At 38.3% G+C, this 57,671-nt stretch carries 55 protein-coding genes and 1 pseudogene (2 of these 56 only partly in view); 2 read left to right on the top strand and 54 right to left on the bottom strand.

Annotation, left to right across the window (positions count from 1 at the left end):
• The 32 genes and pseudogenes from LMF32_RS09865 to LMF32_RS09710 all read right to left on the bottom strand — a co-directional run.
• A protein-coding gene (locus LMF32_RS09865; RefSeq protein WP_230524641.1) for a metal-dependent hydrolase crosses the window boundary here: on the bottom strand, positions 1–189 show its start. Its footprint begins 495 nt before the window's first position; the window shows 189 of its 684 coding nt (coding positions 1–189); the start codon lies at positions 187–189; the stop codon falls past the left edge of the window.
• A 174-nt stretch (positions 190–363) separates the two neighbouring features.
• Entirely contained in the window at positions 364–1,506 is a 1,143-nt protein-coding gene (gene dinB / locus LMF32_RS09860; RefSeq protein ID WP_188204414.1) for a DNA polymerase IV, read from the bottom strand.
• An 89-nt stretch (positions 1,507–1,595) separates the two neighbouring features.
• A complete protein-coding gene (locus tag LMF32_RS09855; RefSeq protein WP_092479899.1) occupies positions 1,596–1,871 on the bottom strand; it encodes a post-transcriptional regulator in 276 nt (91 codons plus the stop codon).
• Between the two features lie 197 nt (positions 1,872–2,068).
• Entirely contained in the window at positions 2,069–2,398 is a 330-nt protein-coding gene (yajC, locus tag LMF32_RS09850) for a preprotein translocase subunit YajC (RefSeq protein ID WP_092479768.1), read from the bottom strand.
• Positions 2,399–2,488: 90 nt separating this feature from the next.
• Positions 2,489–3,634, bottom strand: a complete 1,146-nt coding sequence (gene tgt / locus LMF32_RS09845; RefSeq protein ID WP_092479769.1) for a tRNA guanosine(34) transglycosylase Tgt — start codon at positions 3,632–3,634, stop codon at positions 2,489–2,491.
• A 35-nt stretch (positions 3,635–3,669) separates the two neighbouring features.
• Positions 3,670–4,275: a TetR/AcrR family transcriptional regulator gene (locus LMF32_RS09840; RefSeq protein WP_230524640.1), complete on the bottom strand. Its 606-nt coding sequence runs from the start codon at positions 4,273–4,275 to the stop codon at positions 3,670–3,672.
• A gap of 507 nt (positions 4,276–4,782) precedes the next feature.
• Entirely contained in the window at positions 4,783–5,814 is a 1,032-nt protein-coding gene (gene queA / locus LMF32_RS09835; RefSeq protein WP_092479771.1) for a tRNA preQ1(34) S-adenosylmethionine ribosyltransferase-isomerase QueA, read from the bottom strand.
• 16 nt (positions 5,815–5,830) lie between these two features.
• Entirely contained in the window at positions 5,831–6,847 is a 1,017-nt protein-coding gene (gene ruvB, locus LMF32_RS09830; protein WP_230524639.1) for a Holliday junction branch migration DNA helicase RuvB, read from the bottom strand.
• A 24-nt stretch (positions 6,848–6,871) separates the two neighbouring features.
• Positions 6,872–7,477 carry a Holliday junction branch migration protein RuvA gene (gene ruvA / locus LMF32_RS09825; protein WP_092479773.1) on the bottom strand — a complete coding sequence of 202 codons (606 nt, stop codon included), beginning with the start codon at positions 7,475–7,477 and terminating at the stop codon, positions 6,872–6,874.
• A gap of 255 nt (positions 7,478–7,732) precedes the next feature.
• Complete coding sequence (locus LMF32_RS09820) at positions 7,733–9,142, bottom strand: ISLre2 family transposase (RefSeq protein ID WP_230524638.1); 1,410 nt, start codon at positions 9,140–9,142, stop codon at positions 7,733–7,735.
• Positions 9,143–9,367: 225 nt separating this feature from the next.
• A complete protein-coding gene (gene msrB, locus LMF32_RS09815) occupies positions 9,368–9,805 on the bottom strand; it encodes a peptide-methionine (R)-S-oxide reductase MsrB (protein ID WP_092479774.1) in 438 nt (145 codons plus the stop codon).
• Between the two features lie 101 nt (positions 9,806–9,906).
• On the bottom strand, positions 9,907–10,428 hold the full coding sequence (locus LMF32_RS09810) for a DUF3592 domain-containing protein (RefSeq protein WP_230524637.1): 522 nt from the start codon (positions 10,426–10,428) through the stop codon (positions 9,907–9,909).
• A 31-nt stretch (positions 10,429–10,459) separates the two neighbouring features.
• On the bottom strand, positions 10,460–10,855 hold the full coding sequence (locus LMF32_RS09805) for a hypothetical protein (RefSeq protein ID WP_230524636.1): 396 nt from the start codon (positions 10,853–10,855) through the stop codon (positions 10,460–10,462).
• Between the two features lie 53 nt (positions 10,856–10,908).
• The gene (gene mutL, locus LMF32_RS09800) at positions 10,909–12,882 is read right to left on the bottom strand and encodes a DNA mismatch repair endonuclease MutL (RefSeq protein WP_230524635.1); all 1,974 of its coding nucleotides are present in this window, start codon (positions 12,880–12,882) and stop codon (positions 10,909–10,911) included.
• Between the two features lie 17 nt (positions 12,883–12,899).
• Positions 12,900–15,542 carry a DNA mismatch repair protein MutS gene (mutS, locus tag LMF32_RS09795; RefSeq protein WP_230524634.1) on the bottom strand — a complete coding sequence of 881 codons (2,643 nt, stop codon included), beginning with the start codon at positions 15,540–15,542 and terminating at the stop codon, positions 12,900–12,902.
• A 43-nt stretch (positions 15,543–15,585) separates the two neighbouring features.
• Positions 15,586–16,392, bottom strand: a complete 807-nt coding sequence (locus tag LMF32_RS09790; protein ID WP_230524633.1) for a TIGR00282 family metallophosphoesterase — start codon at positions 16,390–16,392, stop codon at positions 15,586–15,588.
• Between the two features lie 208 nt (positions 16,393–16,600).
• A pseudogene (gene ltrA, locus LMF32_RS09785) lies at positions 16,601–17,889 on the bottom strand (group II intron reverse transcriptase/maturase).
• A 533-nt stretch (positions 17,890–18,422) separates the two neighbouring features.
• Positions 18,423–19,982, bottom strand: a complete 1,560-nt coding sequence (gene rny / locus LMF32_RS09780; RefSeq protein WP_188204405.1) for a ribonuclease Y — start codon at positions 19,980–19,982, stop codon at positions 18,423–18,425.
• A 320-nt stretch (positions 19,983–20,302) separates the two neighbouring features.
• The gene (locus LMF32_RS09775; protein WP_230525109.1) at positions 20,303–21,196 is read right to left on the bottom strand and encodes an IS3 family transposase; all 894 of its coding nucleotides are present in this window, start codon (positions 21,194–21,196) and stop codon (positions 20,303–20,305) included.
• Between the two features lie 11 nt (positions 21,197–21,207).
• Positions 21,208–21,528 (bottom strand): transposase, encoded by a 321-nt coding sequence (locus LMF32_RS09770; protein ID WP_188205508.1) that lies wholly within the window; start codon positions 21,526–21,528, stop codon positions 21,208–21,210.
• Positions 21,529–21,765: 237 nt separating this feature from the next.
• Positions 21,766–22,833 (bottom strand): recombinase RecA, encoded by a 1,068-nt coding sequence (gene recA, locus LMF32_RS09765; RefSeq protein ID WP_092479781.1) that lies wholly within the window; start codon positions 22,831–22,833, stop codon positions 21,766–21,768.
• Between the two features lie 138 nt (positions 22,834–22,971).
• The gene (locus LMF32_RS09760) at positions 22,972–24,231 is read right to left on the bottom strand and encodes a competence/damage-inducible protein A (protein ID WP_230524632.1); all 1,260 of its coding nucleotides are present in this window, start codon (positions 24,229–24,231) and stop codon (positions 22,972–22,974) included.
• A gap of 140 nt (positions 24,232–24,371) precedes the next feature.
• The gene (gene pgsA, locus LMF32_RS09755) at positions 24,372–24,953 is read right to left on the bottom strand and encodes a CDP-diacylglycerol--glycerol-3-phosphate 3-phosphatidyltransferase (protein WP_188204402.1); all 582 of its coding nucleotides are present in this window, start codon (positions 24,951–24,953) and stop codon (positions 24,372–24,374) included.
• A 78-nt stretch (positions 24,954–25,031) separates the two neighbouring features.
• Positions 25,032–25,937 carry a helix-turn-helix domain-containing protein gene (locus LMF32_RS09750; protein ID WP_230524631.1) on the bottom strand — a complete coding sequence of 302 codons (906 nt, stop codon included), beginning with the start codon at positions 25,935–25,937 and terminating at the stop codon, positions 25,032–25,034.
• A 153-nt stretch (positions 25,938–26,090) separates the two neighbouring features.
• Positions 26,091–26,816, bottom strand: a complete 726-nt coding sequence (locus tag LMF32_RS09745; RefSeq protein ID WP_230524630.1) for an SDR family oxidoreductase — start codon at positions 26,814–26,816, stop codon at positions 26,091–26,093.
• 4 nt (positions 26,817–26,820) lie between these two features.
• Positions 26,821–28,113 (bottom strand): pitrilysin family protein, encoded by a 1,293-nt coding sequence (locus tag LMF32_RS09740; RefSeq protein ID WP_230524629.1) that lies wholly within the window; start codon positions 28,111–28,113, stop codon positions 26,821–26,823.
• Positions 28,110–29,375, bottom strand: a complete 1,266-nt coding sequence (locus LMF32_RS09735) for a pitrilysin family protein (RefSeq protein WP_230524628.1) — start codon at positions 29,373–29,375, stop codon at positions 28,110–28,112. Before LMF32_RS09735 ends, LMF32_RS09740 begins: the two co-directional genes overlap by 4 nt.
• A 233-nt stretch (positions 29,376–29,608) precedes the next feature.
• The gene (locus tag LMF32_RS09730; RefSeq protein ID WP_230524627.1) at positions 29,609–30,568 is read right to left on the bottom strand and encodes an ABC transporter permease; all 960 of its coding nucleotides are present in this window, start codon (positions 30,566–30,568) and stop codon (positions 29,609–29,611) included.
• Position 30,569: 1 nt separating this feature from the next.
• Positions 30,570–31,646: an ABC transporter permease gene (locus LMF32_RS09725; protein WP_230524626.1), complete on the bottom strand. Its 1,077-nt coding sequence runs from the start codon at positions 31,644–31,646 to the stop codon at positions 30,570–30,572.
• Complete coding sequence (locus LMF32_RS09720) at positions 31,636–33,201, bottom strand: ABC transporter ATP-binding protein (protein ID WP_278046292.1); 1,566 nt, start codon at positions 33,199–33,201, stop codon at positions 31,636–31,638. Before LMF32_RS09720 ends, LMF32_RS09725 begins: the two co-directional genes overlap by 11 nt.
• A gap of 361 nt (positions 33,202–33,562) precedes the next feature.
• Entirely contained in the window at positions 33,563–34,639 is a 1,077-nt protein-coding gene (locus LMF32_RS09715) for a BMP family protein (protein WP_230524625.1), read from the bottom strand.
• A gap of 220 nt (positions 34,640–34,859) precedes the next feature.
• Positions 34,860–37,265 (bottom strand): DNA translocase FtsK, encoded by a 2,406-nt coding sequence (locus LMF32_RS09710; protein ID WP_230524624.1) that lies wholly within the window; start codon positions 37,263–37,265, stop codon positions 34,860–34,862.
• A 288-nt stretch (positions 37,266–37,553) separates the two neighbouring features.
• Here LMF32_RS09710 and LMF32_RS09705 point away from each other — a divergent pair, with 288 nt between their 5' ends.
• Positions 37,554–37,853, top strand: a complete 300-nt coding sequence (locus tag LMF32_RS09705; RefSeq protein WP_230525107.1) for an acylphosphatase — start codon at positions 37,554–37,556, stop codon at positions 37,851–37,853.
• A gap of 69 nt (positions 37,854–37,922) precedes the next feature.
• Positions 37,923–38,852: a membrane protein insertase YidC gene (yidC, locus tag LMF32_RS09700; protein ID WP_230524623.1), complete on the top strand. Its 930-nt coding sequence runs from the start codon at positions 37,923–37,925 to the stop codon at positions 38,850–38,852.
• A 49-nt stretch (positions 38,853–38,901) separates the two neighbouring features.
• Here the strand turns inward: yidC and LMF32_RS09695 are convergent, their stop codons facing one another.
• The 22 genes from LMF32_RS09695 to LMF32_RS09585 form a co-directional block, all read right to left on the bottom strand.
• Complete coding sequence (locus LMF32_RS09695; RefSeq protein ID WP_230524622.1) at positions 38,902–39,765, bottom strand: CapA family protein; 864 nt, start codon at positions 39,763–39,765, stop codon at positions 38,902–38,904.
• A 181-nt stretch (positions 39,766–39,946) separates the two neighbouring features.
• Entirely contained in the window at positions 39,947–41,056 is a 1,110-nt protein-coding gene (locus LMF32_RS09690; protein ID WP_230524621.1) for an NADH-dependent flavin oxidoreductase, read from the bottom strand.
• Positions 41,057–41,095: 39 nt separating this feature from the next.
• The gene (locus LMF32_RS09685; RefSeq protein ID WP_230524620.1) at positions 41,096–42,022 is read right to left on the bottom strand and encodes a nitronate monooxygenase; all 927 of its coding nucleotides are present in this window, start codon (positions 42,020–42,022) and stop codon (positions 41,096–41,098) included.
• A gap of 13 nt (positions 42,023–42,035) precedes the next feature.
• Positions 42,036–43,250: an acetate kinase gene (locus LMF32_RS09680; RefSeq protein WP_230524619.1), complete on the bottom strand. Its 1,215-nt coding sequence runs from the start codon at positions 43,248–43,250 to the stop codon at positions 42,036–42,038.
• A gap of 182 nt (positions 43,251–43,432) precedes the next feature.
• Complete coding sequence (locus LMF32_RS09675; protein WP_230524618.1) at positions 43,433–44,551, bottom strand: 1-propanol dehydrogenase PduQ; 1,119 nt, start codon at positions 44,549–44,551, stop codon at positions 43,433–43,435.
• Between the two features lie 17 nt (positions 44,552–44,568).
• Positions 44,569–45,981, bottom strand: a complete 1,413-nt coding sequence (locus tag LMF32_RS09670) for an aldehyde dehydrogenase family protein (RefSeq protein ID WP_230524617.1) — start codon at positions 45,979–45,981, stop codon at positions 44,569–44,571.
• A 20-nt stretch (positions 45,982–46,001) separates the two neighbouring features.
• Positions 46,002–46,997, bottom strand: coding sequence for a cob(I)yrinic acid a,c-diamide adenosyltransferase (locus tag LMF32_RS13710; RefSeq protein WP_347401916.1), 996 nt, complete (start codon positions 46,995–46,997; stop codon positions 46,002–46,004).
• A gap of 9 nt (positions 46,998–47,006) precedes the next feature.
• A complete protein-coding gene (locus LMF32_RS09655; protein WP_230524616.1) occupies positions 47,007–47,270 on the bottom strand; it encodes a EutN/CcmL family microcompartment protein in 264 nt (87 codons plus the stop codon).
• A 4-nt stretch (positions 47,271–47,274) separates the two neighbouring features.
• The gene (gene pduM / locus LMF32_RS09650) at positions 47,275–47,748 is read right to left on the bottom strand and encodes a PduM family microcompartment protein (protein ID WP_230524615.1); all 474 of its coding nucleotides are present in this window, start codon (positions 47,746–47,748) and stop codon (positions 47,275–47,277) included.
• On the bottom strand, positions 47,748–48,596 hold the full coding sequence (gene eutJ / locus LMF32_RS09645; protein WP_230524614.1) for an ethanolamine utilization protein EutJ: 849 nt from the start codon (positions 48,594–48,596) through the stop codon (positions 47,748–47,750). Before eutJ ends, pduM begins: the two co-directional genes overlap by 1 nt.
• Positions 48,597–48,619: 23 nt before the next feature.
• A complete protein-coding gene (locus LMF32_RS09640) occupies positions 48,620–49,240 on the bottom strand; it encodes a phosphate propanoyltransferase (protein WP_230524613.1) in 621 nt (206 codons plus the stop codon).
• Complete coding sequence (gene eutM, locus LMF32_RS09635) at positions 49,233–49,520, bottom strand: ethanolamine utilization microcompartment protein EutM (protein ID WP_230524612.1); 288 nt, start codon at positions 49,518–49,520, stop codon at positions 49,233–49,235. The genes LMF32_RS09640 and eutM overlap by 8 nt, the downstream gene beginning before the upstream one ends.
• Positions 49,521–49,558: 38 nt before the next feature.
• A complete protein-coding gene (locus LMF32_RS09630; protein ID WP_230525105.1) occupies positions 49,559–49,813 on the bottom strand; it encodes a BMC domain-containing protein in 255 nt (84 codons plus the stop codon).
• Between the two features lie 35 nt (positions 49,814–49,848).
• A complete protein-coding gene (locus LMF32_RS09625; RefSeq protein ID WP_230524611.1) occupies positions 49,849–50,628 on the bottom strand; it encodes a BMC domain-containing protein in 780 nt (259 codons plus the stop codon).
• On the bottom strand, positions 50,625–51,002 hold the full coding sequence (locus tag LMF32_RS09620) for a glycerol dehydratase reactivase beta/small subunit family protein (RefSeq protein WP_230524610.1): 378 nt from the start codon (positions 51,000–51,002) through the stop codon (positions 50,625–50,627). Before LMF32_RS09620 ends, LMF32_RS09625 begins: the two co-directional genes overlap by 4 nt.
• A 3-nt stretch (positions 51,003–51,005) precedes the next feature.
• Positions 51,006–52,832 (bottom strand): diol dehydratase reactivase subunit alpha, encoded by a 1,827-nt coding sequence (locus LMF32_RS09615; protein WP_230524609.1) that lies wholly within the window; start codon positions 52,830–52,832, stop codon positions 51,006–51,008.
• An 18-nt stretch (positions 52,833–52,850) separates the two neighbouring features.
• On the bottom strand, positions 52,851–53,396 hold the full coding sequence (locus LMF32_RS09610) for a diol dehydratase small subunit (RefSeq protein ID WP_230524608.1): 546 nt from the start codon (positions 53,394–53,396) through the stop codon (positions 52,851–52,853).
• A 14-nt stretch (positions 53,397–53,410) separates the two neighbouring features.
• Positions 53,411–54,118: a propanediol/glycerol family dehydratase medium subunit gene (locus tag LMF32_RS09605; protein WP_230524607.1), complete on the bottom strand. Its 708-nt coding sequence runs from the start codon at positions 54,116–54,118 to the stop codon at positions 53,411–53,413.
• Positions 54,119–54,132: 14 nt separating this feature from the next.
• A complete protein-coding gene (locus tag LMF32_RS09600) occupies positions 54,133–55,794 on the bottom strand; it encodes a propanediol/glycerol family dehydratase large subunit (protein ID WP_230524606.1) in 1,662 nt (553 codons plus the stop codon).
• A 16-nt stretch (positions 55,795–55,810) separates the two neighbouring features.
• Positions 55,811–56,611 (bottom strand): propanediol utilization microcompartment protein PduB, encoded by an 801-nt coding sequence (gene pduB, locus LMF32_RS09595; RefSeq protein WP_278046291.1) that lies wholly within the window; start codon positions 56,609–56,611, stop codon positions 55,811–55,813.
• On the bottom strand, positions 56,608–56,898 hold the full coding sequence (locus LMF32_RS09590) for a BMC domain-containing protein (RefSeq protein WP_230524605.1): 291 nt from the start codon (positions 56,896–56,898) through the stop codon (positions 56,608–56,610). Before LMF32_RS09590 ends, pduB begins: the two co-directional genes overlap by 4 nt.
• Positions 56,899–57,125: 227 nt before the next feature.
• Positions 57,126–57,671 carry the 3' portion of an ANTAR domain-containing protein gene (locus LMF32_RS09585; RefSeq protein WP_230524604.1) on the bottom strand. The gene runs 33 nt beyond the window's last position, so only the last 546 of its 579 coding nucleotides appear in the window; its start codon lies off the right edge, out of view; the stop codon is at positions 57,126–57,128.

The raw sequence follows: 57,671 nt of genomic DNA, 5'->3' as shown, positions 1-57,671 counted from the left end.
TTGAGCAATCGGTTCCGTATCTCCAATGTGATCTTCGTGTGCATGAGTCAGAATGATAACGTCTGCTTCGACTGTATTTGGATCTAAGTCGCTCATATTATTTCCAGTTATAAAAGGGTCAATAAGAATGTGGTGCCCTGAGTCAGTTACTATCTTTATACAAGATTGCCCATGCCAAGATAACTTCATCAATTCCCTCTCCTTAGTAGTACAGATTTCAACTAACTGTATCATTTTTTTTATTATACCATTCAATGGTAGTAAAAACTAGAAAGGTCTTTAGAAGAATACAAACAAAAAAAACCTTGATAAGGGATCACAGTCAAGAAGAAAAAGTTCATTCTTCTTTTGTCATCCTTTGTCTCAAGGTCTTTTAGAATCATTCTCTTGTTCCCATAATGGCAATACAATATTTTCGAAAGTAATAGGGTCTAGATTGGTGATGGTCACTCCCAGTAAACGAACTTCATTTTCAATTTTTCCAATCTCATACCACATACTTTCGGCGTAAAAGAATATATCTTTTTCGTTCATCAGATAATTCGGCAGTGTCATTCGTTTCGTAATCGTTTCAAAGTCTGCATATCGAATTTTTAACACGACTGTTTTACCGTGCTTTTGATGACTGATGAGAGATTCATAGACTTTCATTGACAGTCTTCTCAATTCAGCAATGACTTCCTCGTCTGTTCGCAGCACTTGGTTGTACGTATACTCTCTGCCGATTGATTTTCTTTCTCGACTAACTCGTACAGGAGCATCATCGATTCCGCGAACTTTTCGGTACAACGAGTACCCCATTCTTCCAAAATAATGAATCAGTGCCATTTGGTCTAACTGATACAAATCTTCTCCAGTAAAAATCTTTAATTCATGCATTCGTTCAACGGTCTTTTTCCCTACTCCATAGAACTTTTCTATTGGAAGGTTTTTTAAAAAATCTAACGCCTCATCCGGCGGAATAACCGTAGTACCAGAAGGTTTTCGGTAATCTGAAGCTAATTTGGCAATAAATTTATTGTATGAAACGCCAGCTGAACAAGTTAAACGAACTTCATTCCAAACTTCATATTGGATTCTTTTGGCTAAGAAAGTTGCGCTTTTCATATCTATTTTATTTTGTGTCACGTCCAAATAGGCTTCATCAAGAGACAATGGTTCAATCATATCCGTATACCGCTTAAATATTTCTCGCACTTGAGCAGATATTTCTCGATAGAGATCGAAATTCCCAGGTATGAATATTCCATTGGGGCAAAGCTCATAAGCCTTTTGAGAACTCATTGCAGAATGCACACCATATTTACGAGCTTCGTAATTGGCAGTAGCCACTACCCCTTTACCGCCAGTTTCTTTTGGGTGTCGTGCAATGATAACTGGCTGCCCTTTCAATCTAGGATTTTCTCGTTCCTCCACAGAAGCATAAAAGGCGTCCATATCTATATGAATGATTTTTCTTGACGTATCGCGCTGAGGTTCATCAAAATGCAAGATTCCTATGTCCATCCTTCAATACTCCTTTCTACGTTATTCGTTCCTTTAAAGCAATTAGATAACAAAAAATCCGACCATTTTTGATCGGACCTGTTTATGTTTTAAAAGAAAGCATTTAAATCCATTTCTTCTAAAGAAGACACTTTTACTTGTGCTTCCAGAGATGCAAAATCTAAATAATGATTGGGCTGGATAGCCATGATCTGCTGTACACAAGCATGATAATGCTCTGGCTGCTTTCTTTTCCAGCAAAATTTTACTAAGTAGTTCCATAAATCTTCAACCTTGATTTCTGGGTAACCTAAGTAGTCCAATTCTTTTGCTTTTAATTTTAACCACGGTTCATACTGAGAAAACTGACTTTCAGTATCCATCATTATCATTCTACACCTCATTTCTACACTTCCAAGGACTATTTTTTTGTGATTCTTCTATAATTTATTTTACTTTTTTTTGCCATAAAATCAATCTATATCAAAAAATGAGACGTAGATACGAAAAAGAAAAGGAAAGGCATTATACCTTTCCTGATCTTGATATATCGTGTATCAAATTAGTCTGTAATAAATCAGTATTACATTTCGTTTGAATCTGTATTTGTAGGAGTGTTGTCTCCTAAAACATCTACGGCATCTGTCGTTGCAGAAGTCACTACACGAGCGATAGCGCGTCTTTCAAAAGTCAAGAAAATGCCTTCACAGTCAATAACAACTGTTTTTTCAGCTTCTCTTACTTCATCGATGAGTCCATGCAAACCGCCGATAGTCACAACTGCGTCTCCTTTTTTCAAAGAACTCAGCATGCTTTGTGTTTTTTCTTGTGCCTTTTTTTGTGGGCGAATCATCATGAAGTACATCAATAACATGATTAACGCAAAAGGAAGCAAACTAAAAATAAATTCCATTCGTTTCACTCCTAAACATTGATAAAATAGATTTTACCTTATTTTTCACTACTAACTGTACCATAAAATCAGCGAGTAATACTATGCCTTTTAAAAGTTTTTTGCATCTGGTTTGTTGTATCCATACTCTTCCATAAAGGCTTCTCTATATTCCAATAAGTTATCATCAAGAATCGCTTGACGGATGTTGCGCATGACTTCCAGTAAGAAGTATAAGTTGTGGTAGCTTGTTAGACGCAATCCGAATGTTTCATCTGATTTGAATAAATGACGAATGTACGCTCTTGAATAATTACGACAAGTATAGCAATTACATTGATCATCTATTGGTCCAAAGTCGCGTTCATACTTGGCATTCTTAACGACCAAGCGTCCTTTATGGGTCATACAAGTACCGTTACGTGCAATACGAGTCGGCAGCACACAGTCAAACATGTCTACCCCATTGATGACGCCATCGAAAAATGAATCCGGTGTTCCTACTCCCATTAGATAACGAGGTTTGTTTTCCGGGATCAACGGTGTTGTGAACTCTAGAACACGATTCATTTCTGCTTTAGGTTCCCCAACTGAAAGACCTCCAATAGAATATCCTGGGAAATCCATTGCTACTAAATCACGAGCACTTTGTTCTCTTAGATCTTTGAATCCTGCACCTTGGATGATGCCGAATAGTCCTTGTCTGTCAGGATTAGCATGTGCTTTTAATCCGCGTTCTGCCCATCTTGAAGTACGAGCTACAGATTTTTTCACGTAATCATAACTTTCATCAAATGGCGGACACTCATCAAAACTCATCATAATATCTGGACCTAATTTATTTTGGATATTGATCGCTTTTTCTGGAGATAAAAACATTTTTGATCCGTTTAAATGGTTTCTAAAATGAACGCCTTCTTCTTCAATACGTCTCATATCCGATAATGAAAACACTTGGAATCCGCCTGAATCCGTTAAGATTCCTTTATCCCAATTCATGAATTTGTGTAATCCGCCTGCTTCTTCAACGATGTCTTCTCCTGGTCGTAACCATAAATGATACGTGTTGCTTAAGATAATAGACGCGCCCATTTCTTCCAACTCTTCAGGGGCAATACTTTTTACAGTTGCTAATGTTCCTACTGGCATGAACATAGGTGTTGGGAATGTTCCATGTGGAGTAATGATTTCTCCTAGACGAGCTCCTGTACGTTTATCTTTTTTAATCAATCGATATTTGATAGCTGGTTCTGACATTTCTTATTTCCTACTTTCTCTCATATCTCTATTTATTATGAAAGCATTTTTAGCATCATTTCAATAATATCATCTAAACCTACATTGCTTTCGTTTGTATGTTCCATATATTCTCTTCTTACATTATCCATCAATAAACTTAAAGTCGCCGCATTGAAAATATACACAATAGTCTCGTATTCCTGTTCGCTGATCTTGTGTTCTGAAGAAAAAGATTTTAATTTCTTGCACAAGGAATTTTTGACATAGTCTTCTTTATAATTCGAAATAGATTTCATATTTTCATTACCGACTTCTTTAACTGTTCCGATAACGATCGTACGATGACGATTGTACATTTCGACAATAAAGCGTCCTGCTTTTCTCATTAAATCTTCTGTGTTGTCAAAATCGAGACTGAAAAATTCATCTACTTCATTTGTAATTTGAGCGGTATGTTGTTTATACGCTGTATCGATCAGTAGCTGCTTTGAGGTGAAATTTTTGAAAATCGTCGTTTCGTTTACTCCAGCCTGATCTGCAATTTTTTTGGTGGTCGTGCTTTTATAGCCAACATGCGATATTAAATCCAATGCTGCATCAACGATTTTTTGTTGAGTTTTAGTTAATTTATTAATATCGATGGGATGTAGTTCTTTCACTTCAAAAGCCTCCATATCTTATCAGCTTATCTTTATGTAAAAATGCTGACTCAATGCTATATATTATCATACTTTGATTTTTAACTAAAGTACATTTGGTATTTTTCGTTTTTAACTGACTAAAAAAATGTCAAAATTTGTTAATAAGCGAGGTATTAAACTAGCAAACGCTTTCAAGTTGTGTTATTCTATAAGTGGGAAGAGGAATGCAACATGGAAGATAGAGTTAGATGTTTAGTTTAACAGCTTTTGGAACATTCTTTTTGAACAACTGATTTTCAGATTTAAGAAAAGATCGATTCGAATACCAGTTTTGGAACACAGATTATGAAGGTGTTTAAAAAAATTTCTACAATGAGCAAAGTGCATGAACCGAAAAACTTTTAGATTAACCGAACCAATGTTTAACATGAGTATTTAAAACTTGATTCAACACCCTCTATCTTCCTAATTCCTCTGTAAACCAATAGAAGTTGGCCGTATCATCAGCCAACTTCTATTTTTGTTTTATTTTACGAACATAGCATCTCCAAAGCTGAAGAATCGGTATTTTTCATTAACCGCATGCTCATAGGCAGAAAGGACATGATCTCTTCCGGCAAAAGCACTAACTAACATCACTAATGTTGATTTAGGCAAATGGAAGTTGGTAGAGAAAGCTTCTACTACTTTAAATTGGTAGCCCGGAGCAATAAAGATATCTGTCCAACCACTGTCTGCTTTGATTTCTCCATCAAATTTCGTACCGATCGTTTCGAGTGTTCGAATAGAAGTCGTCCCAACGGCTACGATTCTCCCTCCATTAGCTCGTACTTGATTTAATTTGTCTGCTGCTTCTTGAGTTAAACGATAAAACTCTGCATGCATTTTATGTTCTTCAATATTGTCTACGCTGACTGGTCTGAAAGTACCTAGTCCAACGTGCAATGTCAAGAAGACCAATTCGACACCTTTAGCTTTGATTTGTTCCAACAACTCAGGAGTGAAATGCAATCCGGCGGTAGGTGCAGCTGCAGAACCATTTTCTTTTGCATAGACTGTTTGATAGCGTTCTTTATCTTCCAGTTTTTCTTTAATGTACGGCGGTAAAGGCATTTCACCTAAAGATTCCAATACTTCCAAGAAAATCCCTTCGTAAGAAAATTCTACGATTCGACCTCCATGTTCTAATTCTTCTTTTACTTCTGCTTTCAGTCGGCCGTCTCCAAAATGGATGATTGTCCCTTTTTTAGCTTTTTTAGCAGATTTGATCAACGTTTCCCATTGATCTCCTTCGATATTTTTCAGTAATAACACTTCTAAATGTCCGCCAGTATCCGGTTTGACTCCATATAAACGTGCAGGAAGCACTCTTGTATCATTCATAACAAGAGCGTCCCCTGGGTTCAACTCATCTATGATAGAAGTAAAATGAGTATCTTTCATCTTTCCGGTTTCTTTGTCCAACACCAATAATTTCGAGCTTGAACGATCAGCTAACGGCGTTTGTGCAATCAATTCTTCCGGTAAATCAAAATCAAAATCTTCTGTTGTTAACATCTTCATTTCTCCTAATCTAGTTTTCTGTGGCAGGTAAAGGATAGCCTAAGTGCTCGTATCCTACAGCAGTGACTATTCTACCGCGCGGAGTTCTCTGAATCAACCCATTTTGCAATAAGAACGGCTCGACCATATCTTCGATTGTTTCAATCTCTTCGCTGATATTTGCAGCAATCGTTGATAATCCTACAGGACCTCCGTTATAACTCTCAATCATCATTCTTAATAATTTTTGGTCGACGATGTCTAAACCTTTATCATCGACTTGCAGCATGGTGAGAGCAGAGTGTGCGGTATCTTTTGTGACAACTCCGTCTGCTTGGACTTGAGCATAATCACGAACACGTTTCAACAAACGATTAGCTACACGAGGTGTTCCTCTCGAACGTCGGGCAATTTCTACAGCTCCACTCTCTTCAATGTGGGTTTCAAAGATATCTGCTGACCGCAAAACGATATCAGTCAAGTCTTTCACCGAATAGTACTCCATATGAGAGACGATTCCGAATCGATCGCGTAAGGGTGCTGATAATTGTCCTGCTCGTGTCGTAGCTCCTACCAATGTAAATGGCGGTAATGGAAAATGCACAGGATGTGCAGTTGGACCTTCGCCTACAATAATGTCTATAAAATAATCTTCCATCGCAGAATACAAAACTTCCTCTACTACTTTCGGCAAACGATGGATTTCATCGATAAACAACACATCTCCCGCTTCTAAATCATTCAACAGTGCTACCAGATCACCAGATTTCTCGATTGCAGGTCCGCTGGTCGTTCGGATGTTGACGCCCAGTTCATTGGCTATGACCATCGCCATTGTTGTTTTACCAAGTCCTGGTGGTCCATACAACAATACATGGTCTAATGCTTCTTCTCTCAATTTAGCCGCTTCAATATAGATAGACAACTCTTTTTTGACAAGATGCTGTCCAATATACTGTCTTAAGTATTGGGGACGTAGTGATTTCTCAACCATTTCTTCTTGGACACCTTCAATATCACCAGAAATAATCCGTTCCTCATAAGTCATATGCACTCACCTCTTTCTATAGACTTATTTTTTCATCATTAATTTTAAGGCTTCACGCAAGTAAGCATCTGTTGTATCATGCTGGATTTTTTCTAATTCTCCTGATACTTTTTTGATCTCTCGAGCAGAATACCCTAAAACTTTTAACGCTTCTAATGCTTCTGTGATATGGACATTTCCTTCTACGCTGTCAAACGTCAAAGCCGTTCCTTGAGCCCATTCGACATCGAGATCACCTAATTTCCCTTTCAAATCCAATACGATTTGAGAAGCCGTTTTTTTGCCTACTCCCGGGAATTTAGTTAAATAGTTGGCATCATTGTGTTCAATAGCTTGAACCAATCCCGAATGGTCTTCGTTCGCTAAGATAGCCAATGCACTCTTTGGACCAATACCAGATACATTCAATAATTTTAGGTACAGCTTTTTTTCATTTAGATCTTTAAAGCCGTACAACGTGATATCATCCTCACGAACAGCTTGATACACGTATATCAGCACTTCTTCATTCATTTTAGTGGAAAAGCGATACGGATTTGCTGAATGGATTTGATAACCCATCCCTTGATTTTCTACTACTACATAGGCTGGACTAACATACGTCAGTATGCCTTTTATGTATTCATACATAAGTTAATTTCTCCTATCCATTCTTTCGATAAAAACAGCACACTTGTTCCCTTTATTCTAGCACAATCTGATTTAAATCACCAATACACCTTTAATAAGGTTTGTGTCAAGTTTTTCTCGAGCGTCCTATTACTCCGCTAGTTTAGGCACTCTATTTTTGTACACTTGTCAGCTACCGCACGGCTCCGCCGCTTGCTGGCCCATCTTTTGGAAGAACGTTCCTAAAACCAGGAACCTTCTCCCAAAAGACAGGAATTAACGAAAACTTTTGATTAATTGTCCTATTGCCGATGAATGAGAGGCATATAATGGAATCGTCCCATTCTTTGCACCAACTGATTGCCGTGTTTTCTCATGCAATAACGACGATAAACGAACCGTTTGTTTCAACTTGCGTTGTTGCCGAGTACTTCTATTTTGCTGATGAAGATAGGCTTCGCGTAAGGTGTGATTGAACATGCCTTGTTTTACTTTTACCATAGCTTCACAGCCTTCTGCGCTCCAATGCATCCCACGTTTTTTCATTCGAAAAGAAATATGCCGTTGATTCGACTCCATTGCGCCTAAACCTCTTGCGTCCTTCGGCACTTGTTCTGCTTTTTCACGCCAGTCGAAAATCCGATCCCAATTCCGTAATACGTATGTTCTGAACGTATTCAATTTTTCCACTGCCGGTGTCTCGTCTAATGTACTTTCATACGTATCCAACCAAATAGTTAATTCATCTAAATCATGCGTTTTTAATGCTTGACGGACATGCTGTTTAAAAACGTTAGTTTGCGATCCAAACGCGCGGTTTAAGCCTTGGAAGACATGATAAGAGTCTAGTTGATTTAAAACAGGATAGTTCGATTGAGAAAAAGCTTCTTGGAATTTGTCTGCGGTATACCCTTGTCCACCGTCACTATTGGTAATGATTTGAGCTTGCTGTAAGGCATAATGATTCGCTGTAAAAGCTTGGACTTCTGCCCAAAAACCAGCGGTTTTTTTAGTCGTCATGATGGCTTTAGGTTCTTTTAAAGAAACGCGCTTTCCGTTTTTCTCCCAGCCTTCGTAAAGGATGGCATGACGAACTTCTAAGCTTTTTTTCTTTTCTGTCCCACGTACAAAAACCCCATCCGCTTCGGCGTAAAAATAGTCCACCTTTTTTCCTTCGGGCAACTCCGTGGCTTCTTCTAGTTCCAATACATTTTCTTCATCCTCACGTGATTGTGCTGCTCCAACGCGTTTAAGAAGACTGCCGACTGTTTGATGACTCAGCGTAATGGCCGTCCATTCGTTTAGAATAGCTGCGGTATCTCGATAAGTAGCTTTACTCACCAACTCTGCCACTTTTACTTCTACTAGTGGGCTATGGCGTTGATATTTTCGAATGCCTAACCATTCATCTAGTGGATAATGGTTCTGATTATTAGTATCCACCATTAGCGTACGCCGGTACCGAACGGGACCGAAAATAAATTGAACCGTTTTCCAATCTGCTCGTTTTACTTTCCAACCTTCACGTTGTTTTTCCTCTTTGATCACTTCGTTGAAGTTCGACAAAATCTGACCCATTAACTGAGCGAACACATCATACATATAGCCTTGAATCGCTTCTTCTGTTTCTATTAAGTTGCTTGAATCCTTTATTATTTGATAAACCTTTGATATAATCTTATCCATAAGAAGGCCTCTTTCATTTATGTATTTGCCCTGCAAAGCATACATTTATGATAAAGTGCCTTCTTTCTTTTTTCCAGTAAAATTATTGGCTCTCGAGAACTATTTTACACATACTTTAATAAGATAAAACCAAAATTGTCAGTAATATTCGTATCAGCATAATTTACCAGAGAACAAAAAAAGCTGTCTCACAAGAGAGACAGCTTTTTCCTACTTTTGATGAGGTTAAGCAAATAGCTTACGGTATTCTGCATAGCCTTCTTCTTCTAATTTTTCAACCGGCACAAAACGCATAGCTGCTGAATTGATGCAGTAACGTAATCCTCCAGCTTCTGTTGGTCCATCTGGAAATACGTGTCCTAAATGAGAGTCCGCTTCTTTGCTGCGCACTTCGATTCTGCGCATGCCGTAACGTGTATCCATTTTTTCAATGACATCTTTCGTTTCAATTGGTTTAGTAAATGAAGGCCATCCACAACCCGCATCGTATTTATCATTAGATGAGAATAGTGGTTCGCCACTTACTACATCTACATAAATTCCATCTTCATAAAAATCATCGTATTCGCCTGTAAAAGGTCTTTCTGTTCCTTCATTTTGAGTGACTTCAAATTGTTCTGGAGTCAAGCGTTGCTTCAATTCTTCTTCTGAATATTTTGCCATTCTATTTCACTCCATCCTTGCTTTCTTGTAACAGTGTGCTTTTCACTTACTATTAGTATATATCATGCATCGAATTTTTTCAATGAATTGGATTAGCCTAATTATCCAATAGAAGTAAAGACAACATACAGTATCAGTCCTACTAGAATAGAACTCGCACCCGACAACATTAAAATCATCGGCATAAGACTTTTTGGTTTGCGATGAACATAGTTTTCTTTTGGATTCAACTCATTGTAATAAACCTCTAAGGAAGAACCAATAGGGAAAAGAGATTCTAAGGGATTTCGAGACATCATGCTGTTTCGTTTTACGTGCAGCGTTTGGTCAAATTTATCTCCCGTTACTTCAGTTTCCCCATAAAGATTACTCGACTTTACCGCGATTGCTCGATAAATCAAACGCGCTTTATAGGGGGTGCCTTTGTGTTCAAAACGTACAATAGGGAAATATAATCCATTGCCTCTAGCGTCGAATCCCGTTACTTCGCCTTCTGTTTTTCGAGTGCAACGATCCAGTTTGTTTTCAGTTCTTTTTTTGATTGCGTAACCTATAATAATCATTGCCAATCCTGAAACACTTAATATTCCTAACATCAATAATCCTACTGCTGCATCATCCATCAACTTTCTCCTGCCTTTTTACCATATCGTGTTACGTCTTTTTCACAAATTGTGTCCCACAAGAAGGACACGTGATCCTTATTTTGTTTTTGCCTTTAGGAACACGTACTTTTTGTTTACACGAAGGACAACGATAATACCGATATTGTTTTCGTTGTTTTACTTCATTTGGTATCTTTTTGATACGAGTTAAAAACTTTCTTTTTTTCTGCAAATAAAGCTGGTTTTCTCTCCAGCGCTTCGCAGGTTTGTTAGACAGCACTCTTACATAAGCATAGATCAACGTCCCTAAACCTAAAAAAGTAAATACTGAAAATGAAGTGATGTTCGCTAACAAAACCAATACCAAACTTATAATCACTAAGAATTTTGAATAATTGTCTATTCCATATCTGCCTTGCATGAAGCGATTGATTTTTTCTTTCATCTGTTAGTCGGTGCTAACTGCACCTGAAATCCCCTTTCGTCCTTCATCTTTTTTTAATGAGGATCTTGTATCCGTTTGAACATTTTTTCCATATCTTTATTGCCAAAATGAATGATCACTGGTCTTCCGTGCGGACAATTATATGGATTCTCCGTATAGCCTAAATCTCTTAGTAGTTGCCGAGCTTCTTGATCATTCAAATAATGATTAGCTTTGATCGATTGCTTGCAGCTCATCATGATAGCTGTAGCTTCTCTAAACTTCGCTACTGAAACTGACCCGCTTTCTAAAAGAAGGTCGATCATCTCTCGTACGATTTTTTCTTCCTCTCCAGAAGTGAACCAAATTGGGTGTCTTCGAAGCAAAAAGCTGTTTTGTCCAAAAGGCTCTAAATAGATGCCTACTTTTTCTAAAGCCTCTTTATTTTCCTGAATTTTTAAGGCATCACTATTTGGATAATCCAACATAATCGGCACTAGCAATTCCTGCAGATCCGAGCTGACTTCGCCAATTTTTTTACGGAAATATTCATACTTGATGCGCTCTTGTGCTGCATGTTGATCTAGAATATACAAACCATTCTCGTTTTGAGCGAATAAATAAGTCCCATGCATTTGACCAATATACTCTAATGACGGCAACTGCTTTACTTCCTCTTCTTCTGCCAGCATTTTTTCGGCTGCTTTGATATGCGACTCTTGATGCAGCTCGATCAATTCACTGGAAACATCCTGTTCAAAAACCGACGTAGAATCCATCTCAGCAACTTCTCTGGAAAGTGAAGCCTTATTCAATTCCGTATCTTCGCTTACGTAAAAATTCGTTTTTCCAGCCTTTTCTATTCCTTCTTCAGTAAGATGAACAGAACCGGATGTTTCCTCATCAAGTCGACTTTCTTTTTCTGATCTAACCCAAGAGGAAGATTCTTTTATTTCATCTGTCCGATCTTCAGTCATATCTAATCGGATCTGCTCGGCCTTATCAGTCGATTTATTGAATTTGTTTTTAAAGCCTAAATTCTCTAAGGCATCCGGAATCAGTTGTACTTTACTTAAAGACTGTCGAATGGCTTCTGTCAATAGATCCATCAGCTCTTTTTCATTGCTGATCCGAACTTCTTGTTTTGTCGGGTGGACATTCACATCTACTAACAAAGGGTCCATATCGATCGTAATGGCCGCAATCGGAAAACGTCCTACCATCAATTTTGAACCGTAACCCTCAATAATAGCTTTGTTCAATAGGTAATTTTTAATGTACCGACCGTTTACCATAATGGACAAGTAGTTTCGGCTGGCCCTGGTTACTTCCGGTAAAGATATATAGCCGCCTATTTTGAAATCTAAATTTTCATTTGCGATCGGGCGCATTTTTTTAGCGGTTTGTACGCCGTATATTCCAGCTAGTGTCTGACGCAAGTCTCCATTGCCGACTGTCCTCAGCATTTGATTGTCATCGTGAACTAATCGAAAAGCAATATCAGGATGACTCATAGCTAGACGGTTGATCATATCTCCTATATTAGCCAACTCTGTTTGTAGGGACTTGACATACTTTAACCGAGCAGGTGTATTGAAAAATAAATTCTCAACGGTGATTTTTGATCCCTTACGAGCATCACTTGATCGTTGTTCGATTATTTTCCCGCCTTTTAAATGCAAGTAAGTACCCTTTTCCTTGCCTGTAGAAGTTTCTAGAGTCACTTCTGAGACAGAAGCAATACTAGGCAAAGCTTCTCCTCTAAACCCCAATGTCCGAATACGGAATAAATCATCTCTTGAATGGATTTTACTTGTGGCATGCCGCTTAAATGCTTTTTCCGCTTCTGAAGAAGGGATTCCATCCCCGTTATCGATCACTTGGATTTTTCTTAATCCTGCTTCTTCAATACGGATATCGATTTGGGTGCTATGAGCATCGATGGCATTTTCCACCAGTTCTTTCACAACTGACGCCGGTCTTTCAATAACTTCGCCCGCTGCGATCTGGTTGGCAAGCATTTCTGAAAGTTCTTCAATTTTAGCCACTTATCCCATCTCCTTTATTATGATTCTTTATTCTGTAACTTCTGTTGCAGACGGTTCAATTCATTAATGGCTTCTAATGGCGTAAGAGTCAATAAATTGATATTTTTCAACAACTGAATAACTTCTTTCTCTTGAGGATCTTCTAAACTGAACAGCGATATCTGCTGCTCTGCAGTACTTTCTACCGGGGCTTTTTTTGTTTTAAGCGCAGTCGACTGAATTTTTGGTGTGTTTTCTGCAACTGACTCCGCCATTTCCTGCACTACTGGTTTTTGTTGTTCCAATTTTTTCAAAATCGTTGCTGCTTTTTCCAGCAATTCTTCCGGCAACCCTGCTAGTTTTGCTACTTGGATTCCATAACTTTTATCCGATGGGCCAGGAAGCATTTTATGCAGAAAGACCAATTCGCCTTCTTCTTCGATAGCTCCTACATGACAATTCTTCAACTGTTCCAACTCTTGTTCTAGAGCAGTCAGTTCATGATAATGAGTCGAAAACAATGTCTTAGCATGAACATGCTGATGAATGTATTCAATAATCGCTTCTGCTAAAGCCATTCCATCATACGTTGCCGTTCCGCGCCCGATTTCATCAAATAAAATCAAGCTGTCCTTTGTGGCATAGGTCAAAGCTTGGTTAGCTTCCATCATTTCCACCATAAAGGTACTTTGACCAGAAATTAAATCATCTGCAGCACCAATACGTGTAAAAATTTTATCAAATACAGGCAGTTTGGCTTTATTAGCCGGTACGAAACAGCCTATCTGTGCCATGATCACTGTTAATGCTAACTGACGCATGTAGGTACTCTTACCGGACATATTGGGTCCTGTGATCAGCATGATCTGCGTATCTTTATCCATTTCAACGTCATTTGGTACATAGATTTGCTGCCCCAGAACCTTTTCCACTACCGGATGTCTGCCATCAATCAATTCAATTTCTTGACTGCCTTTTTCCATCAATGGACGAACATAATGGTATTTCTCACTCACTGTAGCAAAACTTTGCAATACATCCACAGTAGCCACAGCTTTAGCCAAGTTTTGCAACCGTTCAATGGAATTTTTGACCGTTTCTCTGATTTCAGCAAACAATTCATATTCTAAAGCCGTAGATTTGTCTTCTGCCTCTAAAATGATCGCTTCTTTTTCTTTCAGTTCAGGAGTGATGAACCGCTCTGCATTAGAAAGGGTTTGTTTCCTCTCATATCTTCCTTCAGGCAAATGAACCAAGTTTGCTCGAGTAATTTCGATATAATAACCGAATACTTTATTGTATCCAATTTTTAAGGTATTGATTCCAGTTTTCACTCTTTCTTCTGCTTCCATACTAGCAATCCACTGCTTGCTGTTTTTCATGGCGTCCCGGTACTCATCCAACTTAGCATTGTATCCGTCTTTAATGATACCACCATCTTTGATGGCAATAGGCGGCTCATCATGAATGGCTGTTTCAATCAAGTCGCTGACTTCTGCTACAGGATCTAATTGCTTCAACAAGCTGGTCCATTCTTCGTTCTCGTTCATCCCTTGGATTAAATTGTTTAAAAGGGGGATTTGATTTAATGAAGTTTTTAGTTGGATCAAGTCGCGTCCATTCACGTTTCCAAAAGCGATTCTTCCAGCAAGTCTTTCTAAATCATAAACTTTCGTTAACACTTCGTTTAAATCACTGCGTTCGAAAAAGTGGTTCAGCAGGTTCTCTACTATACGCTGTCTAGCTTCGATTTTCTCTTTATGAACTAAAGGACGGTTGATCCATTGCTTTAACAGACGTCCTCCCATTGCTGTCTTCGTTTCATCCAACAGCCACAACAACGTTCCTTTTTTTTGTCCATCTCGAATAGAACTAGTCAGCTCCAAATTTTGTTTAGAATAATGATCCATCTTCAAATAATGAGAAGGCGTATATTCTTCAGCTGTCTGCAGATGATCCAAACTTCTTTTTTGTGTCTCTGACAAATAAGATAACAATAAATTCAGCACAAAACGCTTATTCTTTGACTCTACGCTTCCCAACAAATGAATCAATGGTTCGGCTGACTCAACCGTTTTTTGAGTCGAGATCAATATTCCCAACTTAGTATTCAATTCTGCTTGTTCTTCAATCGATTCGCCTTCCATGAAGACAGTTTCTTTCGTTTTAAGACTGATCAATTCACTGATTAATTCTTCTTTCGTGTCTATTTGAGTAACCTTCAACTCTCCTGTACTCAAATCCACATAAGCTAAGTGATAATGATTGGTTTCATCAATAAACAAAGCGGTCAAATAGTTATTGCTTTTTCCATCTTGGCTCTTCAGATCCATAGCTGTCCCTGGAGTCACTACTTGAACTACTTCACGTTTAACCATCCCTTTAGTTGTCTTAGGATCTTCTACCTGTTCACAAATAGCTACTTTATATCCTTTTTCGATCAACGTATCGATATACCCTTGCGCTGCATGATAAGGCACTCCACACATCGGTATAGGGTCTTCAGCATTTTTATTTCGACTTGTCAAAGTTACTTCCAATACTTGTGAAGCTTTTACAGCATCTTCATTGAACATTTCATAAAAATCGCCTAAACGATAAAAAAGAAACGCGTCTGGATATTGTGCTTTGATGTTCAAATATTGCTCCATCATTGGGGTATGTTTTGTTTTTTGCGGCATGTGTACTGATTCCCCCTATTTTCTTTTCATTCTATCTTAAAATTTAACGATCCAACCCAAAAGGACGATCTTCATTAATCATAATGGGTTCGATTTTTTTTGCTTTTCCTGTTTGGTCATCTATTTCAATATAACACGCAGATAACATTTGTCGTCCCTCTTTAGGTACTTCGAATCGTGTCGGCATTTGCGTTAAAAATTTGCGCAATACTTGTTCTTTCTTCATTCCCAAAACGGCATCATAAGGGCCTGTCATACCTGTATCAGTCAAATAAGCCGTTCCTTCCGGCAATATACGAGCGTCATTTGTTTGTACATGCGTGTGTGTTCCAACCATAGCAGATACTCGTCCATCTAGATACCATCCCATAGCTTGTTTTTCGCTAGTTGTTTCCGCATGGAAATCCACAAAAATATGATCTGTCCGCTCTTTAGCTATTTCAATCAGCTCGTCAACTTTTCTAAAGGGATCGTCTACATCATTCATAAAAACTCTTCCATGAAGGTTGATGACCGCCAATTCTTGAGTATTCACTTTTACGAAGGTCATTCCCTCTCCCGGGACCATACCTTCGGGATAATTAGCTGGACGAATCATTTTTTTGGCATCGTCGATAAATTCAAATATCTCTCGATTATCCCACGTATGGTTCCCCATGGTAACCACATCTACGCCATCTTGTAAAAATCCTTTGTATATTTTTTCTGTGATACCGCGACCAGACGCTGCATTTTCGCCATTTAAAATGGTTACTTGCGGTTTATAGATTTTTTTTATTTTTGGCAGGTACTCGTGAACCATCTCTCTTCCAAGTGAACCTACAACATCTCCAACAAAAATCAACCTCATTAAAAATCCTCTTCTCTCGTATCTTATGTATTATAAGATTACTCATATACTAGTTTGTATTTTATTTTCTATCCCTCTAATTTTAACAAGAATTACCTTGAAAAGAAAGGCTCTCTAAGAGCAATAATCGAGTAGGAGATAAATAATTAATTTATTTATCGTCCTCTCACACCACCGTACGTACCGTTCGGTATACGGCGGTTCAATTTCATATAACATGCTTTTGTTTTAAATAGTAACTATCTGGAGATACTAGACCTTTGAAGGCTAGTATCTTATTGGTTACTGTGGTTGTCATAACCCAGGACAGGGCTATTCGGGCAGTTCCTTTGGAACTGTGGCTATTCATGTAGGCGTTGTAGTCGCTCATCCCTAGTTTAGTGAGGGCTCTTCTTCGATTTTTGGCTGTTTTCCATTGGTGCCAGATACACATCCTCAGTCGATAACGAAGATGACTCGCTATTTTCTTGAGTTTTGTGTGCATATTTCCTATTTTGAAATAGTTCACCCATCCTCTGATGACTTGATTCAATTTAACGATGCGGTAAGCCATATCAATGCCCCAGCTTTTCTTGCTTAGCTGATGAAGCTTATATTTAAACGTCTCGATTGATATGGCATGAGGCTTTGCTTGATAGCCTTTATCTGCTTTCGACCAATAGAATCCAAATCCCAAGAATTTAAAGGTTGGGTCATTAGGTTTAATGATTTTCGATTTACTCGTGTTCACAGTTAAACCCAGAGTTTCCTCAATATATCGTGTAACCGAACGCATTACGCGCCTTGCTGCGAATTCGCTCTTAACGAGGATAATGCAGTCATCTGCGTATCGCACGAAGTGTAGACCTCTTCTCTCTAGTTCTTGGTCGAGTTCATTTAAGAGGATATTACTCAATAATGGCGAGAGGTTTCCCCTTGGGGAGTGCCAACTGGACTTTCCTCATATTCTCCGTTTACCATAATGCCACTCACGAGATATTTCCGAATCAATGATATCACATCACCATCGGTTATTTTCCGAGAAACTAGATTCATCAGTCGATCATGGTTAACAGTGTCAAAGAACTTCTCTAAATCAATGTCGACAATCCAGTGATAACCTTCGTTCATATCTCTTAGCCCTTGCGCTATAGCCATATGGGCGTTGCGGTTTGGACGGAATCCATAACTACTGTTGTGGAAGTGTTCGTCAAAAATGGGTGTGAGAACTTGTGCAATCGCTTGTTGAATAACTCGGTCAATCACTGTCGGTATACCCAGTAGTCTGACCCCACCCGATGGTTTAGGTATTTCTACTCTTCTGACAGGTTTAGGTTGATAGTGACGTTGACGAATAGTCTGAATAAGCTCTTCTTTGTGCTGACGAAGATATTCTTTAGCCTCTTCGATAGACATACCGTCAATGCCTGCGGCACCTTTATTCCGTTCCACTTGTCGAGAGGCTTCGTTTAAATTATTTCTGGATAGGATTCTATCCAGTGTCCTGTTTTCCTGCATGCTTGTTACTCCTTTTCTGCTCTCGTAAGGCAGCTATCTACTTTTACGCTGTCGTAGCCAATAGTCTTTGGCGGCCTCCAATAAAGATGTTTGTAACGATAAAATTGTTCGGTCCTTCGCTCTTTCTAGCTTTCACTAGCTGTCTTCACTACTACGACCTCTGCTGACTTCTCATGAGTCAAGCACTTATCACTAAGTGTATTTGGTATAACGTCATGAGACCTCCCCAGTTAAGGTGCGAACTCTTTCACTCCATCTATCTGCCACATTTATGCTTCGAGTTAGGACAGTTATCGGACTTTAGCTTCTTTCGCAGCCTTATCCACTCGACTCACCTCTTATGTGATTTCTGTTCGTCAGACCAGAGTTTTGCCTTAGGCTTCCTTCAGATTCCACCTCACGGTGGACACCCTTGCCGTCAGCTATATGCTTACCACTGTCAGGTCGCATTCGGGACTTGCACCCGTTAGAGTTCGCCCATGCTGGGCGAACGAAAAAAGGAGCAGGAATGCATCCCGCTCCTTTTAATTTTTTTATTTTGCGTACTCAACAGCTCTTGTTTCTCGAATCACCGTTATCTTGATGTGTCCAGGATAATCTAATTCTTCTTCGATCTGCTTACGCACTTCACGCGCTAGAGTTACAGCCGTCAAATCATCCACAACTTCTGGTTTGACCATGATTCTGACTTCACGTCCAGCTTGAATAGCATAACTTTGTTCCACACCGTCAAAATCTTTCGCAATAGATTCTAACTTCTCAAGTCTATGGATGTAGTGCTCCAATGATTCGCTCCTTGCACCTGGTCTAGCGGCAGATAGGGCATCTGCTGCAGCTACCAATACAGAAATTACGGATGTTGCTTCGATATCTCCGTGATGAGAAGCTATAGCATTGATCACTGTATCATTTTCTTTGTACTTACGGGCAATCTCTGCCCCAATCTCTACGTGAGAACCTTCTACTTCATGATCTAAGGCTTTACCTATATCATGCAATAATCCAGCTCTTTTAGCCAATGTGATATCTTCTCCTAATTCGGCAGCCATGACACCAGCTAATTTAGCTACTTCTAGAGAATGCGATAACGCATTTTGACCATAACTTGTTCTAAACTGCAAACGACCGACAATTTTGATCAAATCAGGATGTAACGAATGAACCCCTACATCAAATGTAGCTTTTTCACCAATTTCACGGATATGGTCATCCATTTCTTTACGAGATTTTTCAACCATTTCCTCAATACGTGCTGGGTGAATTCTGCCATCTTGAATCAATTTTTCTAAAGTCATTTTTGCAATTTCTCTACGAATTGGATCAAATCCGCTAAGTACAACAGCATTAGGCGTATCATCGATAATTAAATCCATACCTGTTAATGATTCAATGGTACGAATGTTTCGACCTTCGCGTCCAATGATGCGGCCTTTCATATCATCATTCGGCAATGTCACAACAGAAACTGTTGTTTCAGACACTTGATCAGCAGCACTACGTTGAATAGCTGCAGCGATTAAATTCTTCGCTCTGCGATCTGCTTCTTTCTTAGCTTCATCTTCAAGATTCTTAATCATTACAGCTGTTTCATTAGACAATTCTTCTCGAGTCTCCGCCATAATAATTTCTTTGGCTTCTTCTCTGGTAAGAGCTGCAATACGCTCTAGTGTTTCTTGTTGATCCGTAATCAGATCTTTTGCCTTTTGCTCTAAATCGTTAATTTGTTGTTGTCTCGAACTTAGTCGATTCTCGTTCGCTTCAATATCGCGTTCACGTTTCTCCAACCCGCTACTTTTTCGATCGAGTTTATCTTCTCGTTGAACTAATCGATTCTCTTGTCTAGAGATTTCTGCTCTTCGCTCTTTCAGTTCAGCTTCAATTTCAGTTCTATATCTGTGGCTCTCATCCTTCGCTTCTAACAACGCTTCCTTTTTCATGGTTTCTGCTTCTTTATTTGCATTCTCCAAAATACCAGTTGCAGTGTTTCTAGCATCATCCAATTCTTTTTCGTAAGTTGTTTTGCGGATGATGTATCCAACAAACAGACCGACAACTAAAGTAACGATAGCGAAGGCTATACTTAAAAAGTCCAATTTAACACCTCCGTATCCATTATTTAATTTGTCTTCATCATTTTCATTTCACCAGCAAATCCCTATTTTTTTTGCTGAATTTATATCTATTTAAACTATATTTTAATAGATAACCTAATTTTAATTGTAGAAAGTTGACATGTCAACTCAAATCAAGAAATGCGGGGTAATTCTTATTCACATATCTAATTAAATAGTCAATTTTTATCCATTTGTTTCGTTTTATTGGACCTCTGTCAAGAAAATGGACACCAAAATAGTCAAAAATTTATATAAAAAGACTAGACACAAGCCATTAAAAAAAACAGTAATCTATTTAATCAAACGCTTTGAAGAGAAGGAATAGTCGCTTCAAGAACGATTTTAGGTTGTTGACGTTCATATTGATTAGGCGAAAGATAGTTGTTGGAGGAATGCCGTCTTTTTTCATTGTAGAATGCAGAAATATACCAGTTTATGGTTTGGATTGCCTCAGCTTTTGTTTTAAACTTTTTGCGATAAACCAATTCTTTTTTCAATGTCGCAAAAAACGATTCACTGCACGCATTGTCATAGGGATTGCCTGTTCGGCTCATACTGCCAACAGCTTCAAAAGCTTCCAAAGCTTTTCGATATTCTTTTGAAGCGTACTGACTACCTCGATCAGAATGGTGAATCAAACCTTTTCCTGGTTTGCGCAAGTCAACGGCCATTTTAAGTGCCCTTAAGGGCACTTCCGTCCGCATATGGTCTGCGATGTGCCAGCCTACTACTTTACGCGAATACAAATCTAAAATAGCGGCTAAATAAATCCAGCCTTCCCAGGTCCAAACATAGGTCATGTCCGTTACCCACACTTCATTTGGCTGATTGGTCTCAAAATCTTGGTGAAGAAGATTTTCAAAAATAGGTTGAGAATGATTAGAATCTGTTGTAATCATAAAGGGTTCACTTGGAATGGCGCGTAAGCCCATTTCGCTCATATAGCGGCCAACTGTCTTTTCAGAAACAAAATAGCCGTTGGCTGCTAGGTCTTTATGGATACGTGGAGCGCCATAAGTACCGAAGCTTTCATGAAAAAATTGGAAGATTTTTTGTCTGACTTTTTGACGATACAATTGATTTTCAGTGAGTTCTTTTTGCTTCATCTTTAGCCAATTGTAATAACCACTTCTTGAAACTTCAAGTACTTCGCACATCCTCACTACCGAAAATTCATCCTGGAAGTCTTCAATGAACTGAAACTTTATTCCCGGTTTTTCGTGAAGACATGCATGGCTTTTTTTAAGATTTCATTTTCCTCTGCGAGCTTCTCTATTTCTTTTTCTCGTTCCTTTATTTCTTTTTTATAATCTGAAGGAGTTTTATACTTATCTGATTCAGTAACGTCTTGTTTTTTGTGGTCTTTTTGTTGCCAATCTTCTTGGTTTTTATATTCTCGAATCCAACCACGTAAAGTGCCGTAAGGCAGACCTAATTCACGGGAGAGTTCCTTCATTTTTCGGTTTTCTTCCACAACCATTCGGCAGACATATTCTTTATATTTTGAATCATACAATTTTGGCATACTGAACACATCCTTTAGTTTATAGTTTCATTGTACTGAAAAAGTGTCCTTAAACCAGTGTCCAGTATTTAGACTACCTTAATTATAAAAATTTACTGTGACTCTAAAAGAGTTATTCCTTTACAAACATCCTATTCTATTGTCCTCTGAATGCAAAGAAACATCCATAGGAACGAATACATGATTCGCTCCTATGGATGTTAGATAACAATTTTAGTTGTATAAAGATTCACTGAATTAATCTTCTAATAACTCAATTTCTTCGCTTTCCGTTACGTCGTCATTAGATGCTGTGTTTTTCTCAGCAGGTACATATTCACCAAAGCCGTATGCAGCACGAACTTGTTGTTCTACTTCCGCTCTTAGTTCTGGATGATCAAGGAAGTATTGTTTCGCATTTTCGCGACCTTGTCCAATTCTTTGATCCCCATAAGAATACCATGCTCCTGCTTTATCAATAATTTCTTTTTCGGCTGCCAAGTCTACCAACTCGCCTACTTGAGAAACTCCTTTTCCATACATAATATCTACTTCTGCAACTTTGAATGGAGGTGCAACTTTGTTTTTTACCACTTTGATACGAGTACGGTTACCCAAGATATCTTGGCCTTGTTTAATTTGTTCAGCTCTTCTAACATCCAATCGAATAGTACTGTAGAATTTCAATGCTCTACCACCTGGAGTTGTTTCCGGATTTCCGAACATGATTCCGATTTTTTCACGGATTTGGTTGATAAAAATAACCGTTGTTTTAGTTTTGTTGATTGACCCGGATAATTTACGCAATGCTTGAGACATCAAGCGAGCTTGCAATCCCATGTGAGAATCTCCCATCTCACCTTCAATTTCCGCTCTCGGTACTAAAGCTGCTACAGAGTCGACGATCACAATATCAACAGCTCCACTAGAAACTAGTGCATCTGCGATTTCTAATCCTTGTTCACCTGTATCTGGTTGAGATAGTAATAATTCGTCGATGTTTACACCTAAAGCTGCTGCATACTGAGGATCCAATGCGTTTTCTGCATCGATAAACGCTGCTGTCCCACCCGCTTTTTGTGCTTCAGCAACAGCGTGCAAGGCTACAGTTGTTTTACCTGAGCTCTCTGGTCCATAGATCTCAATAATTCTACCTTTAGGATAGCCGCCTACACCTAGAGCAACGTCTAAAGACAATGATCCGGAAGAAACAGTAGAAATTTGTGTATCTACTTTATCTCCCATTTTCATTACTGAACCTTTTCCATAATTTTTCTCGATTTTTTTCAACGCTGCGTCTAATGCTTTTTTACGATCTTCTGACATGTAATGTCCTCCTTGATATCTTTTTATCTTTAGAATTTAATTTTTTTAAGGGGTTATCAGTTATTTGCTACTCCAATAATTATACCTTTTTAAAGAAAAATAAGCAAGGAAAAAGCGAACAAACATTCGGTTAATTTGTTATTTTTTCCGACTAGGCAACTCTAATAATAAACGCCGAACAAGGTCAAAACCAGTCAGAACGGATCGCTTTCTATTGCCATTGCGGTCTTTTCCAAAATGATAATAATAAGTTTGAGTTTCTCTGCCGGTAACAGCCAGACCGATCCATACGATTCCTGCTTTATCTCCGTCAACTTCTTTAGGACCTGCATATCCACTAAATGAAATTCCGATATCCGCATCAAACATTTCTTTTACTTTGTCTGCCATCTCTTCAGCGCACTCAGAACTAACCACTCCATATTGCTCAATGGTTTCCTCTGATACCCCTAAAACACTTTCTTTGATTCCTTCACTATAAGACACCAGTCCGCCTATAAAATTTAAACTCAATCCAGGGATATTTACCAATGAACTTTGGAACAGTCCACCTGTTAAGCTTTCTGCAGCAGTTAATCGATAATCTTTATTCACTAGCAAATCGCGTACGACTTGAGCTAACGAAGTTTCACTGCCAACCCCGTAAATATAATCCCCCACAATATCACGCACTTGTTTTTCCATTTGATCAATCAATTGGTTGCACTGATCTTGGTCTTGTCCTTTAGCAGTGATACGAATGGATACTTCGTTTTCTTCTGCATACGTGGCAATGGTAGGATTGGTTTGAGTGTCGATGATCGTTTCTAGTTGTGCGGCTAACTGGGACTCGCCGATTCCAAATAAGCGCAACACTCGAGACACTAGTTGGTCACTATCTTCTGTCAACTTAGCCAGAATAGGTCGCACTTCATTGTCAAACATTGGTTGAAGTTCATTAGGGGGACCAGGTAAGAGAATGTATTTTTTCCCCTCATGTTCTACGTACATTCCTGCCGCTAACCCAGTCTCATTTTTCAAGACTGTAGCTCCTTCAATAACCACCGCTTGCAAACGGTTGTTTTCAGACATTTCTCTTTCCATGTCTGCATGGTATTGAACAACTTTTTGCTCCGTAGCTTTATCCACAGCTAACGGCAATCCTAAATGATCTGCCAATACTTGTTTTGTCATGTCGTCTTGAGTAGGTCCTAATCCTCCAGAAAAAATCAAGATATCTGCTCTTTCTTCAGCTATTTTTACAGCTTCTCGCATTCGCTTATCGTTATCACCCACTACAGTGTGGTTGAAAACATCGATCCCTAACAAAGCCAATTCTTTGGATAAGTAACTCGCATTGCTGTTTACGATTTGTCCTAATAATAATTCAGTTCCGACTGCAATAATTTCAGCGTTCATATACCGTTTTCTCCTCTCTAAACTTACTGTACGCATTGGAGCTTTTACATTGTTAATTTTATCATACTTCTTCAAATAACATATAAAAGAAGCTGCAGTGAAACACGATGGTTTCACTGCAGCTTCTTTTATCTATTTGTTTACATCGAACCTTTGAATACTTGACTATTTTTGATGAAGTAATCTGCTCCAGAATAAATCGTAAAGAACAAACAGATATACAGCATTACAGTACCTATAGAGAATGGTAAAAATCCGAACGGAAAGTCATTCAACAATAAAAAGATGATCGCAAACATTTGCGTATTGGTTTTTATTTTGCCCGGCCAAGCAGCAGCTAATACGGTGCCGCCTTGCTCGACAAGAAGCAGACGTAAGCCCGTTACAGCTAATTCTCGCATAATAATCACGGCTACTACCCAAGATGGTGCCAAGTTCTGTCCTACTAAAACGATCATAGCGGTAGCGACTAGTAATTTGTCCGCTAAAGGATCAGCAAACTTCCCAAAATTGGTGACTAAATTTCTTTTGCGCGCTATTTGACCATCCAACCAATCTGTCAAACTGGCTACAACAAAAATAATTGTTCCTACCAATTGCGTCGTTTCAATAGTTGAACCTAAAACTGTTAATTCTCCCCAATTCAAGGGAGCTAAAACCACCAGCATAAAAACTGGAATCAAAATAATCCGAATGACGGTTAATTTATTTGGTAAATTCAAGAAAGACCCTCCTTAAAACAGCAAGAAAGTCCCGGGCACAATACCACAGGACTCTTACTGTTGGTTTACTGTTTATCTTTATTCTTCAGAACTTGTGTCAGATTCTGAAGTTGCTGCTTCAAATTGCAATTCGATCTCTTGGCGCACACTTTCAGAAGCTTCTGGTGCATATGGTATTTCATTGCCATTTAATTGAATGACGGTGTTCGGTGCACTTCCGATAACCATTTCGACAGAAGAAGTTCCAGTTGGAATTTCAGCTTCTAATGTCTCACCATCACTTACCAATCCTTGTTCAAGTGTGGTTCCATCTGCTGCAATACTTACCCATGTGTCTCCACCATCAGCTACTAAAGCCACTGTATTCGTCTCAGCTTGACTGGAAACTGTATAAACAGATGATGCCCCTGTTGAAGAAACGATCTCAACACTGTCTTCAGCCTCTGATTCTTCTGATTCGCTTTCACTGCTTTCTTCTGATGCAGACTCTTCCGATTCCTCAGCCGAACTTTCGTTTTCACTTGAAACGACTGTACTTGAGGAATCTACCGAGATCATATCTTCATCAGCATTATTTCCAGCAGAATTAGCAACAGCTACATAAATAGCTACCACGATTGCCAAAACCAATAAAACAATCAAGATTGTTGGTAGATTATCTTGAATTTTTTCAAGAAAAGAATTTTGTTTTTTACTGCCTGATCTCGTTTGACTGGAAGATACTTTTTCTACAAACTCTTCATCATGAGTGTGCGGAACAGTATCATCATATTCTTCTAATAGTTGATCTCCATTTAATCCTACAGTGTCAGCATATTGTTTGATAAAGGCGCGTGCATAAAATTTACCTGGCATCACATTGTAATTGCCTTCTTCGATAGCAATGAGATAACGTTTTTGGATCTTAGTGATTTGTTGCAGATCATCCAACGTATACCCTTTAGCCTTTCGCGCTTCTTGTAATTTTTCTCCTACTTCTGCCACAGAGTTTCTCACCTTCCTATTCTGCGAAATTAGTGAGCATACAAATCTCATTCATTTAAGAGTATAACATAACGCTATATAGAGAAGCATCTTTTTTCGACGATTTTTTAGAAATTCCTTCCCATTTTGATAAGGCGTTATCTTTAAGATTTGCTATTTTAACCAGCCGCCACTTACAGTGATCGTTTGACCGGTTATATACCCACTTCTTTGGTCTAACAATTGCTTCACCCAAAAACTGATGTCTTGAGGTGTACCTAATCGGCCTGCTGGAATCTCTTCCAGCAAGCTTTCTAATTCTTCTTGTGAAAAATCTGAAATCATTTTCGTATCCACTGCACCAGGAGCTACTACATTCACTGTGATGCCAAGACTAGCTACTTCTTTACTATAAGCTTTGACAAAGGCTGATTGTGCGCCTTTAGCAGTACTATAAATGACTTCCATTGGACTACCTGCTTCACCATAGACGGAACCTACGAATACGATTCTCCCTAAGGCTGAACAGGTTAATTTATCTTGGAGCAATTGAATCAATTGTATTGGCGTTGTAACATGTACAGCGAATAAGTCGTGCATTTCAGTTGCGCTGACTTCAGTGAGTAAATGATACGTCGTAAATCCGCTGGAAAAAACGACTGCATCTACTTGAAACAAACTTTCTGCTAATTCACTGATGTTTTTTTCTTGCGTCATATCCAGTTGCAAGCTGAAGAAATCTTGTTTAGGGTACTGCTGCTGCAGCAAGACCAATTGCTCCTCGACCCTTTGTTTTCCTTTATTATAGTGCAAATAAAGAGACCAGCCATCCTCCGCCAATTCATCGGCAATGGCTTTTCCGATATCTCCACTAGCTCCCATAACTAATGCAAATTTCACTGCTCTATTCCCCTTTTGGCCAGATCGTAAAAGTACTCATGTGTTCTTCAACCATGAACTCAGCTGCTAAGTCTCTCAATTCTTCCAATCGTATATTTTCGATGATCGGCACCATATCAAATAGAGCCGCCTCTCCAAATAATTGCTGACTATACTGGTTAGCAATATATTCTAATGAATTCAACGATTGCAAATGTTGTCCGATCATTCTTTTTTTGATCAGCAGTAAATGTTCTTCTGTCAACTCTTTGCTGTCTTTAGCTGTCAATAACAACTCTCTTATTTTTCGATCGAATGTTTCAGGATCTTTTGTATCACTTCCTACCTCTAAGAAATGGAATGAGCGATCTATATTATACTCATACGAAAAGCTGTCATCAATCAACCCATTATCATACAACTCTAAATAATTTTGAGAAGTCGATCCGAACAATAATCGCAACAAAACATTCATTTTCGTCTTCAATACTAAACCTTCTCGTCCAAAAGGAACTTCGTTTATCCCTTTTACGCCCAAAATACTTTTTGGTCGATTGACAGGCATTGAAATAGAGCTTTCTTTTACAATATCAGCTACTGTTTCTTCTGGAAAATGTCGAGTGATTTTCTCAGGTTTTTCGAACGTTTTTGCTTCTTGGTTTTCTTTTATGAGCTGCATCATCTCTTCAGGATCTAAATTCCCTACCACAAAAAGATTCATGTTACTTGGATGGTAAAAAGTGTTGTAGCATTGGTACAAGTATTCAGGCGTAATATCCATGATGCTGTCTACAGTACCAGCAATGTCAATGTGCAACGGGTGCTTAGGATACAAGTTGGATAAAATCCCAAAGAACAAACGCCAATCAGGCTCATCTTCATACATTTGAATCTCTTGTGCAATAATGCCTTTTTCTTTATTAACAGTTTCTTCCGTAAAATAAGGATCTTGGACAAAATCAATCAGTGTCAACAAGCTTTCTTTCACATTTTCTGTACTAGAAAATAGATAACTGGTTTGAGTAAAACTGGTAAAGGCATTTGCAGAAGCGCCTAGTTTGCCAAATTTCTGGAACACGTCGCCATCTTCTTTTTCAAATAGTTTATGTTCTAAGAAGTGAGCAATTCCATCGGGTACCGTTATCAGATCTTCACCACCCAAAGGAATAAAAGTGTTATCGATCGAACCGTAATCAGTAGTAAATAAAGCGTACGTTTTATAAAAATCATTTTTTGGCAATAAGGTCACCGTTAATCCGTTTGCGAGGGTTTCGGTATACACTGTTTCTTGCAATTGATCGTAGTCGATTCGTTTCATTCCGTTGCACCTCCTGTCAAAAAGAATGTTGCTTTCAACTGCACTTGTTCAGCAACGGCTATGACCTCTTCTTTGGTTACTCGATCAATATTTGATATCCAGTCTTGGATATCGATCACTTCACCTAAAGCTAAGTGATTTGCATACACTCGCTCAATAATAGAGCCGGGATTGTCTTCAGATTGAATAACATTATTTTTCAACATACTTTTTGTTTGTTCAAAATCTTCTTGAGAAAAGTTCCCCTTTTGCAGCTCTTTTAGCTGTTGAGCTACAATGGTTTTTACTTTCTCTACTTCTTTACTGTCTATACCCGTTTGGACGATCATTGTGCCATCAAATGTATTTAAAGAACTTGATGCGTAATAAGCCAAACTTTCTTTTTCACGGACATTCATAAATAATTTAGAATGTGGATAGCCTCCAAATAAACCGTTGAACACTTGTCCAGCATAATATTGTTTTCCATGGTAAAAAATCGGCGTCGTATAACCGAGATTGTATTTAGCTTGGGTGATCTCTTGACGCTCAGCTTGTTCATTGGCTGAGGACACGGCTGCCTCATGGTAAAACGCTGGGACCTTTTTCACGTCCCTATCTGTAAAGTTTAATGTTTTAAACACTTCCACTACTTTTTCTTTTGCCACATCTCCTAATACGTAGATGTCTATTTCATCGTTTTTTATCATCTCTTGATAATCGTATAGAAGTGTTTCATTGGTGATGGACATCAATTCTTCTTTTGCACCAATGCTAGGAAGCTGCTGATTTTTATCTTCGAACATTAAGCGTTGCAAAGCTAATTTTGCATAAGTTTGTTTGTCATCAAATAAACTGTCGTAATCATCAGCAAGTTTATCCTTTTCTCGTTCAAAAGTTGCTTTGTCAAATCCCATATCATTTGCATGAGGATGAAATAGAATATCGTTTAGAAAATCAACCGCTTCTTTCAGCAAATTGGATTCCATATTGACGAACTTATCGTTCACTATGGTCATGCCCACCGATAAAATATGGTAGTTCCCCTTTTTAAAAACATTCGTACCAAATCCGGCGCCATACAATTCTGACAATTTGGTTCTGAATGCTGTTTGAGTAGGGTAATGTTTACTGTTGATTTCTAATAAATTGGCTGCCATCGTTCTTTTGGTAGCTGTTCCATCTTTTAAAGGTGTTTTGAATTTTATACTTAATTGAATCGTTTTATATTTCGTGGTTGGTAATACATGTAAATGCACACCTTTGGCTAGATTAATCGCCATGTGTTTTCCTCCTCTACCAAATAAACTGCACCTCTTCATCTTAGTAGAAAAACCCTTAAAAATAAAGGGAAAGTTCCTTTATTATTTTTTTCTTTCCCGCTCGAATTAGCTGCTTGTTCTTTGAGCAATTCTACTCATTATTTTTGAACCATATCAAAAAAAGTCCTGCCAATTTTAACAAATGGCAGGACTTAGTAATAAGATTTATTCATTTAATAGCTATAACCGTACGTTTATTTCGACTTGATGTATGTGACACCATTTGCAGCAGGGCCTTCAGATTTACCGATGACACCTACTAACACTACAATTGTGATCACATAAGGGGCAATGTCTAAGAATACGCTAGGCACTGTATTGATAACAGGAATGTATGCACCTGTAACAGCTAAACTTTGAGCCAGACCAAAGAATATCGCCGCACCCATAGCTCCTAGTGGATTCCATTTACCAAAGATCATCGCTGCCATAGCCATAAATCCTTGTCCAGCAATCGTTGTAGCAGCGAATTGAGAAGAGATCAATTGAGCTTGAATAGCTCCACCCATCCCGCCTAGTAAACCAGACATCAATACACCAGCATATTTGATGCCATAAACGCTGATACCTAAAGTATCTGCTGCTTGCGGATGTTCTCCTACAGCACGCAATCTCAATCCAAAACGAGTCTTGAACAAAATAAACCAGCTAAGAACGGCTACGAAGATTCCAAAGAAAGCAGGTAAATAAGTATTGTCGAAGAATATATCTCCAATAACAGGAATATCTACTAGTAATGGAACATCAGCGATACCGAAGTTTTCAGCGATAAAGTCTGTTTGTCCTCTTCCTTCATACATAACACGAGTTAAAAAGATGGCCAAAGCCGGAGCCATTAAGTTGATTACTGTACCTGAGATGATGTGGTCAGCTCTTAAATTAACTGTAGCTACAGCATGAATGACTGAAAAGATCAGTCCAAACAATCCACCCACGACCATACCGACCCAAGGCGTCCAGTCACCAAATTGTCCAGCAAAAGAAAGGTTGAAAACGACAGAAGAAAAAGCACCAATAACCATGATACCTTCCAAACCAACGTTTACGATTCCACTTCTTTCAGAGAAAGTTCCGCCTAATGCTGTTAAAATTAGAGGAGCAGAATACATTAAAGCTGAGGAAACTACTAGTTGTAATAATGAGATAATATCCATTTTACTCAACTCCTCCTTTTACATCTTTTCCACGTGAGAATTTTTTCATAAAGAAACGGATCAAGTAGTTTGCTCCGACAAAGAAAATAATAGATGCAATAACGATATCTACTACTTCAGTCGGTACACCAGATCCAAGAGGCATACTTGCTCCTCCGATTTTCAACATGGCAAACAGTAATCCGGAAAATACGATTCCGATAGGGTGGCTCAACCCTAGTAACGCAACGGCCAAACCATCAAATCCGATATTCGGGATACCAGCTTGAACGAAAATGTTACTGAATGTTCCTAAGCCTTCTAAAACTCCACCTAAACCAGCTAACCCTCCACTGATAAACATAGATAGAATAATATTTCTCTTAGCGTTCATCCCTGCATATTGAGCAGCAAAAGAGTTTAGCCCAACCGCTCTGATTTCATATCCCATAGTTGTTTTAGTCATAAATACCCAAACTAAAATCGTAACGACGATGGCAATAAATACTCCGGCATTGATTCTTGATCCTCCAGCTAATTGAGAAAGCCAGTCCATTCTTAGACTTGCTTGTTCTGGGATACGAGATGTTGCATCCGAAGAATCTGTCAATACATTACGAATCAAATAATTCGTTAAATGTAACGCTGTGTAGTTTAACATGATTGTGATGATAACTTCACTTGTTCCAAAATAAGCTCTTAACACACCTGCAATACCAGCCCATATTGCTCCAGCTAGAATACCAGCCAAAACACTTAAAGGCAGCACCACGAAAGCAGACGCATCAGGCAGACTAATCGCTACCCAAACAGATATTAACCAGCCCATTAACGCTTGACCAGAAAGCCCGATGTTAAAGAATCCAGCTGAATTAGCCACTGAGAAGCCCAAACCGATAATGATCAAAGGACTAGCGTAACGTAAAGTTTCACCGATATAAAATGGACTACCTAATGCACCTTTTAACATAGATTGATATCCTGCTATAGGATCATAACCAAATCCCAGCATAATAACAGCACCTAAAATCAATCCTAATACAACAGATAATAAAGGGACCATTAAATTAGTTAACGTTCTTTTATTCTCACTTAACATGCGCTGACTCCTTTCCATCTTGACTTCCTAAAGCTTTTTCCAAGGATGAACCAGCCATTAAAAGTCCTAATTCTTGTTCAGTTACTTTAGTAGGGTCAACGATTCCTACGACCTTACCTTCATACATAACCGCAATACGATCCGAAACATTTATAACTTCATCTAATTCAAAACTCATCAAAAGAACTGCTTTTCCATTGTCTCTTTGTTCCACTAAACGTTTATGAATGTACTCGATTGCTCCAACGTCTAACCCACGAGTCGGCTGAGCTGCAATCAAGAATTTCGGTCCTCGAGAGATTTCACGAGCAATGATAGCCTTTTGCTGATTTCCACCAGATAAAGATTCTGCTGTGTTGTTTTCATCTTGAGTTCTTACATCATATTCTTCAATTAAATGACGAGCACTTTCTTTCATAGCCTCTTTGTTCAGGAAACCATTTTTACTGAATGGTTGTTTATAATAAGTTTGCAACGCCATATTTTCATAAAGAGTCATCGGCAAAATAAGTCCGTGTTTATGTCTATCTTCAGGTATATGTCCTAAGCCAGTTTCAGTGATATCTCTTGGAGGCAGATTTTGAATTTCTTTTCCTTCCAATGTGATCGTTCCAGATTCTACTTTGGTCAAGCCAGTAATCGCATGGATCAATTCGCTTTGTCCATTTCCATCGATTCCTGCAATCCCTAAAATTTCGCCTGCTCGAATCTCTAAACTTAAATCTTTTACAGCTTCAAGACCACGGTGTTCTTTAACAACCAGATTTTTGATCGTTAAAACCGGTTCTTTTGGTTGGGCTGGTTTTTTGTCTACTTTAAAAGATACTGAACGCCCAACCATCAAGTCAGCTAATTCTTGCTGTGATGTCTGTTTCACGTCTACTGTATCAATACTTTTCCCACGACGAATAACAGTACAACGGTCTGCTACTTGTTTGATTTCTTCAATTTTGTGAGTAATGATAATAATCGATTTACCCTCATCTGTTAATGATTTCAAAATATTCATTAGTTCAGTGATTTCTTGAGGAGTTAACACAGCAGTCGGTTCATCTAAGATCAAAATATCATTTCCACGGTACAAAGTTTTTAAGATTTCTGCACGTTGCTGCATACCTACTGAAACAGAGCCTACCCTAGCTGAAGGATCTACAAATAGTCCATAACGCTCAGAAAGTTCTTTGATTTCTTTTTGCGCAGCTCTTCTTTCTAAAAAGCCTAATTTAGTCTTTTCAGTTCCTAATATGATGTTTTCAGTAATTGTAAATTTATCGACCAACATGAAATGCTGATGAACCATTCCGATACCTAATCTAGAAGCTGCACTTGGAGAAGTGATGTTTACTTTCTTTCCATTAACGATGATTTCACCTGAAGTCGGCTCTAATAAACCAGACAAGATGTTCATCAAAGTAGATTTCCCTGCACCATTTTCTCCTAATAAGGCATGAACTTCCCCTTTTCTGATCGTTAAATTGATATTATCATTCGCTTTAAAACTGCCGAACTGTTTTGTAATGCCATGCATCTCAATAACATTTGCTGTGTCGGGCATGTTGATTGCACTCCTTTATTATTTATGTACTGATTAAGCTAGCGAACAGAAATCTGCTGCTGAACACGTTACCAAATGTTAAGCTTAATACTCGTACTGTTTCGACTTAGTGACTACTGTCTTGTTCTTTGCATTATTAAAGGGGGTATCCTCTGTTTCTCTCGGGCCCCCCATAAAGTTTGTTTATTTATATTTTTTACGGGTATAAAAGTAAAAACAAAGCTCTTTTAAAATAAGTGAAAACCCGAACCTTCTTCTAGCTGCACTGAATATTGTAACGAGAATGCTCATATACAATATGGCAGCTATAGAGTTTACGGGTTTTACACTTGTTTAATGCAAGATATTTTTAGGAAAGAAGTTATTCAGCTTTAACATCAGCTGGGTTTTCAGGAACTTCAATCTCTCCATCGATAATTTGTTGTCTGTAATCTTCAACAACAGTCCAAACATCTTCAGAAAGATTTCCTTCAGTTAAGTCGACCCCTTCTTCAGCTAAACCAAAGTTGCTTACTTCGCCGCCTTTGAAGTTTCCTTCCATAGATTCGTTAGAAATATCTTGAACAACTTGGCCTACACCTTTAAGAGTAGATGTAAGTGTTAAGTTTCCACCATCGTAATTACCTTCGTCAGTTTGGTCACGGTCAACACCGATTACCCAAATTTGATCATCAGGGTTTGCGTTCATACGGTCTTTAGCTTCTGTAAATACTCCGTTACCTGTATCTCCTGAAGCATGATAGATAATGTCCGCGCCATTTGAGTACATAGCTGCAGCTAATTGTTTCCCTTTAGCAGCATCACCAAATGATCCAGCATATTCTACATCAACTGTGATATCAGGGTTCACAGCATAAACACCTGCTAAGAAACCAGCTTCAAAACGATCGATAACTGCACTTTCTTGTCCTCCGACAAATCCTACATGATCTGTTTGAGTAGTTGAAGCAGCAGCAACACCTGCTAAGAAGGCAGCTTCATGATCTTTAAATAAAACAGATGCAACATTATCTGCTTCAATTACGTCATCGATGATTACAAAATGTTGATCTGGATTTGAACTTGCTACATCTTCCATAGCTGGTTTTAATTTATAACCGATTCCATAAATTAAGTCAAAGTCTGCGTTAAGCGCTTGGTTCAAGTTAGGTACAAATTCTGAATCTTCATTAGATTGGATGTATGCAAATCCATTATTTTCTTCCTTGCTATGTTCTTCTCCCCAAGCTTGCATCCCTTCCCAAGCTGATTGGTTGAATGATCCGTCGTCTACCCCACCGATATCAGTTACCATAACGATTGAGAAATCATCTGTAGATGTAGCTTCTTCTGATCCCGCACTTGATTCTTCAGTGTCTCCACCGTTTCCGCAAGCTGCTAATATCAATCCTGTTGTTAATCCTAAACCTAATAATTTCTTAAGATTACGATTTTCCACTATATTTACCCCCGTAAAGTTTTTGTAGTTTGAATTAATATTCCAATTCATCCTCGAATTCATATTACCATCAATATCCCAAAAAATAAATATCAAAACGATAATTGAAACCGTTTTTACCATAAATTGTTCATTTTTTTATCGTTTTCTAATCTTTAAGGACATTTGTCCTGTCCTTAAAGATCAAACGGTCATTTTAATGCACTATTATTTTGACTATTTATTCATTTTGAAATGAATTTTCTTCTACATTTTCTGTTTCTTTTACCAAATTGACTTTTCTGGGTTTGCTTCCTTCTGAAGGTCCGACAATACCTCTCATTTCCATTTCGTCCATTAACCTTGCAGCTCTATTGTAGCCTATACGAAAACGTCTCTGAAGCATTGATATACTGGCGGTTTCCATGTCTACCACTAAATCTACAGCTTCTTCAAAAAGCTCGTCTTCTGTTTCAATATCACCGCTGTTTTCAGGCTCATCTGAAGGCATCATTTCCTCTACATAGTTTGCTTCTTGCTGGTCGGTAACAAACGAAACGATTTTTTCTACTTCAGAATCCGATAAGAATGCTCCTTGAACTCGAGTAGGTTTGTTTTGACCCATTGGTAAGTACAACATATCTCCTCTTCCGAGCAGTTTTTCTGCACCATTGCTGTCGATAATTGTTCGGGAATCGGTTCCGCTGGAAACAGCAAATGCAATTCTTGAAGGGACATTCGCTTTAATAATTCCTGTAATAACATCAACACTAGGTCGTTGAGTAGCTAAAATCATATGGATTCCTGCTGCTCGTGCCATTTGAGCTAATCTAGTGATCGCATCTTCCACTGCATTACTAGCTACCATCATTAAATCAGCCAGCTCATCTACTATTACAACAATAAAAGGCAGTGTCGGCTGGTTTTCTCCATTTTCTGCGTTTTTCTCATGAACGTATTCGTTGTACCCTGTAATATTTCTCATGCCTGTTGTAGCAAATAGTTCATAACGTCGTTCCATTTCTTCTACAGCTTTTTGCAAAGCTTGAGCAGCTTTTTTAGGATTCGTTACGACAGGTGTCAATAGATGTGGAATCCCATTGTACACATTTAATTCGACTTTCTTAGGATCAATCATCATCAACTTGACTTCATTCGGTTTAGCTTTCATCAATAAACTGGTAATGATTCCATTAATACAAACGGACTTTCCACTACCTGTTGATCCGGCAATCAATAAATGAGGCATTTTTGTTAAGTCTGCAACTGCAACGTTTCCTGAGATATCTCTCCCCAGTGGTACTTCCAGCATCTTATCTTTATTCTCTACATAGCTTTCCATCACGTCTCTAAACGATACAACATTTACTTCACTGTTCGGAACTTCGATTCCGATAAACGGTTTTCCAGGTATAGGTGCTTCCATTCGGATATCCTTAGCAGCTAAAGATAAAGCAATATCATCGCTCAAATTGACGATTTTACTCACTTTCACTCCTACTGCTGGTTTCACTTCATATTTTGTAACAGCAGGACCGAGTCTAGCTTTGACGACTTTGGCATCTACTCCAAAACTAGTGAACGTTTCTTCAAGTTTCTTTACATTTTTCTCGACAATTTTGTATTCTCCAGATTGGTCTTGAGGTTTGATTTCATTCAATAACGTAAATGGCGGCAATTGGTAGTCCTCATTTTCCACCTCTGCAGCGATATCAAAATCAAGAGGTGTAGCTTCATTTTTCTCTTCTTCACCAGCATTTTTTTCAGCAACTTTAGCAAGACTAGGTTTCTCTGTTTCTCTTTCCACAATAGTCTTAGCTTGCAGATTTTGTTGGTAACTATCTATCTCAAGGGCTGCTGGCTCCATCACTTGATTTGTTTTCTTTTCCGGCACGTTGTTCGCTGTTTCGACCGGAGAAATTGGGGTTGTTTCTGTCGGCTTAGGAGTAGTTGATCTCCCTTTTTTCTCCATCGGGCGTTTCTCTTTTTCTTTCCGCTGTTTTTTCTGCTCGGCAGTCTTGGTTTTTATGTGTTTAACCATGTAACCAATCCATTCTCGGCTCTTATTTAACCCGAATTTCAAGCCAGAACGAATAAGTTCCAATGCTTTACTGAAGGAAAGTTGAAATAGGAAAAATATCCCTACTATACAAAGCGCGACTGCTGATAAATAACTGCCCCATTGTGCGCCTAAAAAGTAACTAGCTGAATAAAGCAATGAACCAATCATTCCCCCTCCTAAGGGTTGAGTCAACTCGCTATTGCTCACATCTACTCTAAAAAAGCGGTAAGTAGCATTGATCACATTCGTTTCAGGTTTCATGATGTCGGAAAATAGAAGGGCATGCAGCCATAATAAAATTCCTAAATACAGGATAAACAATCCAATCAATCGCTGATTTTTAAAAGGAGGTTCTTTTCCTTTCAGCAGCAAATACAGTCCATATAATCCCAACAATACAGAAGCTCCGATATACGTATCACCGACAAAAAAACGAAATGCATTTGCACTTAATACTCCAATGAAGCCAACACTTGAAAGGGAAAATAAACTTAAAATAATAAAAATAAATCCGATAATTTCAATAGAAACACTTTGTTTCTTCTGAACAGCTCTTTTAGTTGTCTTTTTTCTTTTTGTAGCCAAGGGTATGCTCCTTTCACTGTCTCTGTACTATATTATACACAAAATGAAGAGACTAAGGAATGCATGAAAAGTATTTGTCATCGAGATTCTCAGCGGTATCAGTTGACCAATCTTCCATATCTTTTATAAAATGTAAGTAGAATAAAAGGAGGCTTTTCTTCAGCTCGTTTTGTATTTTTACAATCAGGAGGTTTTAAGATGAACAAGTTTTTCTCTCAAATAAAAAGCCTATTCAATGGATATTCCCAGAAAGAGGTTGCGCCGGTATCTTCTTCCACTACTACGCCGATGAACGAGCCTACCAATTTGAACGTAAAAAAAGTCCGCTTAATTGTTGAAGGACGCGTACAAGGTGTGGGGTTTCGGTACACCACTAAACAAGTAGCAGATCGTATCGGAGTATACGGCATTGTTCGAAATGAAAACGATGGATCTGTTTATATTGAAGTAAACGGGGATCCAAATAAAGTAGATGATTTTATTGAAGAAATCAGACACTCTCCATCTCCTAGTGGAAAGGTGAATAATGTTACACTGGAGGAAGATGCAAGTATTGAAGAACGTATTAAATTTTCTATAACTAATTGAAAACCTGTATGGATTCCTGTATAGTTAGCCATAGTATTAATTTTTAAACTATACGAAGGATTGTGAAAAATGATAAAAAATAAAAAATTGCAATTAACAGGAACACTTATGGGACTTATGCTTTTCCTTTCAGGATGTATGAGTTACGATACTAACGGAAATCCAACCGGCGTCATTTACGAATATTTAGTTGTTCCTTTACAACAATTGATCATTCGATTAGCTGATTTATTTGGCGGAAACTATGGTTTAGCAATCATCGCTATTACGATCATTGTCCGAATCATCATTTTGCCTATGAACTTAAGCCAATCTAAAAAAGCTATGGTTCAACAAGAAAAAATGGCTTTAGTCAAACCGGAAATGGATGAAATACAAGCAGCATTGAAAAATGCTGAAACGAATGAAGAAAAAGCCGCTATCCAACAAGAGATGATGGAATTCTACAAAGCTAATGACATCAACATGCTCGGCGGAATCGGTTGTTTGCCACTCTTGATCCAATTGCCAGTCTTCACTGCAATGTATCAAGCAATCAATTTATCAAATGAAATTGCCAGCAGTACTTTCTTAGGTATCAATCTAGGAGAACCATATATTTTATTTGCTATCGTGGCCGGTGTGATTTATTTAGGACAAGCTTATGTATCTATGTTGGGTATGAGTCCTGAACAAAAGAAACAATCTCGTACAATGATGTTCATGAGCCCTATTATGATTACGATGATTTCATTCACTTCTCCAGCTGGGTTGGCTTTATACTGGATCGCAGGCGGGATCTTTGCTGTCATCCAATCTTTAGTCACTAACATGATCTTCAAACCAAGATTAAAAGCTCAGTTAGAAGAAGAATTTAAAAACAAACCAAAAGTAGAAGTCACTCAGAGACGTCCGACAACTAAAGAACCTATCAACAACCAAAGTACTACCCAACTTTCTTACGGAAACCGTAACGGTCAAGGAAGAAACGCTGGAAAACAACAACGAAACGAACGTTAATCATGTAAAAAGCCGTCAGTTGAGTTTCAACTGGCGGCTTTTTTTGTCTTCATAAATAGAAAAAGCGAATGAGATAAAATATGTTTGGTTCGAATACATTTTCGTCACCCCAGTGCGCAGAGACAATAACAAAATCGCTCATTTCTTTTGCTCGCTGGATGTCTTGCGTAATTGTGGCTTCATCGAAATAATTCAATCGATAGGATGCATCTGGTTCGATTCCATTCGTGCCATAGGTATACGCTAAGAAAGAAAACGCCAATCCATCTCGTTCAATGACAGGAATCGTATCCCGATGTTCTTCATTTTTAAATACACCCGTAAAAAGAATATCTTCTTGCTCTTCCCAAATATCCAATGTGTTTAAAACACCTTGTGTTCCTTTATCCAAAGAATGATTTGTTGAACCATTTACAAGATCAAATCCAAGACCATTTAAATTTTTTGCCATATCGCTCGGTGTATTGAATGCAGGATACCCTGAAAACCCGAACTCATCACCGCCCAATAGTGTTTCCTGATTGATGAAAGCCAAATCAGCTGCTTCGATCTCTTCAGTTATATTAGCGAACATCGGTTTAAAATCATATGATCCGTCTTCTAGCTCTGCATCTTTATAAATCACTCCATGAATCAAATTATCTACAACACCCATAAAAGAAACAACAGTCTCTTCCTCTTCTTCCGGTCGGCTTATGGACTCCATTGATGATCCTACAGCTGACTCCCTTGAAGTTTCCACAGATTCAGTTGTTTCATCCACACTCGGATCTGCGCACCCCCTAATACCATAACCGATAATATAGCTACTAATTTTTTCATGGCTTAGTCCCTCCAAACTGTCTTGGTATTCAACGGAAATACGTACGCCAAGACATAACTTTTCTTGATCATTATAACATGTTATCCGCATCGTTGAAATCGATTCCAAAACTTTCTGATTCTAATATCTTATATGGATTATCGACTCAAATATATAGATTTGTTCTTCATTAAACAGTTTTTTACAAAAAAAAAAAGAAGTGGTAAGTTCCTTAGAAAGAACTTTACCACAATTATTTCATGACTAATTGTCTTAACAAATCAGCTATAAATCAGCTGTCTTCAAAATGAAACCACTCAGGTGAATCTAAGATAGTAGTCCATAATCTTCTTGGTATTTTCGAAGTTAGTCTACCTTTCCGCGAGATGGTTCGTTTTATTTCTTCAGGTCTTTCGTCCATAATTTTTTTTGTCCATTTTGGTTCAATTACAAGTTCTCTGCCCATTGAAAAAAGAGGGACTTCCTCAAGCACTTCAATTGCTTCGTTCATCGTTTGAATTGAACCACATGCAATAATAGGTATTTGGTTTTTTAGGACGCTTTTTATAGCTTCTGGAATACTTGTCTCTTTTCCCATCATTTCAATAGTCCCCTTTGCTTTTCCATAAGAATAATGAATATAATCTATTGGTTCATGAGATAATCTTTCGATAAACCGCATAGTATCCTTAAGCGAAATACTTTGACTTTGTTTGCTGGGTATCGATAATCTTACTCCTACTGCAAATGGATGATCTGAACTTTTTCCTGCTTCAATGCACGCTTCTATAACCTTCAGCGGAAATTGCATTCTATTGACTAAACAACCTCCCCATTGATCTTTCCTTTGATTCTGATATGGGGAAAGGAATTGCTCAATTAAATAAGGGCTGGCACAATTAATTTCTACACCATCAAATCCTGCTTTCAATGCTCTTTTAGTTGCATTGCTAAAGTCAGAAATAATTTGGTTTATTTCATCAGATGTCAGCTCTTTCCAATCATCCACACTAGTGGCTTTATCCTCAATAACGCTGACTGCAACTGGGCACTGCCCATTGATCAGTCTTGAAGGAACCATCGCTCCTCCGTGGTATATTTGAAGTATCGCCTTGGATCCATGGTTCTTCAGAACTTGAGAAAACTTTCTCAACCGCGGTACCATAGCATCATTTATGACACTATTGCTGTGTTGATACGCTTTTCCTTTGTATGAAACATTTGTTGAACCAGTGATGATCAAGCCGGGGCCATCAGAACGCAGTTGATAAAAATCTAGTTCTTCATCTGACACTCTACCACTTTCCATAGCGGACAATGTCGACATAGGTGCCATCACTACCCTGTTCTTCAATAGTAATCCTGATGGAAGTTTATAGTCTTCTAAAATTTCATTTAACATTAAACTTTCCTCCAACCATGAGAATTGCTCCTTTCTCCACTAGAAAACAAGCTTGTTCCGAGTGATCTCAGCTTCAGCCATAATGTCTTTGATGATTTTTTTTACTGGTTTTACATCGTTGATCAAACCAACAATTTGACCGGCCATCATAGAACCATTCCTCATATCGCCATTTATTAATGCTCTTTTTAAGGAACCAACTGTCAGATTCTCGAGTTCTTTTGCGGGTGCATCAGAAAATTCTAGTTCTGCATATTTTAGGAGCATCCCGTTTTTTATACTTCTTATCGGAACTCCTCTTTTCCTTCCAGTTACAATAGTTGAATTATCCTGGGCCGCTACTAATGCATCCTTTACCTCTTCAGGTATTGGACACTCATCAGAAGCCAAAAAACGAGTCCCCATCTGAATTCCTTGTGCTCCAAGAGCCAGTGATGCAACTAACCCTTTTCCGTCTCCAATACCTCCAGCTGCAATCACTGGAAGATCGACTTTATTGATAACTTGAGGAATCAGCGCCATGGTAGTGATTTCTCCGATATGTCCTCCAGCTTCAGTTCCTTCTGCAATCACGGCATCCACACCGGCCAGTTCCATTTTAATCGCTTGTTCAACAGAAGAAACGACTGGTATAACGGTTACATTATTTTCTTTTAACCAAGGCAGATAGACAGCTGGAGAACCAGCACTGGTCGTTATAACTTTAACGCCTTCTTCTATCACTACTTTTACCAATTGATCACAATTTTTTGCTCTCAGCATTAAATTGACTCCTATTGGATTAGTCGTTTTTTGTTGCGCTGATCTTATTTCTTCTCTTAATTTTTCCGCTTCTAAATTATTTGACGAAAGAACGCCCAATCCTCCTGCTTCCGAAACTGCAGCTGCCAGAATATGGGTAGAAATATGCGCCATAGCCCCTTGTATGATAGGGTATTTTATATTTAATAAGTTCGTTATCGACAAACCGTTCACTCCCTTATTGCAAAACAGACTGGTAAGGATTGGTTTCTTGTTTGATCCTTAGAACATCACGGGCAATTACTACTTCTTCATTAGTGGGTATGACGGCCACTTTTACTCTAGAATCACTAGTTTCAATGAACGCTTCACTTGACCCATTTTTTTTCTCATCCAAAGTAAGATTCAAGAAACTCAATTTTTTGCAGATAAGTGACCGGATCGTTGCTGAATTTTCTCCGATACCCGCAGTAAATACAATTGCATCAACGCCATTTAAATTAGATACATATGCTGAGATCGTTTCTGCCACTCGATTCACAAACATCTTTATCGCTAGCTCTGCCCGTTTATTTCCGTTAGTCGCTGCCTCTTCGATATCACGCAAGTCATTTGAAATGCCGGATACACCCAAAAGACCTGAGTCATTATTTAATAATTTGTTCATATCCTGGTTACTCTTATGCTCTTTTTCTGCAATAAAAGGAATAATCGAAGGATCAATATCTCCACTCCTGGTTCCCATCATCAACCCGGCTAATGGAGTGAACCCCATTGAAGTATTAACTGATCTCCCATTATCGATAGCGCAAATGCTGGAACCATTTCCTAAATGGCAAGAAATGATTTTATAACCTTCTTCACGTTTATCCAATAAGCTAGTTATTGTTTTATAAATGTACTCATGACTTGTTCCATGGAATCCATACTTTCTTATACGGTACTTTTCATAGTATTTATATGGAATTGGGTAATTGTACACTTCCGGTTTAATAGTATGGTGGAATGCAGTATCAAATACAGCTACTGATTTGACATTTGGCAAAGCTGCTCGGAAAGCTTTGATTCCAATAACATTCACAGGATTGTGTTTAGGCGCTAAGTGATTCAAATTTTCTATTGTTTGCAATACACTTTCATTAATGATTGCAGAATCTTGGAATTCTTCTCCTCCGTGGGCAACACGATGGCCTACTCCATTTATCTCATTAAGTGATTGGATAATACCTTTTGAAATCAGCACATTCAATAAGTTGTCTACTGCTTCTTGGTGACTTTGTATGGGTAAAGTCTTTTGCTCTTTCTCTGTACCATATTTTATCGTAAACTCGGCGTCTGATGAGCCAATCCTTTCAAATATCCCTTTAGTAATGACGATTTCAGAAGGCATCTCCAAAAGTTGAAACTTCAAAGAAGAGCTTCCGGCATTGATCGCAAATATTTTTTTAGTCATAAAAAGCTCCTTTTTCATAATCATTCTTTTTCGAAATCATTAACGGTCCTCAGTAAAGTGCGTAAAAATAAAAGTAAATGTTGCAGCAATAAATATCTATTGGTTGCAACATTCTCTTATATCTGCTTTTTATCGATTACCAAGACCTGTCATTCAGCTCAGACTTCACTAATTACTAGTGATCATATGATGGAATAATAAATTTCTTCCAACTCTTTATCTGTCGGTTTAATTGGGTTTGTTTTGAACGTAATATCTTTTTTAGCATTCCTGACGATCTCAGCTATATGACTTTCAGCAGTTTCTTTGTCAACTCCAAATTTAGACAGTTTAAGAGGACAATTCATTTGGATAGCCAAATACTTGATTTTTCTTGAAAATTCTTCCAATACCATTTCATCTGACCATCTGCTTTGATTTGGACCCACCCTTTTAGCTATTTTTACATATTTATTTTTTGCCGCAGGGTTTTTAGCATTACACAAGATCACGTATGGAAGCAGCATGGTATTTGCTAAACCATGAGGAACATGCATTTGTCCACCTACTTGATGTGCTAGTGCATGAGATATCCCCAAACCGGCAAAGTTAAATGCTAACCCAGCTAAACATGATGCTTCATGCATCCTCATTCTTTTCTCAATATCAGTACCGTCTTTGTAGCAACCAATTAAATCATTGAATACTATCTCAATAGCTTTTTCGGCTAATGAATCGGTATAGAGATTGGCATTCGTAGCCACTAAAGCTTCCAGTGCATGCGTCAGCACATCCATACCGCTGTATGCTGTAACTTTTTGAGGAGTCGACAGCACTAATGAAGGGTTCAGGATAGCTTCGTCCGGTATTAATTGATCATCCACAATGGGATATTTAACATTTTTCTTTTTATCTGTTATAACAGCCACATTGGTTACTTCCGATCCTGTTCCGCTAGTTGTAGGAATAGCAATGAACTTGTCTATTGAAACACTCGATATTTTTTTTGAAAAGTAAAGAACACCTTTTGTCAGATCAATAGCAGATCCGCCTCCAATTGCAATCACTATATTCGGATTGAACTCTTGCAGTTCTCCCATACATTTTATAATATCTTCAATCGGAGGATCTGGTGATACTTTAGAATAGATGTTCAATCTGTTCTTTTCTTGAACAAGTATAGAAAGTACCTCTTTAAATCCATCTGTATTGGATAAAAAAGGGTCGCATACAATGAATATGTTTTTCTCTTTCAACTCTTTCAGTTTGTCAAAACTGTCTAACCCTGTATAAACTTTTGTTGAAAAGTTCCATGCATCCAACTTTATCACCTCTTTTTTTATTTCAAAGAAAAACCATCAGTGACAACCATTCTTCTTCTTCTTGCAAAGTGGCGAGCTGATGTTGTTCCTTCTCCAGTTGGTGTTGCTATTGTAAGAGTAGTCGGGCCTTCACCCATAACTCCTAATCCAGCAAAAGATGGACCGTTGACAACAAAAATAGTGGTGTTAATGACTTTCGCTACTTTGTTTATTCTAGTCAAATCTTTCGAGTGCATAGTCGCTGTATGTTTTAGTCCTTGTTCAATCATTACTGCAGTCTCACAAGCTTCTTCAAAGTTGTTAACTGTCACTATCGGTACAATCGGCATAAGCATTTCCTGAATCACAAAAGGATGTGTTTTTTCTGTTTTCATGATAATCAACTTTGGATCTCCTGTATAAGGAAGTCCTGCTGCATCTAAAATAAAACTTGCATCTTTACCAATATACTTTTTATTAGGTCCTTTATCCGTTAAAGTCATGTCTAAAAGATGCTTGATTTTTCTTTCATCTTTCACAACATATGCTCCGGCAGACTGCATGCTTTCAATTAACCTATTTGCCACTGATTCAACGACGACCACACTTTTTTCAGCCGTACATAAAACATTGTTATCGAAACTTGCTCCCCATACAATGTCTTTACCGGCTTTAGCAATATCTGCTGTCTCATCGACAAGCGCAGGCGGGTTTCCAGCTCCTGCACCAATCGTTTTTTTACCACTAGATAAAGCTTGACGAACAACACCAGGTCCACCTGTAACAACTAAAATGGCAATATCTGGATGTTGCATCATCTTCTGAGCTGCTTCAATGGATGGTTCTTCAATGGTTACTACCAGATTATTGATTCCAGTTACTTTAAAAGCTATTTCATTCAATTTACTTACCAGCCAACGAGAAACTTTTTTTGCGCCAGGGTGGACACTAAAGAAAATAGCATTACCTGCTGCCAACATTCCAATTGCATTATTGATTAATGTAGCTGGTGGATTTGTACTCGGTGTTACCGCTCCAATAACACCATATGGCGTCAATTCATACAAAGCCATACCGTGGTCTCCAGTAAACGTTTCAGGTCTTAAATCTTCCACTCCTGGAGTTTTGTTTAAGGCTAGATTAATTTTTGTAATCTTGTCTTCTACTTTCCCCATCCCCGTTTCTTCAACTGCGTCTTTGGCAATTTTTCCGACGTAAGGCTTGAGATCTGTACGGATTGCTTCAACTACTTGATTCCGGATATCCATTGAACATTTACTGTATTCTTGTTGCGCTTTCTTTGCGGATACGATTGCTGAATCAACATCTTGAAAAATTCCGTCTTTAGATTCAGAACCAGAAGTTCCAGAACTATTGACAGCAGTACCAGAACCTTTTATCTCTTTTACAATATTTCGAATCATTGCTTCTAATTCTTTTGTGTTTTCCATATCAAAATCCTTTCCTCTCTTTAACAAATACCAGCTTCTGCAATAATCTGGTCCTCTTCAACAGATCCACCGCTGACTCCGATGCCACCAATGATTTTACCTTCAAGGTAAATAGGCAAGCCCCCGCCAAAAGTGACGATTCCACCACCTGTACTTGTATTGCTTTCTATTTGGTATAAAGGAGCACCAGGCTGAGAAGAATCTTTTAGTTTATGGGTGGGTGCTTTCATAGCGACTGCTGTATAGGCTTTCTTAACCGCTAGATCCAAACTTACAAGTAAAGCTTCTTCCATACGTTTTTCTGCAATCAATCGCCCAGACGAGTCTACTACTGCAATCGTTACTGGCACATTTATTTCTTCCGCTTTTTGTTTGGCTTTTTCAATAATCGTATCGGCTTGATTGAACAAACTTGTTATACTGTCTTTTAATTTCGTATCTATTTCCTTTAAATACTTCTGGTATTTTTCAACGACCAATTGGACGATCTTTTCTGTATAATGATCATCATCTTCAATCCTTGCTAAAATATAAAGGCAATCCGATAAACGATTTACGTATTTTATTAATTCCGGTCGGATATCCTCGATCTGAGATAATTGAATCAGTTCTCTCTCAGCTCTTCTACAGACTGTTCTCGCAACATGTAGCTGTGCTCCTGGAACAGATTTCCCCGGAAGGACAAAACTTGTTACTTTTTCAAGTTCAATAGAAAATCTATCAATTACCTCTTCTAGAAATGAAATACTTTGTTCCGTGATGATATCGCTTTTATTTACCAATTTTTCCATATCTGTTGTTGCTATTTCAGCAGAAACAAGGAATAGTTTCTTTTGGATCTCTACTAGGATATCTTTACTTTCTTTACGTGTTGCAAGTTTTTCAGCTAGACTGATAAAGGCATTCAACTCATCCATGGTTCCGTAAGTATTTACTCTATTTGAATATTTTTTTACTCTCGTACCATCAAATAAGCTAGTTTCTCCTTTATCACCAGTTTTAGTATAAATTCCCATAATGTGACCTCACTTTTCAAAGCTATCTATGATACCGACAATAGAAGCATCAATGGCATTTACACCGTTTGGAAAAATGTTTCTTGCAGCAGATCCTCTTGTGAGCAGAACGTATTCCCCGATTCCTGCTCCAACAGTATCGACTGCTACTTCTTCCCTGTCGGACTCTTGTTCATCACTATTAATGATTTTGACGATCATTAATTTCTTTCCAACTAAAGATTCATCTTTCTGTGTAGAGACAATGCTGCCGACAACTTTTCCAATTTGCATTCTATCAAAACCTTTCAACTACTTTTATTCGTTTTTTATCTTGCACTTCTTTTGCCAAATCAGTAACGAGTTGATTTTTTGTAAGCATTACTATTGATGAGTCAGGTAAGCAGACCATTTCTTTGTAGGTGATGGCTTTATTGGTAAAAGCCAATATTCTTTCTTTTTTTTCACTGTAAACCTTCACTGGCCATTTAACGAGAATCTCAATTGGAATTATATTGTATGTCGAAGAAGATAAGTGGAAATGAAAGATAACACCATAACTGATACCTTCCATAATCCACGCAACAAAGTCATCCTCTATCAGATCAGTCATTTTTTTGAGCATAATGCTGTTTACTCCGATGATATGAATTTCTTTATTCTCTAAAAAACTTTTTACTGTATACTCATTCTCCTTTTGGAAGTTTACTGTTAGTACATTCGTTTCTCTTTCCGTTAACTTTTTTACAATTGCTTCGATCAATTTATCCATTACTCTGCCTCTTTTCCACAATTCATCGCAATTCCTATAGGAGTTACAAACTGAGGGAAACTAGGTTTGACCACCGCTTTATTAAGGTACTTAGAAAAAGTATCTGTAAAATCGGAAAAATTCGATGCCCCACCAACTAAGTAGATTGGTGAATCCGTTATATATCCAGAATTCTCAATAGCTTTTCGAGTGATTTCTGCCATTTTTTCGACTACCGGCTGGATCACTAAAAAGTTTTCTCTTTCTTTCTTTTTATCTCTCTTTATCTGCTCAGCTTCTTCGTAAGATACATTGTGGTAACCGGCCAATACCAGAGTCATATGAGTTCCGCCGGTAGGTTCATCTAAAACGTGCTGGATTTCCCCTTTTTCGAATACACTGATTCCCGTTGTTCCTCCACCTACATCAACAACATATCCATCATTGATCTTCAGCAGACAGGCAGCTGCAGTTGGTTCGTCGACAATGTTATCCACTTCCATTTCAGCACTTTCAATAACATTCCCTACGACTGATTTATTTTTCCCTATTGTACCGGGAGGAACAGCTCCTGAAGCAACTGTCAATTGTCTGCCGACAGCTTCTTCCGCATCCGCTTTCAATTTCCTGACGATTTCAACTGCTTGAATGTAATTAACAACAAGACCGTCCCTAATGACATTAGCATATTGGAAAGAACCGTAAACTGGATTGTCTTCATCATCTAATACAACTAGTACAATAGAAGAGGTACCAAGATCAATACCGACTTTCAGGCTATTCTTTTTATCGAATGGTAACACTTTGCCAGTATTTACAATCTGATTGAACGTCTCCAGAACTTCATTAGCACTTTCAACTTCTTGCATCTTGTCACCTCCCTTTATACTCATTATGTTATGATGCGGCATCTAGTATCTGAAGAAATATTCGCAGCATTCGCTTCATCTGTATCGATATGCATTTCAAGAACAAAATTTTCATGTGGTCTGATGACCACATCGTCGAAGATCGTTTTTCTTTGTGGAGTATCTACCTCCACTTTAACGATATCTCCCTTTTTCAAATCTAAGGAAGCTGCTTCTTTAGTATTCATGTGAATATGTCGCTTCGCGATGATACATCCTTTTATTGTGATGCTGCCATCTTTAGTTTTTAAAGTAATTTCTTCTGCTTTACTTAAGTCTCCTGATAAACTAACTGAGGCGTTTACCCCTAACTTACGTGCATCTGTCTTAGATATTTCTACTTGCGAGATGTTTCTAAGCGGTGCAAGTAATCGAACATTAGGTATCTCCCCTTTCGGACCAATGATAGTGACTGTTTGTTCAGCAGCGAATTCTCCCGGTTGCTTCAAATTTTTCTTTTTTTTGACCGGTTGATTCGGAAACAGCACATCGTAATCTTCTTGTTTGAGATGCAGATGCCGATTAGATATTCCAATCGGCACTTCGGGAGAAGTCATCTCAATAACTATTTTCCGTACTAGATCCTTGAGGCTTGCTTTATCCATTTACAGCACTCCCTCTAGGAAGAATTTTTTCTACATCGCTATGAGGACGTGGAATAACATGGATCGAAACCAGCTCTCCAACACTTTGCGCTGCCGCTGCTCCTGCATCTGTAGCTGCTTTTACAGCTCCAACATCTCCTCTTACAATAACCGTTACTAAACCGGATCCGATTTTTTCGTATCCTTCTAGTCTCACATTTGCGGCTTTCACCATTGCATCCGCAGCTTCGATCGCTGCTACCAAACCTTTTGTTTCTACCATTCCTAATGCATCATTCATTTATATTCCGCCTTTCTATCCATTGAACTTAGAGCCCATTATTTTTTTGGAAGAATTTTCTCTACGTCACTATGAGGGCGTGGGATAACATGGATCGAAACCAGTTCTCCAACATTCTGTGCTGCCGCTGCTCCTGCATCTGTAGCTGCTTTTACAGCTCCAACATCTCCTCTTACAACAACTGTCACTAAACCAGATCCAATTTTTTCATATCCTTCTAAAGTTACGTTCGCTGCTTTCACCATTGCATCTGCCGCTTCGATTGCTGCTACTAACCCTTTTGTTTCTACCATTCCTAATGCGTTATTCAATGTAATCCATCTCCTTTTTATTTACTAGTGGAAGAAATTGTCTTTTTTCCGTTTGAAGTCGTATTTCTTGTTGTACGTGTTGCTTTTTTTTGTGTTGTTCTTTTTGGTGTAGTTGTTGCTGCTGATTTAAGATTTGATTCTGTAGTAGTTTTAGCAGCACCTTCAACTTTTTCACTTTTTTTTGCTTCGAGAGCGTCTTGACTTTGCGAAGCGATGGCAGATTCGTTTTTCCCTTTAGAAGTGACTAGTGGGCTTTCTTTATCCTGTACCTTTGGAATACTCACTGATGCTTTTTCCGGGCTGCCGTTTTCCTTATTGTCTTCTCCTGTTTTATCGGGAGTAGATTTTACTGCAGGTCTTTTTTGGTCGTCTGTATTCTCAGCAGATTTTCCAACTGTTTCTGGTGTAGTTGTTTGAGCCAATTTTGTATTCTCTTTTACGGAAGTTCCTTGTTTTGAACTGTCTTCACTTATTTTGTCAGCTACAGATCCTTCTGGACCCCTTTTTTCATCCTGTATTTCTTCTTTATGAAGAAACTGCTTCGCTATATCTCCCATAGGCCTTGGGATCACTTTTGATGCAACAAAGGTATTTGACTCCTTCGCTTTTGCAGTACCTGCTTCAATTGAAGCGTTTACTGCACCAACATTGCCGGAAACTTTAATAGTCATCCAACCAGAGCCTTTAGTCTTTTCGATGTTGATCAATTCAACAGATGCTACTTTCAGCATCGTATCCATTACATTAATGGATGCTGCGAGCCCTCTTATTTCAATTAAGCCAAGTGCTTCATTCAAAATGACACCTCCAAACCATTGTTTTCTTTGAATATGTCTCCTTTAACCAACCTTGCTGCATTGCTGCCTAAAGTTCTCATCAATTCTTTGGGCTTTGATTGATAGTCAGAAACCTTAAAAAGATACTTTTTCATTTCCAAATTTTTATAATGGACGACTACCTCACTTTGATTACAACCAATCCCTACAGAGAGTCGTGACTCTTTTGAAGCCTCATAAGCTGAGGAAATGGCGTTGCTGTTATCATTCTTTTTTATCAAATAAGGAATCCCTTCCTCTTCTATCCCAAATAAAACATCTTTTAATCTTTTTTCATCAATTGTGTTATGGATATTTATGACAATTGTAGGGCGATTAGATTCATTGACTGTCATCCTTTACACCCCTTTTTTAACATAAGATAAAATCAAACCGGTCGCGACTGCGTTTCTTGGACCTTCTACTCCTCTAACATTACCTCTTCCGGCTACTAATGCATTTTTAGAAAGTGCATCTGTAACTAATTGAGGGATCTCAAAATCAAGAGCAGAGCCTCCAACAATAACGATGAAGGGAATATCGCGAATATTACCTGTGGGACTAACTTTTACCAGTGCACGGATAGCATTCGTAACAAATACTCGTTCTTTCGCAGTCTGTCGGACAACTTTGATCTTTTCAATGGATTCCTCCAAAGGTATCGGAAGCAATCCATCTGGTTTAACAATCACAACTCTTGCAAAAAGATTAGGTGCCAATGGTTCATTGAAAAACTGAACACTTCCATCTTCATGACGGATATGGAATACGCTTTCAACTTTAGCTAGAGGATATTTTTTGATATCTTCCGCTAAATGTTTGTCTTCCAATCCTAGTTCGGAATCAATGACCATTGTTACCATATCACCGGCTCCAGCGAGATGGATCGATATAATTTCTTCTTTTTTGTTTATGATCGAAGCATCCGTTGAACCTGCCCCTAAATCTAATATTGCTAAAGGAGTGTCTGTTCCAGGTGTCGTTAGTGCTCCAAAAATCGCCGCTTCTGCTTCCACTCCTCCTATTTCAACAGAAACATTTGTTTCTTTTTCTATTTCATTAGCGATTAGTGACATTTGCAAGTGATCGGATTTAACCATTGAAGCGATTCCCACAGCTTGTTCCATTGAATATTCACCAGCTAACCCGCCTTTTACATCTAGTGGAACAAATGTATCGACAGCCAGTAAGTCTTGGATAAAGATATCTTTAGTTTCTTTATCTGTTAAGCTAGCCATTGTCAATCTTACTTTTTCCAACATACCTCCGACATTTGTTCCTGATTCACCTGTTACGTTATCCACATTGTCTACAGAAGAAACAACTGACATAATTTTTTCCGATCCAGCCGAAACGTCTACCGTTTGGATTCTGCCTTTGCTGAAAATGCTGATGGCACCGGCGGGAATGGTTCTAGCTTGTACATCGCCTTTAGGAGTTTTGATCACCACTGCCGAACGGTTTCCAATCAAAGCTCTTGCAATGGGAACAATATTTTTTGTATCTTCAGGTGAAAGGTTAAATACCGTTGCAATTCCATAAGGATTAGACAACTGAGAGATAACTTTTCCTTGTTCAACGACTTCCAACGCTGCCAACATGCCAAGCGGAACTTTATCAATGAAAGATATTTCATCCACTATAGGTATTTTTTTATCTAAACGATTATTTACCAGTACTCCGTCATCTGCTTGTAAGACCGCTCCAACTACAGAATACCCTTTCTTTACATAAGCATTGATCAATTGGGCAACTAAAGCGAAGTCAACTTCTTTAGGAACAACGACAATATACTTTTTCTCTTCCATCGGCTTATTCAATAAATCTAATACAGAAACTGTTTCCCCAATACCGATTCCTAGACCTCCAGGAGTTTTGGGGTTATGACCGATCATAGTAGATTCCGTAATAATCGTTTCTGTGATATTTTCCATCGCTACATCTCCAATAACAGGTGTAGCTTCATTAATACGAATAAGGTCTATATCTTTCATAGTAAGATTTGTTTTGCTGAGTAAGCTGTTCAAAGAATCATAGATTCCGTGTAAGTTTTTCTTTGTTCCTTTGATCCCTGTAGTAGTTGCAATTGAAGAACCAAGGAATTTGACTTCTCCCGTTGGTGAAACCTCTGCCATAGCAGCTTCAGTTGACGAATTCCCAATGTCTACACCAACTATTCTTTGCATATGATTCTCTCCCTTTTTTTATTCGTCATCGTCGCCTTTTAATTTTTTCCGTTTTTCATAGTTTTCTGCAGCTTCACGAATGAAATTAGCAGTAATCGTTGCTTTGTAGTTTGAATCCAATTCATCAGCAATCTCCAAAAGATCTTGTTTCGATGATCGATATGGACGAAGGGCATTATAAATTTCCAGTATGCGATCGTCCGGAACGCTTACTAATTCAGCAGCACGCGAGAAGTTTCTTGTAATTGTTGAACGGCCAGCACTTTTTGCGATCTCACCTTGAGCTTTTAAAATATCTGATGTAATCCGTACATCTTTCGCATCAATAGTTCCATTCATTACGTTTTCCAATGTAATATCTTTAAACGTTTTTCCAGTCGCTGTTTTTACCCATTCAGGGTGTTTTTGTGCAATGGGATAATCTTTTGTTGTTACATTACCAAAAGGAGAAGCTGCACTTGAACTTGGAGTATGTGTTTGTGCTGATACAGTAGTTGTCGTATCTCCACTGTTCATGTCTTCCAATATTTTTCTAACTAAGCTTTCTACTGATTCTGTACTCATTTTTTTACACATCCTTAAATAGTTATAGTGAATTCTTCAGCTCTTTTACCTTTGTTAACTTGTTTTGTTTCTTTAATGTGCAGTAAAGCCGATAAAGCTTGGTATCTTGGACGAGCCATTTGATCATTAAGAGTTGCTACAGGCGTTGGTGATTCTCCTTTAGCATATTTAGCTGCATTTTTACCGATTGCACGGTAAGTTTCTAGCGTAATAAGCGGTGCTTGAGGGAATAGTTCTAAGTTGGACAATGGTTGCAGATCTTTTTGGTGAATGACTGCTGTTCCTTTTGATTGCAGACCAATTGCAATTCCTGATCCTGATAAGTTGTCCCCTACAGATGAGATGAAAGAGACATCTGCAGTTTTGTAAACTTTAACAAGTCGAGCTTTCAATCCCTCTTCTTCAATACCAGCAACTAATTGACGGATAATTTCTTTGTGTGGTACGTCAACAATATTGGTCTTTTGAGCAGAAGCAAATGCTGGAGCAACAGCAATGACAACTTCATCTTTTGATGTTCCCGTTTTTGCTTCTCCTATACTCTTCATCCATGATTCTTCTTCAGATGAATCTTTAACTACAGTAGCTGTTGCAGTGCTTGTTTCAGTGCCTTCTTCCATACCACTATCTTGTCGGAAAGAAACTTTTTCGATACTATTTCCCATTTCTTTTAAAACTTCTTCAATAACTGATCGCAATAATTTTTCATTGATTTCTGCCATTTTTATCCCTCCTCTTAAATGTCTCTAGGATCGATTGCTGTAGGAATATTTTTAACTTTTTCCCACTCTGCACCATCTAGACGGTAACCAGTTCCTGGTCCAGCATAATCATTCGGTTCATTAACAGCAGAGATAACTTTCCAATCTTTATCAAAGATTGATGCTGTTTGTAAGAAATCACCTGTTGTACGTTGTTTTAGCTGGTTCAATACACTTTGTGCTGTATCTTCAAAATTGTGTTTAGCTAAACCTTTGACAATATCTAGACCTGTTACACCCCTATTCATAATATCAGATGCACCTTTCAGATCTTCAACGACACTACGGTCTGGCATATCATGTGAACCATACGCATAAGTTGCTGCTTCAACTTCTTCTTCAGTAACAGCCGGTAATCCCAGGCTTTCAAAGACAGCTTGAATTGCGCGAGCACCTTTATTTCTAATTTTTACGACTTCTTCTTCTGTAACTGGTCTCAATCCACCGTCTACTCTAAGGTCACGTTGGATAACATTATAGTCATCGTAATCTTCTGCATCCGTATTCGAACCTGCGAACATATTGTCGTAGTTTGGAACGGAAGAGTAACCTGAAGAAACATAATCTGTTCCTGGTAACAATTGCATCAATAACCTTGCTGTTCTTCTCATATCTGAATGTGAGAAAGTTTGGTCATTTCCTGAAGCATTCTCTAAATCGAGCATTGCAGTAATAAGATTTTCACCTAAGATTGCACGAATTCCTGATGGAACGGCGGCTGGGATCCCAACACAACTGATCGATCCATTTTGTAATCCTTGAACACCTGCAGCTTTAGTGATGAAAATACACCTTGCTTCTAGATACAACATTGATTTTCCTTCAGCAAATCCCATTTGAACTTCAGAACCTGTACCGGAAGTAAAGCGCATTTTGATCCCGCGAGAAGCATAAGCAGAAGCTAAAAACCCTTTAGACCAAGGAGTGTCATCTCCGTCAGTAAAGACATTTTCTGTTCCATATACTGAGATGGTTTCAGCATATGCTGTTAAACCGCGCATCCCTAAATCTAATTCAGTTGCTTCTTCTGAAGAACATTGTGCTAGTGTACCAGGTCTCCCTACATTTGATCCAACCATAATACTGATAGCATTTAATGGAGCGTAACGTGCAACTGCTGTTGTTGATTCTTGTTCATCGAATCCCCTAAAAGCACCTTCCGCTGCGTCTGCTGCGATCAAAACGGGATTATCTCTAAGGTTTGTTACATGAGACTGAGTAGCTGGTCTTTTTCTGGATCTCATTTTTTGGACTGACATCATCATTTCTACAACATTCATTTCACTAACTACTTCGCATACTTTTGCTGGCGTCATGGAAGTGGTCAATGCAATGACCTCTGAACGGGAAACATTTGGATCAACCAATTTATTGGCCAGCTCTTTTGAACTCATATTAATAACTTTTTCAGCATTTTCTTTATTTATTCCATAAGTAGCAATAAAGCTATCAATCAAGTCAAATTCTTCTTTTTGTTTCCCATCTAATTCAACGATTTCTCCATTTTCTATCCGAATACTTGGCTTTGGATCATTTGGACTGTCCATTGCAATAAAACCCTCATCGACCCATTCTTTGACAAACCCATCTTTATTTACTGGTTTATTTTCTAAAATTTCAAAACGTTTTGATCTCATATTGTATCCCTCCTAATTAAATGTATGATGGAGCGCCGTTAACAGGTTCGTCTCCCATACTTGACAATAATTTTTTACCGACTTCTCTAGCAGAAATAACGGCTTGTCGAACAGCACCGGAATCTCCTGTGATTTGCAGAATGGCTTCATTCGAGAAACTTGTTCCACCATTACCCGGTGATCCAAAACCAACGACTTCAACGTTTGCTGCTTTTACAGCTGCATCTGCCATTACGACACCGATCGCAGCCGGCGCACCAACAATTAATCCGAATGCTTTCCCAACTGGCGCTCCGAAAGCTTTATTTACGGCATAACTTGCACGTGCTGTATATTGCAATTCTATGTGTCCAGCTTCATTAGAATATACATCTCCAAATGTTCTTTCCACTTCTTGTAATGTTACTTCAACTGCTCGTTTAACATCGGAAACGTCTTCTCCACCGAAGATGATCAATGATCCATGACCTGCTCCATCTTTTGTATCTCTTGGCAATTCAATTAGAACGATTTCTGTATTGGTTGCTTTTACAGCTTCATCTGCAGCCATAATGTGCGGACCTGCACCGGTTCTGGCGCCTACGATACCAATCGAACGATAAGACTTTTCTAATTTCATTGATTCCAACAATTGAGAATCCACATTAGCAATAACTAAACCAATAGTGTCTCCTGTTTTTGTTGATCCAATGTATTCTGTTAAGCTTTTTGCGTTATTCACCATGATTGAATCTCCTTTCGGCTGACTGTCCTTTTTATCCATCTTATCTAATACTCTATTTAAAATATCATTGATTAACAGGTCTTGATCATTCATTCTTCACCAACACCTTTTGTAGGTAAAATTCTTTCAACATCACTGTGAGGTCTAGGTATGACATAACTAGAGACTACCTCTCCAATTCTTTCAGCTGCACTAACACCTGCATCTACTGCTGCTTTCACTGCTCCTACATCACCTCGAACCATAACCGTTACTAATCCTGAACCGATTTTTTCAGTTCCGATCAATACAACATTTGCTGCTTTTACCATTGCATCTGCAGCTTCAATCGAGCCAACAAGCCCTTTTGTTTCAATCATACCTAACGCTTCTTGTTGCATAGGTCTTCCTCCTCAAATTATATTGACTACCCGACAATGAAATTGACTACAAGTATTCCCTAAACTTTTCATACTATCATGGAGTTTTTGCTCTCTTCGTTTAGACCGATCCCTCCATTTAGTGCAAAAAGCAAAGGTGCTTAAAAAGCGACTTTAAAAAGTCGTTTTCTAAGCACCTTTGCTTTTTCTATGACACGTTCCATTACCTGCCATTATTCTATTATTTTTTAGACGTCCAACAAAATCAAATCAGCTATTTCCGCCATAGAGGTCTGTTTTTGCATACTAAGCCTTTGGATAAACTTATAAGCCTCAGACTCGTTCAATCTTTGTTCCTCCATGAGAATACCTTTAGCTTTTTCTATGATTTTTCTTTCACCTAACTTTTTATTCAAACCAACGACTTCTTCTTCCAATTGTTCAATATAGGCTATTTTTTCCATTCCTAAACAAATAGTCGACAGCAGCACTTCTTTGTGCACCGGCTTTGGAACCCAACCAATCGTTCGATTACTATTGATGCGGTCTAAGTTCGTCTTATTCATTTCATCACAATCGTTACATAAGTAAATGACGGCTTTCGCATAATTTTCTATTATAATTTTTTTGCCGGCTTTGATCCCATTTAATACAGGTAATTCTGCATTAATGATAAGAAGATCAGGTCTTTTAGATTTGCACATATCGATTGCTTCAAATCCATCTTTCCCTTCGCTTACAACATCGTAATTTTCTTCTATCAATAATTTTTTTAACGTTAATCTAGTTGTTAA

The sequence above is a fragment of the Desemzia sp. C1 genome (assembly GCF_020882875.1).
In the GTDB taxonomy this organism is placed as follows: domain Bacteria; phylum Bacillota; class Bacilli; order Lactobacillales; family Carnobacteriaceae; genus Desemzia; species Desemzia incerta.
Note: the sequence above shows the minus strand (reverse complement) of the source record. Positions and strands in the feature narration are given on the sequence as shown.

Excerpts from the sequence above, each read along its gene's own strand:
- dinB (WP_188204414.1), bottom strand. The coding sequence starts at position 1,506 with ATGGACATAGGAATCTTGCATTTTGATGAACCTCAGCGCGATACGTCA.
- LMF32_RS09855 (WP_092479899.1), bottom strand. The coding sequence starts at position 1,871 with ATGATGGATACTGAAAGTCAGTTTTCTCAGTATGAACCGTGGTTAAAA.
- yajC (WP_092479768.1), bottom strand. The coding sequence starts at position 2,398 with ATGGAATTTATTTTTAGTTTGCTTCCTTTTGCGTTAATCATGTTATTG.
- tgt (WP_092479769.1), bottom strand. The coding sequence starts at position 3,634 with ATGTCAGAACCAGCTATCAAATATCGATTGATTAAAAAAGATAAACGT.
- queA (WP_092479771.1), bottom strand. The coding sequence starts at position 5,814 with ATGTTAACAACAGAAGATTTTGATTTTGATTTACCGGAAGAATTGATT.
- ruvB (WP_230524639.1), bottom strand. The coding sequence starts at position 6,847 with ATGACTTATGAGGAACGGATTATTTCTGGTGATATTGAAGGTGTCCAA.
- ruvA (WP_092479773.1), bottom strand. The coding sequence starts at position 7,477 with ATGTATGAATACATAAAAGGCATACTGACGTATGTTAGTCCAGCCTAT.
- LMF32_RS09820 (WP_230524638.1), bottom strand. The coding sequence starts at position 9,142 with ATGGATAAGATTATATCAAAGGTTTATCAAATAATAAAGGATTCAAGC.
- msrB (WP_092479774.1), bottom strand. The coding sequence starts at position 9,805 with ATGGCAAAATATTCAGAAGAAGAATTGAAGCAACGCTTGACTCCAGAA.
- LMF32_RS09810 (WP_230524637.1), bottom strand. The coding sequence starts at position 10,428 with ATGGATGATGCAGCAGTAGGATTATTGATGTTAGGAATATTAAGTGTT.
- LMF32_RS09805 (WP_230524636.1), bottom strand. The coding sequence starts at position 10,855 with ATGAAAGAAAAAATCAATCGCTTCATGCAAGGCAGATATGGAATAGAC.
- mutS (WP_230524634.1), bottom strand. The coding sequence starts at position 15,542 with ATGCCGCAAAAAACAAAACATACCCCAATGATGGAGCAATATTTGAAC.
- LMF32_RS09790 (WP_230524633.1), bottom strand. The coding sequence starts at position 16,392 with ATGAGGTTGATTTTTGTTGGAGATGTTGTAGGTTCACTTGGAAGAGAG.
- LMF32_RS09770 (WP_188205508.1), bottom strand. The coding sequence starts at position 21,528 with ATGCCAAAATTGTATGATTCAAAATATAAAGAATATGTCTGCCGAATG.
- recA (WP_092479781.1), bottom strand. The coding sequence starts at position 22,833 with ATGTCAGAAGATCGTAAAAAAGCATTAGACGCAGCGTTGAAAAAAATC.
- LMF32_RS09760 (WP_230524632.1), bottom strand. The coding sequence starts at position 24,231 with ATGAACGCTGAAATTATTGCAGTCGGAACTGAATTATTATTAGGACAA.
- LMF32_RS09740 (WP_230524629.1), bottom strand. The coding sequence starts at position 28,113 with ATGAAACGAATCGACTACGATCAATTGCAAGAAACAGTGTATACCGAA.
- LMF32_RS09735 (WP_230524628.1), bottom strand. The coding sequence starts at position 29,375 with ATGGCGATTAATCTAGCCAAAGGTGTGCATTTACATGTATTACCAACC.
- LMF32_RS09730 (WP_230524627.1), bottom strand. The coding sequence starts at position 30,568 with ATGGATATTATCTCATTATTACAACTAGTAGTTTCCTCAGCTTTAATG.
- LMF32_RS09725 (WP_230524626.1), bottom strand. The coding sequence starts at position 31,646 with ATGTTAAGTGAGAATAAAAGAACGTTAACTAATTTAATGGTCCCTTTA.
- LMF32_RS09720 (WP_278046292.1), bottom strand. The coding sequence starts at position 33,201 with ATGCCCGACACAGCAAATGTTATTGAGATGCATGGCATTACAAAACAG.
- LMF32_RS09705 (WP_230525107.1), top strand. The coding sequence starts at position 37,554 with ATGAACGAGCCTACCAATTTGAACGTAAAAAAAGTCCGCTTAATTGTT.
- yidC (WP_230524623.1), top strand. The coding sequence starts at position 37,923 with ATGATAAAAAATAAAAAATTGCAATTAACAGGAACACTTATGGGACTT.
- LMF32_RS09695 (WP_230524622.1), bottom strand. The coding sequence starts at position 39,765 with ATGCGGATAACATGTTATAATGATCAAGAAAAGTTATGTCTTGGCGTA.
- LMF32_RS09690 (WP_230524621.1), bottom strand. The coding sequence starts at position 41,056 with ATGTTAAATGAAATTTTAGAAGACTATAAACTTCCATCAGGATTACTA.
- LMF32_RS09680 (WP_230524619.1), bottom strand. The coding sequence starts at position 43,250 with ATGACTAAAAAAATATTTGCGATCAATGCCGGAAGCTCTTCTTTGAAG.
- LMF32_RS09670 (WP_230524617.1), bottom strand. The coding sequence starts at position 45,981 with ATGGAAAACACAAAAGAATTAGAAGCAATGATTCGAAATATTGTAAAA.
- LMF32_RS13710 (WP_347401916.1), bottom strand. The coding sequence starts at position 46,997 with ATGGGAATTTATACTAAAACTGGTGATAAAGGAGAAACTAGCTTATTT.
- LMF32_RS09655 (WP_230524616.1), bottom strand. The coding sequence starts at position 47,270 with ATGCAAATTGGAAAAGTTGTCGGCAGCATTGTCTCTACACAGAAAGAT.
- pduM (WP_230524615.1), bottom strand. The coding sequence starts at position 47,748 with ATGGATAAATTGATCGAAGCAATTGTAAAAAAGTTAACGGAAAGAGAA.
- eutJ (WP_230524614.1), bottom strand. The coding sequence starts at position 48,596 with ATGCAAGAAGTTGAAAGTGCTAATGAAGTTCTGGAGACGTTCAATCAG.
- LMF32_RS09640 (WP_230524613.1), bottom strand. The coding sequence starts at position 49,240 with ATGGATAAAGCAAGCCTCAAGGATCTAGTACGGAAAATAGTTATTGAG.
- eutM (WP_230524612.1), bottom strand. The coding sequence starts at position 49,520 with ATGAATGATGCATTAGGAATGGTAGAAACAAAAGGTTTGGTAGCAGCG.
- LMF32_RS09630 (WP_230525105.1), bottom strand. The coding sequence starts at position 49,813 with ATGGTAGAAACAAAAGGGTTAGTAGCAGCAATCGAAGCGGCAGATGCA.
- LMF32_RS09620 (WP_230524610.1), bottom strand. The coding sequence starts at position 51,002 with ATGACAGTCAATGAATCTAATCGCCCTACAATTGTCATAAATATCCAT.
- LMF32_RS09615 (WP_230524609.1), bottom strand. The coding sequence starts at position 52,832 with ATGCAAAGAATAGTTGGTGTAGACATTGGGAATTCGTCAACTGAAGCT.
- LMF32_RS09610 (WP_230524608.1), bottom strand. The coding sequence starts at position 53,396 with ATGAGTACAGAATCAGTAGAAAGCTTAGTTAGAAAAATATTGGAAGAC.
- LMF32_RS09605 (WP_230524607.1), bottom strand. The coding sequence starts at position 54,118 with ATGGCAGAAATCAATGAAAAATTATTGCGATCAGTTATTGAAGAAGTT.
- LMF32_RS09600 (WP_230524606.1), bottom strand. The coding sequence starts at position 55,794 with ATGAGATCAAAACGTTTTGAAATTTTAGAAAATAAACCAGTAAATAAA.
- pduB (WP_278046291.1), bottom strand. The coding sequence starts at position 56,611 with ATGAATGATCAAGACCTGTTAATCAATGATATTTTAAATAGAGTATTA.
- LMF32_RS09590 (WP_230524605.1), bottom strand. The coding sequence starts at position 56,898 with ATGCAACAAGAAGCGTTAGGTATGATTGAAACAAAAGGGCTTGTTGGC.